Below are 57,671 nucleotides of genomic sequence, written 5' to 3'. Positions count from 1 at the left end.
GGTGGTGCGTCGGCTGCGGGACGACGGCGAGCCGCTGCCGGGGGTGACCGCCCGGCGCTGGGCCGGCCTGCGGGCGCGGGCCGGGCAGGCCGAACCGGAGCGGGACCTGGCCCTCGCCCGGGAGGCCGGGATGCGGTTCGTCTGCCCGGGAGACGCCGAGTGGCCGGGGACGCTGGACGAACTCGGGGACGCCCGGCCGCTCGGGCTCTGGGTGCGGGGGCGGCCCAGCCTGCGGATGTGGGCGCTGCGGTCGGTCGCCGTCGTCGGCGCCCGCGCCTGCACCGAGTACGGCGCCCACATGGCCGCCACCCTCTCCGCCGGCCTCGCCGAACAGGGCTGGGTGGTGGTGTCGGGCGGCGCCTACGGAGTGGACGGCGCCGCCCACCGGGGCGCCCTGGGCGCGGGCGGCGCCACCGTCGCCGTCCTCGCCTGCGGGGTCGACCAGCCCTACCCGCGCGGCCACACGGCGTTGATCAACCGGATCGCCGAACAGGGGCTGGTGATCGGCGAGCTGCCGCCCGGCGACCATCCGACCCCGACCAGGTTCATCCTGCGCAACCGGGTGATCGCCGCGCTCACCCGGGGCACGGTCGTCGTCGAGGCCGCCTACCGCAGCGGGTCGCTGGTCACCGCTCGGGCGGCCCAGCGGCTGGGCCGGTACACGATGGGGGTACCGGGACCCGCCACGAGCGGGCTCTCCGCCGGTGTGCACGAGCTGCTGCGGGGAGAGGCCGTGCTGGTCACGGACGCCGCCGAGGTCGTCGAGCTGGTCGGTGACATGGGTGAGCTGGCCCCCGACCGGCGTGGCCCCGCGCTGCCGCGCGACCTGCTGGAGCCGGCGGCCCGGCGGGTCCTGGCCGCGCTGCCCGCCCGCAGACCCGCGGCGGTCGGCGAGGTCGCCCGCGAGGCCCGGACCACGCCGGACGACGCGATCGCGAGGCTGTACGAACTCAGAGCACTCGGCTACGTCGAACGACACGGCGACGGCTGGAAGTTGACACGCCAGGCGGTGGTTTCCGTTCGAGGGGGTACCCGGCCGTGTTGACCCGGGGTGTTCGGCCGTCCGGGGGAACACCGAAAGCCTTGGGGATTCCGGCAGTTGACCCGCCCCGGGAGTCGACCGGGGTGACCGCCGTGACCCCGGAGGGCGCCCAGCGGAACGTATCTGCGTACCGGTCGGGGCACATACTTCGCGCACCGCGACAGTCCAGTCACGCTACGCTCACGAGGATTCCGGCACAGACCGGCACCACTGCACCACGCGGTACCCACCTCACGCACTTCACGGCAGAACGGCACAAGGCGACGAATGCCCCAGCACACCTCCGGGTCCGACCGGGCGGCGATCACCCCAGCCGCCCGTGACGGCGGCAGCGTGCGGCCGCCCGCTCCCTCGACACTCGACGAGCTGTGGCGGTCGTACAAGGCGACGGGGGACGAACGGCTGCGGGAGCAGCTGATCCTGCACTACTCACCGCTGGTGAAGTACGTGGCGGGCCGGGTGAGCGTCGGTCTGCCGCCCAATGTGGAGCAGGCCGACTTCGTCTCGTCCGGGGTCTTCGGGCTGATCGACGCGATCGAGAAGTTCGACATCGGACGGGAGATCAAGTTCGAGACCTACGCGATCACCCGGATCCGGGGCGCGATGATCGACGAGCTCCGGGCGCTGGACTGGATCCCGCGATCGGTGCGGCAGAAGGCCCGCAACGTCGAGCGCGCCTACGCGACGCTGGAGGCGCGGCTGCGGCGGACGCCGTCGGAGTGCGAGGTGGCCGCCGAGCTGGGCATCGCGGTGGACGACCTGCACGCCGTGTTCAGCCAGTTGTCGCTGGCCAACGTGGTGGCGCTGGAGGAGCTGCTGCACGTCGGAGGCGAGGACGGGGACGGCCTCAGCTTCATGGACACGCTGGAGGACACCGCCGCGGACAACCCCGTGGAGGTGGCCGAGGACCGCGAGCTCAGGCGGTTCCTCGCGCGGGCGATCAACACACTGCCCGACCGGGAGAAGACGGTCGTCACGCTCTACTACTACGAGGGCCTGACGCTCGCCGAGATCGGGAACGTGCTGGGCGTGACCGAGAGCAGGGTCAGCCAGATCCACACCAAGTCCGTCCTCCAGCTGCGCGCGAAACTGGCGAGCTTCGGCCGCTGAACGGGCCGGACGGGCCGGCCGGGGACGCACGTGCGGGCGGATCCCCTCCCGCCGGGGGTGGAGCGTCCGTAGAGTGGTCGGCGTGCCAAGGATTCGAGCGGCCTCCGTGGCCGAGCACCGGTCGATGCAGCGTGCCGCCCTGCTGGACGCGGCACGCTCCCTGCTGTCCGAGGGCGGGACGGAGGCGCTGACCTTCCCGGCCCTCGCCGAGCGCACGGGCCTCGCGCGCTCGTCCGTGTACGAGTACTTCCGGTCACGGGCCGCCGTGGTCGAGGAGCTGTGCGAGGTCGACTTCCCCGTGTGGGCGGCCGAGGTCGAGGCTGCCATGGCCGCGGCCGACGGAGCCGAGGCCAAGGTCGAGGCCTATGTGCGGCGGCAGCTCGCCCTGGTGGGGGACCGGCGGCACCGGGCCGTCGTGGCGATCTCGGCGAGCGAGCTGGACGCGGGGGCCCGGGAGAAGATCCGGGCGGCGCACGGCGGGCTCGTGGCGATGATCGGGGCGGCGCTGGCGGAGCTGGGGCACACGGAGCCCCGGCTGGCGGCCATGCTGTTGCAGGGTGTCGTGGACGCGGCGGTGCGGCGGATCGAGCTGGGGGCCGCCGAGCATCCCGCGGCGATCACGGAGGCCGCGGTGGGAATGGTGCTGCGGGGCGTCCGGGGCTGACTCACGGCAGGGGGACCCCGAACACCGGCAGCAGCCGGGACGGGCCGCTCCGCCGCAGCCACGGGGGGAGCAGTGACAGCGGGTCCAGATAGGTCCTGCCGTTCAGCAGCCCCCAGTGCACACACGTGCGGGCGCAGTGCGAGCCCGCCGGGGCCCTCGCCGGCCCCACCGTCGCCGGCTCCACCGTGCCGACGACCTGGCCCGGGGCCACCTCGTCCCCCTTGCGCACCGACGCCCGTACCGGCTCGTACGTGGTCCGCAGGGGCGGTACGCCGGTCGCCGACAGTTCCACCGAGACGACGCCCCGGCCCGCCACCCGGCCCGCGAAGGACACCCGTCCGGCCGCCACCGCCCGTACCGGAGCGCCCGGCGGCGCCGCCAGGTCGACACCCCGGTGTCCTCGGGCGTACGGGCTCGCCGGGGGCTCGAAGGCGCGTAGGACCGTCGGACGGGTGCCCACCGGCCAGACCCGGCCGACCGCGGGGACGGGCGGCGCGGGGAGCGCCCGGGCCGCCGGTGCGACCCGCGGGCCCGCCCAGGCCACCGTGGCCACGGTCATGATCGACAGGACCGGCAGCAGTGCCGTGAATCGCTGTGCGTGCATGGCGCCACCGTCCCGCGTCCCCGCGGCCGGTGCCGGGACCTGTGGACCACCCGGTGGTTGTGGACAGCGGCGTCACCCGGGACCCCGCCGGTCCCGTACACTTCTTCTGGCGATCCGGGTCACCGGGTCGACTTCGCACGCCCCGGTATCAGGGGCCGGCCACGGTCGGTTCTCCGGTATCCGCGCCCCTCGGTCCTTCGTGGCTCGGCGCACCGCGGGCGTCAGGCGCGGGAGCCGTCCGGTCCCCGCGGCACAACCGAGAAACCCAAGGAGAACGGCCATGGCCGTCGTCACGATGCGGGAGCTGCTGGAAAGCGGCGTCCACTTCGGTCACCAGACCCGTCGCTGGAACCCGAAGATGAAGCGCTTCATCTTCACCGAGCGCAACGGCATCTACATCATCGACCTGCTCCAGTCGCTGTCGTACATCGACCGCGCCTACGAGTTCGTCAAGGAGACCGTCGCCCACGGCGGCACGGTCATGTTCGTCGGTACGAAGAAGCAGGCGCAGGAGGCCATCGCGGAGCAGGCCACCCGCGTCGGCATGCCCTACGTCAACCAGCGCTGGCTGGGCGGCATGCTCACCAACTTCTCGACCGTCTACAAGCGCCTGCAGCGCCTCAAGGAGCTCGAGCTCATCGACTTCGAGGACGTCGCCGCCTCGGGTCTGACGAAGAAGGAGCTCCTGGTCCTCTCGCGTGAGAAGGCCAAGCTCGAGAAGACCCTCGGTGGTATCCGCGAGATGTCCAAGGTGCCCAGCGCCGTCTGGATCGTGGACACCAAGAAGGAGCACATCGCGGTCGGCGAGGCCCGGAAGCTCAACATCCCGGTCGTCGCCATCCTCGACACCAACTGTGACCCCGACGAGGTCGACTACAAGATCCCGGGCAACGACGACGCGATCCGCTCCGTCACCCTGCTCACCCGCGTGATCGCCGACGCCGTCGCCGAGGGCCTCATCTCCCGTTCCGGCGTCGCCACCGGCGACAAGGGCGACAAGGCCGCCGGCGAGCCGCTGGCCGCGTGGGAGCGCGACCTGCTCGAGGGCGAGAAGAAGGCCGACGACGCCGCGGAGAAGCCGGCCGACGCCGCTGCCGAGGCCCCCGCCGCCGAGGCTCCGGCCGCCGCTGCCGAGGCCCCCGCTGCCGAGGCTCCGGCCGCTGAGGCCGAGGCCCCCGCTGCCGAGGCTCCCGCCGCCGAGGCCGCTCCGGCCGCCGAGGGCGAGCAGGCCTGAGTCAGGCCGTAGGCCGTACGGGCGCCAGTCCGTCCGTACGGCCCTAGGGACGAAGTGACGGCGGGAGGTGCCCAGCGCACCGCCCGCCGTTCACCCACAGTCCCCCCGATCTTCGAGACTTCGAACTCCGAGAGAGATTCACAGATCATGGCGAACTACACCGCCGCTGACGTCAAGAAGCTCCGTGAGCTCACCGGCGCCGGCATGATGGACTGCAAGAAGGCGCTCGACGAGGCCGAGGGCAGCGTCGACAAGGCCGTCGAGGCGCTCCGGATCAAGGGCCAGAAGGGCGTCGCCAAGCGTGAGGGCCGCTCCGCCGAGAACGGCGCCGTGGTCTCGATCATCGCCGACGACAACTCCTCCGGCGTCCTCGTCGAGCTGAAGTGCGAGACGGACTTCGTCGCCAAGGGCGAGAAGTTCCAGGCCGTCGCCAACGCGATCGCCGAGCACGTCGTCAAGACCTCCCCGGCCGACCTCGAGGCGCTCCTCGCGTCCGAGATCGAGGCCGGCAAGACCGTCCAGGCGTTCGTGGACGAGGCCAACGCCAACCTCGGCGAGAAGATCGTGCTGGACCGCTTCGCGCAGTTCGCCGACGGCTTCGTGACCGCGTACATGCACCGCACGATGCCCGACCTGCCCCCGCAGATCGGTGTCCTCGTCGAGCTGGACAAGCCGAACGCCGACGTCGCCAAGGGCATCGCCCAGCACATCGCCGCCTTCGCGCCGAAGTACCTCTCCAAGGACGACGTGCCGGCCGAGGTCGTCGAGACCGAGCGCCGCGTCGCCGAGGAGACCACCCGCGCCGAGGGCAAGCCCGAGGCCGCCCTGCCGAAGATCGTCGAGGGTCGCCTCAACGGCTTCTTCAAGGACGCCACGCTGCTCGGCCAGCCGTACGCGCTGGACAACAAGAAGTCCGTCCAGAAGGTCCTGGACGAGGCCGGTGTCACCCTGAAGCGCTTCACGCGCATCAAGGTCGGCATCTGAGTCCGTGCCGCGATCGACGCGCCGGCCCGATAGGGTCGGACGCAGTCGTCCGGTACGCCGTCACGCGCGTGCGTGGCGGACGACAGCAGATCTGACGAGGAGGCCATTGCCGCGCACGGGTTGGAACACCCCACCGGCAATGGCCTTCTTCGCATGTGCACCACGTGAAAGAGGCGGGATCTCCCATGACCACCAAGGCCCAGAAGAGCGACGACGGCACACTACGCGGCCGGTTCATGCTGAAGCTGTCCGGGGAGGCGTTCTCCGGTGGCGGGGGCCTGGGCGTGGACCCCGACGTGGTGCACAAGATCGCCCGTGAGATCGCCGCCGTCGTCCGTGACGGCGCCGAGATCGCGGTCGTCATCGGCGGCGGCAACTTCTTCCGCGGCGCCGAGCTCCAGCAGCGCGGCATGGACCGAGCCCGCTCGGACTACATGGGCATGCTCGGCACGGTCATGAACTGCCTCGCCCTCCAGGACTTCCTGGAGAAGGAGGGCATCGACAGCCGCGTGCAGACCGCCATCACCATGGGCCAGGTCGCCGAGCCGTACATCCCGCTGCGTGCCGTGCGGCACCTGGAGAAGGGCCGTGTGGTCATCTTCGGTGCCGGTATGGGCATGCCGTACTTCTCCACCGACACCACCGCCGCCCAGCGCGCCCTGGAGATCGACGCCGAGGCGCTGCTGATGGGCAAGAACGGCGTGGACGGCGTCTACGACTCCGACCCGAAGACCAACCCGGCGGCCGTCAAATTCGACGCCCTCGGCTACGGCGAGGTCATCACCCGCGACCTGAAGGTCGCCGACATGACCGCGATCACGCTGTGCCGCGACAACAAGCTCCCGATCCTCGTCTTCGAGCTTCTGACCGAGGGCAATATCGCTCGCGCCGTGAAGGGTGAGAAGATCGGCACGCTTGTGGGTGAGCAAGGCAGCCGGGCCTGACCGGAAGACCCCCGGTTTCGTACGACAACACCTGACCGGGGGACGGGGCGTGGCCGGGGGATGGACAATGTCCTGCCGGTCGGGAACCGTGCAGGAACAAGACGCGACGCAGCCGGCCCGCCTCCGCAAGGAACCGCAGCCGGGCCTACTCAAGACACGCAGGAGCAAGTGGTGATCGAAGAGACCCTCCTCGAGGCCGAGGAGAAGATGGAGAAGGCCGTCGTGGTCGCCAAGGAGGACTTCGCCGCGATCCGCACCGGCCGTGCGCACCCGGCGATGTTCAACAAGATCGTTGCCGACTACTACGGCGCACCGACGCCGATCAACCAGCTGGCCTCGTTCTCCGTGCCGGAGCCGCGCATGGCGGTGGTGACCCCGTTCGACAAGACCGCCCTGCGCAACATCGAGCAGGCGATCCGCGACTCCGACCTGGGCGTCAACCCGAGCAACGACGGCAACATCATCCGAGTGGTGTTCCCCGAGCTGACCGAGGAGCGCCGCCGCGACTACATCAAGGTCGCCAAGGGCAAGGGCGAGGACGCCAAGGTGTCCATCCGCGCGGTCCGCCGCAAGGCCAAGGACGCGATCGACAAGATGATCAAGGACGGCGAGGTCGGCGAGGACGAGGGCCGCCGTGCCGAGAAGGAACTCGACGACACCACCGCGAAGTACGTCGCCCAGGTGGACGAGCTCCTGAAGCACAAGGAAGCGGAGCTGCTCGAGGTCTGATGAACGACTCTTCCTGGGGCTCACCGCCACACGCCGGGTCGCGGGCCGGGTACTGGGGGCCCGTCGACCAGGGGCCTGTCCAGGGGGCCGCCCCGGCGGGTCCCGCGTACGATGCGCCTGAGGCGCAGCAGACTCGCCCCATGCCCATCGTCCCCGACGTCCCCGCGCACGGCGGAAACCAGGATGACGACCGGGGGGCCGCTCGGCCGGGCGGCCCCTTGTTCTCCAACCGGCCCTACGGCAACCAGCCGTACGGCGACGCCGCCCACGGCCACGACACACCGACGGCACAGCCCTACGCGGCGGTGCCGCAGAATCCGGAGCCCATGCCCGACGCCCCTCACCCGGCGCCCGCACCCCAGAAGAAGAGTGCGGGCCGAGACCTGGGCGCGGCCATAGGGGTCGGGGTCGGGCTCGGTGTGGTGATCATCGCGTCGCTGTTCGTCGTCAAGGCCGTGTTCATCGGCGTGATAGCGGTCGCCGTGGTCGTCGGCCTGTGGGAGCTGACCAGCAGGCTCCAGGAGCGCAAGGGCATCAAGGCGCCGCTCGTGCCGCTCGCGGTCGGCGGGGCGGCCATGGTCGTCGCCGGCTACGTGCGCGGTCCCGAGGGCGCCTGGGTCGCCATGGCCCTCACCGCCCTCGCGGTGCTGGTCTGGCGGATGACCGAGCCGCCGGAGGGCTACCTCAAGGACGTCACCGCCGGCGTCTTCGCGGCCTTCTACGTCCCGTTCCTGGCCACGTTCGTCGCCCTGATGCTCACCGCCGACGACGGAGCCTTCCGCGTCATGACGTTCCTGCTCCTGACGGTCGTCAGCGACACGGGCGCCTACGCCGTCGGCTGGCGCTTCGGCAAGACCAAGCTCGCCCCGCGCATCAGCCCGGGCAAGACCCGCGAGGGCCTGCTCGGCGCGGTGTCGTTCGCGATGGTCGCCGGCGCGCTGCTGATGCAGTTCGTGATCGACGACGGCACCTGGTGGCAGGGTCTGCTGCTCGGCCTGGCCGTCGCGGCCAGCGCCACGCTCGGCGACCTGGGCGAGTCGATGATCAAGCGGGACCTGGGCATCAAGGACATGGGCACGCTGCTCCCCGGCCACGGGGGCATCATGGACCGCCTGGACTCCCTGCTGCCCACGGCCCCCGTCGTGTGGCTGCTCCTCGTCCTGTTCGTGGGCTCGGGCTGATCCACCCGGTACCACCGGCTCGTACGGGCCCTCTCCCCGGAATGCGGGGAGAGGGCCCGTCGCCGTGCTGGTGCCGTGCCGTGCCGTGCCCTGCCGGGCCGTGGCCGGGCCGTCGGATCCGGGAGACCTCGTTCCCGGACCGTGCGAGGCCGATCCGGGCTGACGGACGGCACCCGCCAGTGACCGCCCCCACCCTGCTGTGGCCTGGGCTGCCCGAGTTGATCTGCGACACTGGAAGGGTTATGCCGAAGCCCGGAGAACTTACTTTCGTCGCCCCCCGCGGAGCCAAGAAGCCGCCGCGGCATCTCGCCGACCTCTCGCCCGCCGAGCGGAAGGAGGTCGTGGCGGAGATCGGGGAGAAGCCGTTCCGTGCCAAGCAGCTGGCGCAGCACTACTTCGCGCGCTATGCGCACGACCCGGCGGAGTGGACCGACATCCCCGCCGGTGCTCGCGAGAAGCTGCGTGAGGCGCTGCTGCCGGACCTGATGTCGGTCGTGCGGCATCTGTCGACGGACGCGGGGACCACCCGCAAGACCCTGTGGCGGCTGTTCGACGGCACGCTCGTGGAGTCGGTGCTGATGCGCTACCCGGACCGGGTGACGATGTGCATCAGTTCGCAGGCCGGGTGCGGGATGAACTGCCCGTTCTGCGCGACCGGGCAGGCGGGGCTGGACCGGAACCTGTCCACCGCCGAGATCGTGCACCAGATCGTCGACGGGATGCGGGCGCTGCGGGACGGTGAGGTGCCCGGAGGGCCGGCCAGGCTCTCCAACATCGTCTTCATGGGGATGGGCGAGCCGCTCGCCAACTACAAGCGGGTCGTGGGTGCCATCCGCGCGCTCACCGACCCGGCTCCGGACGGACTCGGCCTCTCGCAGCGGGGCATCACCGTGTCGACGGTCGGGCTGGTGCCGGCCATCCACCGGTTCTCCGACGAGGGCTTCAAGTGCCGGCTCGCGATCTCCCTGCACGCGCCGGACGACGAGCTGCGCGACACCCTCGTCCCCGTGAACACGCGGTGGAAGGTGCGCGAGGTGCTGGACGCCGGGTTCGAGTACACCGAGCGGTCCGGGCGCCGGCTGTCCATCGAGTACGCGCTGATCCGCGACATCAACGACCAGGCCTGGCGTGGTGACCGGCTCGGGCGGCTGCTGCGCGGCAAGCCCGTGCACGTCAACCTCATCCCGCTCAACCCGACCCCGGGTTCGAAGTGGACGGCCTCCCGGCCCGAGGACGAGAAGGCCTTCGTCGAGGCGATCGCCGCGCACGGGGTGCCCGTGACGGTCCGGGACACCCGTGGTCAGGAGATCGACGGGGCGTGCGGTCAGCTCGCTGCCACCGAGCGGTAGTCTGACCTCGGTATCAGTACATCTTCATATTCCGACAGGGGAGCGCCACAGCGCTGAGAGTGCGGGAGAGTCCGCAGACCCTCTGAACCTTGCCCAGGTCATTCTGGGTAGGAAGTTCGGTCATCACTCAAGCTGTTGCGCCCTGCCCGGGCGCCGGCGGAACCTTCCGCCGGTGCCCGGGCAGGGCCGCGTCTCTTCCTGGTCAACCCCAGGAGGAAATCCAGTGCACACCAGGACGTTCGTGGCCGCGGCCGTCGGCCTCGGCCTCGTCACGCTGTCCGCCTGCGGATCGTCGGACGACGGCGGTTCGGCGGCCGACTCCAAGACCGTCACCCTCGTCAGCCACGACTCGTGGGCCGTCTCCAAGAGCGTGCTCGCGGACTTCGAGAAGAAGTCCGGCTACCAGGTGAAGGTCCTCAAGGACGGCGACGCCGGTCAGGCCGTCAACAAGGCCATCCTCACCAAGGACAACCCGCAGGGCGACGTCTTCTTCGGCGTCGACAACACCCTCCTGTCGCGCGCCCTCGACAACGGGCTGTTCCAGTCGTACGAGGCGAAGGGCACCGACCAGGTTCTGCCCGCGTACCGGGCCGACCAGGACAAGCACCGGGTCACGCCGGTCGACACCGGCGACATCTGCGTCAACTACGACAAGGCGTACTTCAGCGAGCACAAGCTGACACCGCCCGCCTCCTTCGACGACCTGCTGAAGCCCGCGTACAAGAACCTGCTGGTCACCGAGAACGCGGCCACCTCCTCGCCCGGCCTCGGCTTCCTGCTGGGCACGGCGGCGAAGTACGGCGACGGGGGCTGGGCGGACTACTGGAAGAAGCTGAAGGCCAACGGCGTGAAGGTCGTCGACGGCTGGGAGCAGGCCTACAACGAGGAGTTCTCCGGGTCCGCGGGCGGAAAGAAGGCGGGGGCCGACCGGCCGCTCGTCGTCTCGTACGCCTCCTCGCCGCCCGCCGAGGTGATCTACGGCGACCCGAAGCCGGCCACCGCCCCGACCGGCGTCTCCGCGGGCACCTGTTTCCGCCAGGTCGAGTACGCGGGTCTGCTGAGCAACGCCGCCAACGCCAAGGGCGGCAAGGCGCTCCTCGACTTCCTGCTCACCGCGGAGTTCCAGCAGGACATGCCGCTGAACATGTTCGTCTACCCGGTGCGCAAGGGGGCCGAGGTCCCGGCGGAGTTCACGCAGTTCGGGCCGCAGGCGAAGGACCCCGAGACCCTGGACCCGGCGAAGATCGCCGACAACCGTGACGACTGGGTCAAGTCATGGACCTCGCTCGTACTGAAGTGAGCAGACGCGAGGCCCGCGCGGGGAACGCGGCGCGGCTCGGACTCATGGCCGTGCCCGTCGCGTTCTTCGCGGTCTTCTTCGCCTACCCGGTCGCCGCGATCGTCGCCCGTGGGCTCGGCGCCGACGGGGACGGGGGCTTCGGGCGGCTGTGGGACGTGCTCGCGCAGTCCGGCATCCGGCACGTGCTGTGGTTCACCACCTGGCAGGCGCTGGCCTCCACGGCGCTCACGCTCCTGGTCGCGCTGCCGGCCGCGTATGTCTTCGCCCGCCTGGAGTTCCCGGGCCGGCACGTGCTGCGCGCGGTCGTGACCGTCCCGTTCGTGCTGCCGACGGTCGTCGTCGGCACGGCGTTCCTGGCGCTCGTCGGGCGTGGCGGACTGTTCGACGAGCTGTGGGGCGTACGGCTGGACACCACGGTGTGGGCGATCCTGCTGGCGCACGTCTTCTTCAACTACGCGGTCGTGGTACGGACGGTGGGCGGGCTGTGGTCGCAGCTCGATCCCCGGCAGGAGGAGGCGGCGCGGATGCTCGGCGCGTCCCGCCTGACCGCGTGGCGCACGGTCACGCTGCCCGCCCTGGGGCCCGCCGTCGCCGCCGCCGCGCTGATGGTCTTCCTCTTCACCTTCACCTCCTTCGGGGTGGTGCAGATCCTCGGCGGCCCCACCTTCTCCACCCTCGAAGTGGAGATCTACCGGCAGACCTCCGAGATCTTCGATCTGTCCACGGCCGCCGTCCTCACGATCGTCCAGTTCGTGGCCGTCGGCGCGATCCTCGCCGTGCACGCCCGGACCGTACGGCGGCGGGAGACCGCGTTGCGGCTGGTGGACCCGTCGGTGACGGCACGACGGCCGCGCGGCGCCGGGCAGTGGGCGCTGCTGGCCGGGGTGCTCGGCACGATCGCCGTCCTGCTGGTGCTGCCGCTGGCGGTGCTGGCGCAGCGCTCGTTCGACGCGCCCGACTTCGCCTACTACAGGGCGCTGACCAGCGACGACGGCAATGTCTTCCTGGTTCCGCCGATCGACGCGATCGGCAACTCGCTCCAGTACGCCGTCACCGCGACCGCGATCGCCGTGGCCGTCGGTGGGCTCGCCGCGGCCGCGCTCACCCGACGGGACGCCGGACGGCTGGTCCGTGGCTTCGACGCGCTGCTGATGCTGCCGCTCGGCGTCTCCGCGGTGACCGTCGGCTTCGGGTTCCTGATCGCGCTCGACGAGCCTCCGCTCGACCTGCGCGGTACCTGGATCCTGGTGCCGCTCGCGCAGGCGCTGGTCGGCGTCCCCTTCGTCGTTCGGACCATGCTGCCGGTGCTGCGGGCGGTGGACCAGCGGCTGCGCGAGGCGGCGGCCGTGCTCGGGGCGTCGCCGTGGCGGGTGTGGCGCGAGGTCGACCTGCCGATGGTGTGGCGGGCGCTGCTCGTCGCGGCCGGGTTCGCCTTCGCGGTGTCGCTCGGCGAGTTCGGGGCGACGGTGTTCATCGCGCGGCCCGACAACCCGACGCTGCCGGTCGCCGTCGCACGGTTGCTGGGCCGGGCAGGGGAGATCAACTACGGCCAGGCGATGGCCCTTTCGACGATTCTGATGGTGGTGTGCGTGGTGGCTCTGCTGGTGCTGGAGCGACTGCGGACCGACCGGACGGGGGAGTTGTAGATGCTGCTGGAACTGGAGCGCGCCACCGTGCGGTTCGGCGGCCGGCCCGTGCTGGACGCCGTCGACCTCGCGGTCGCCGAGCACGAGGTGGTGTGTGTGCTGGGGCCGAGTGGCAGCGGCAAGTCGACGCTGTTGCGGGCGGTGGCCGGGCTCCAGCCGCTGGACGCCGGACGGGTGCTGCTCGACGGACGCGACCAGGCGGGGGTGCCCGCGCACCGGCGGGAGCTCGGGCTGATGTTCCAGGACCATCAGCTGTTCCCGCAGCGGGACGTGGGCGGCAACGTGGCCTTCGGGCTGCGGATGCACGGCATGCCAAGGACCCGACAGGGCGAGCGGGTGGCGGAGTTGCTCGACATGGTCGGGCTTCCGGGCGCCGCTCGACGTGCGGTGGCCGCGCTCTCCGGTGGGGAGCAGCAGCGGGTGGCGCTGGCCAGGGCCCTCGCACCGCGCCCCCGGCTGCTGATGCTCGACGAGCCACTCGGTCAGCTCGACCGGTCGTTGCGGGAACGGCTGGTCGTCGAACTTCGGGAGCTGTTCGGCAGGTTGGGGACGACCGTGCTGGCGGTCACCCACGACCAGGGGGAGGCGTTCGCGCTCGCCGACCGGGTCGTGGTGATGCGGGACGGGCGGATCGCCCAGTCCGGTACGCCGCTGGAGGTGTGGCAGCGGCCGGCGGACGCGTTCGTGGCGCGTTTCCTCGGCTTCGACAACGTGGTGGAGGCGACCGTCACGGAAGAGGCCGCGGTCACGCCGTGGGGCAAGGTGCCGGTGCCGGCCGGGTCGGCGCAGGGGGCGCGCACGCTGCTGGTCCGGCCCGCCGGTGTGCGTCTGGTGGGCGCGGACGAGGGACTGCGCTGTTCGGTCGCCGCCCGCACCTTTCGCGGCACGCATGTCGCCGTGCACCTTCAGCCGCAGGGCGCGCCGAGGCTGGAGGCGGCGTGCACGCTGCGGGACGCGCCGGAGGTCGGGGCCGTGGTCGGAGTGTCCTTCGACGCGACCGAGACCGTCGTACTGGACTGACCGCCGGTCGGGAAGAAGTCCGGCCGCGGACACGGGACATGCGGAGGGCCCGCCCCGGAGGAGGGGCGGGCCACACATGTACGCGGTCGGGCCGGCGGCTCGTCCCGCCGGCCGTGCGGGTCAGCGCTGGCTGGACCCGCGGCGCCGCATACCGAAGAACACCGCGCCACCGCCGACGGCGACAAGGACGGCCGCGATGCCGACGATGAGACCGGTGTTGGAGCCGGCCCCGGTCTCGGCCAGGTTGGACTCCTGGACCGCGGCCGACGGGGCGTTGCTCGCGGAGGGCGCGGGCGCGGCGCTGTCGCTCGCCGAGTCGGACGCGGACGGGGTGGCCGTCTCGGCCGGCGGCGGCGTGGTCGTGCTGTCCGACGGCGTCGAGGACGGCGTGGTGGACGGGGTGGAGGTGTCGTCGGCCTTGCAGGACTTCGACGGGGTGGTCAGGTTCCCGGGGATGTCCAGGTCGACGAGGACCTTCTCGTTCTTCACGGCCTTCACGTGGATCCGGTAGATGGCGCCCGGCTCCCAGTCCTCGGCGAAGGAGATCGTGACGCCCTTCTTCGAACCCTCGACCGGCTGGGCCGCGCCGACCTGCCTCAGGTCGCCGCCGTTGTTCTCGAGGAAGACGGTGACCTCGGCGGGGACGCCCGAGGGGTCCTTGTCGGTGACGGTGATGAGGCCCTTCGCACCGTCACAGGCGGCGGAGGCGGAGAACTCGCTGATGTCGCAGGCCAGCGCGGTGCCGGCGGCGCTGAGCGCGAGGGCGGCGGAGGCGGCGGTGACACCGAGCATGCGCACCGAACGGGCGGCGGTACGGCGGGAAAGGGACACGTTTGTCCTTTACGGGAAGCGCAACTGCGGGGGGTGGAGGGGAAGATGGCGCCCCCGGTGAGCGAGTGCGTCACCATCCCCAGCAGACCCACAGGTCTATAAGCGTTCCATAAGAAGTGTCAATGCGGGGACGCCTTCGAGCGGCTGGCTTTGCCCGCTTATTAACCACCGAGACGTTTCAACGCCTCCGGAGCCTCCTCGATCCGGTCAACGAGGGCGATACGGGACTCCATGGACCGCTCCCGGGCGAGTGACCGCAAGAGCGGCCAGGCGGGCAGCCGTCGAGTCCAGTGGTCCCGGTCCACGAGCACCATCGGCGTCGGCTCGCCCCGTGACCCGTAGTAGTTGGGCGTGGCGTTGTCGAAGATCTCCTGTACGGTCCCGGCGGCGCCCGGCAGGAACACCACGCCCGCGGTGCAGCGGGCCAACAGGCCGTCCTCACGGGTGGCGTTGGAGAAGTACTTGGCGAGGTGCGCGGCGAACGGGTTCGGCGGCTCATGGCCGTAGAACCACGTGGGGATGCCCACCGAAGGGCCGCCGCCCGGCCACTTGGCCCGCACCTCGAAGGCCGCCGTCGCCCAGTCGGTCACCGACGGCGTGAACTTGGGTGCCCTGGCGAGGAGTCGGAGGGCGTCCGTGAGCATCTCGTCGTCGAAGGGGGCCGCGTAGGCGCCGAGGTTGGCCGCCTCCATGGCGCCGGGCCCGCCACCGGTGGCCACCATCAGCCCGGACCGGGCGAGTTCACGGCCGAGCCGGGCCGCGCCGGCGTACTCCCGCGTACCGCGCGCCATCGCGTGGCCGCCCATGACACCCACCACGTTCCGCCCGACGAGGAGTTCGTCGAGCGCGTCGGAGATGGCGTCGTCGTGGATCGAGCGGAGCATCGAGCCGAATATGTCGCCGTCCGCCTTCGTGCGCTGGAACCAGGCGTATGTCAGGGCGTCCGGGGTCGCCTCGTAGCCCTCGTCCAGGGACGCGAACAACTCGTCGGGGGAGTAGACGAAACCGCGGTAGGGGTCGAAGGACAGACCCGGTACGGGCGGGAAGACCAGGGCGCCGCAGGCGCGGGACTTCGTGGCCGCCGCCGGCTCCATCGGGCAGCCGAGGAAGACGGCGCCCGAGGTGTCCAGGGCGAGCAGCGCGTCCGTACGGGCCGTCAGGTCGACGGACTGGACGCGGAAGTGGGAGAGCGTGCCGTGGGTGGCGACCACCTCGTCGAACTCGGCGAGGGACTCGATCTCACGGTCGTGGGAGCCGTCGAACGGCTGGGCGGGTGTCGTCGGATGCACCCGCCCATGCTAGGCAGCGCCGGATGAGCGCGGGTCAGCTCCCGACGGCCGACGGGTCCATCCAGACGACCTCCCAGGTGTGGCCGTCGAGGTCGTCGAAGGAACGGCCGTACATGAAGCCCAGGTCCTGGGTGTCGCCGCTCGGCGAACCGCCCAGCGCGAGCGCCCTGTCGACGAGCTCGTCGACCTTCTCGCGGCTCGGGGCGCTCAGGGCGATCAGGACCTCGCTGGTGGTGGCGGTGTCCGCGATCTCCTTCTTGGTGAAGGTCGAGTAGAACGGCTTGGTGAGCAGCATCGCGACGATCGTGTCGCTGATCACCACGGAGGCCGCGTTGTCGTCGCTGAACTGCGGGTTGATCGTGTAGCCGAGCTCCGTGAAGAACTTCTTCGAGGCGGCGAGGTCGTTCACGGGCAGGTTAACGAAGATCATCTGCTGGTAGGCCGGGGTGGTCATCGGGTCTCTCCCAGGGGATTCGCGGTGCTGGTGTGTGGCGTTCGGTGGGGTAGACCGAGGGGTCGTGCGGAACTCATCGCGGGCCGGGGATCTTTTTTCGGCGCGTGGCCGTGCGCGCGGCCGTATGGGGCCGTGCACCGGCGGAGCCCGCGGTCGGCGGGCCGGGCCGGCGGGTCAGCGGGTCAGCGGGAGTGCCGCCAGTTCGGCCACGATCAGGGTGAGCGGGACGAAGAGGGCGAGCAGGGCACCGGTCCGCAGGGCGGCGGCGCTGCGCAGTGTCTTGGCCGGGGCGCCGAGACGGAGCAGGGCGGCGGTGGTGTCGGCGCGGACCTGCCTGGCCTCCACGGCCGCGGTCAGCAGCGTGGCGACGGTGCAGCCCACCACGACCAGGGCGCCGAGGGTGGTGAGCGGGCCGAAGGCCGGGTCGGCCGGGTCGTACAGCGAGGCCATCGTGAACGTGCCGGACGCCACCGCGCAGACCACACCCAGCGGCCGTCCGATACGGGCCGCCTCCTGCATGAGGCCGCGGCCCGCGAGGAGGCGGAGGGCGCCGGGGCGGGCCGACTGCAGCAGCCGGCCGCAGAGGTGCGTGAGACCGGGGCCGGCGAGGGCCAGACCCACGGCGGTCAGGGTCCAGCCGATGAGGACCGCCGCGGGGCCGGAGGGGAGGCCGCCGGGCAGGGGGAGAGTGCTGGGGTTCGCGGTGCGGTTCGCGTACGCCTCCACGGCCAGGCCGGCGGCGAGGACGGCCATCCCCCACGGGAGGGCGGTGGGGTGGGGCGGACGCGTCAGCGGCCGGGTCGGCGCCGGCGCCTGTGTCTCTGCCTGTGTCTCTGCTGGTGTCTCTGCCGCGGGGGTGCCGGCGGCGGGGTTCTCCGTCGTGCCGTCGACCCGGGCCCGCGCCGAGGCTGGCAGGGTCGTGGTGCCCGGGCCCGAGGGGAAGCCGTCCTCCGCCGCGTCGAGGGTCGCCCCGGGGGCGGGGCCGCCCGGCGCCGGATGAACGGGCCGGCCGTTCGCCACCGGGTCCGGAACCGCCGTCTCGGTGCGGGCGGCGTCCGCGGCCCGGCGGGTCGGCCGGTCGCTTCTCGACCTGGCCCCGAAGCGGCCGTACTCGCCGAACCTGTCGCCCGGCCCGGTCCTCGCGTACGCGCCGAACCGGCCGAACGTCTTCGGGGCCGCCTGGGCCGCCACGCGCGCGTCCCGCGGACGGAGCATCAACGCCACCGCGAGGGACGAGGCCACCGGGACCAGTGCCAGCAGGGTCAGGGACGCCGGCAGCGGGAGGGGCTGGTTCGCGGCCAGGAAGTCGTCGGCCGCTCCGTCGAACGGCATGCCCGTGAGGTCGCCGCGCAGGTGCAGGAAGAGGAGCAGGGCCAGCATGGAGCCGAGCAGCGTCGACAGGGCCGTCGTCATCGCCGAGACGGCCATCAGACGGGTCGGGCCCAGGCCGATCGCCGCCAGGCCGGGGCGCGGGCGGGTGCCGGGGTCGGTGCGGGCCACCGCGAGCGCGAAGTAGACCGTCGCGGCCAGCGGGACCGCGCACCAGGCGAGGCGGAGCACGGAGGCGGCCGGGGCCTCGGGGTGGGTGAGGGCGCGGCCGAGGGTGCACAGGAGGAGGAAGCCGGTGCCCGCCGAGGCCGTCGCCACCAGGAGGCGGCGGAACTGGACGGCGGGATGGGCGCTGCGCGTCAGACGGAGAGCGAGCACGCGGCCCCCCGGCCTTCCGGTTCCGTGACCGGCGGCAGATGGACCGTCTTCACCCGGCGGCCGTCCATCAGCGGCACCGTGCGGTCGGCGAGGGCGGCGGTCTCCGGGTCGTGGGTGGCCAGCACCACGGTGATGCCGTGGGAGCGGGCCGCCGTCGTCAGGGTGCGCAGTACGTGGGCCCGGTCCGCGCGGTGGAGGGGGGCCGTCGGCTCGTCCGCGAAAAGGACCGAGGGGGCCGGGGCGAGGGCGCGCGTGATGCAGACGCGCTGGCGCTCGGCCTGGGTGAGTTCGTGCGGGCGGCTGCGGGACCTGTCGCCGATGTCCAGGCGCTCCAGCCACTCCAGCGCGGCGGCCTTGGCCCGGCGCCGGCTGGTGCCGCGCAGCATCAGGGGCAGGGCCGCGTTCTCCCAGACGTTGAGTTCGGGAACGAGGACCGGAGCCGGGTCGATCCAGCCGAAACGGTTGCGGCGCAGCCGTTCACGGGCCATCGGGCCCATCGTGTGGACGGGCACGCTGTTGAACCAGACCTCGCCGCGCTGGGCGGGCACCAGGCCGGAGAGACAGTGCAGCAGGGTCGTCTTGCCGCTGCCGCGCGGTCCGCTGACGGCGAGGATCTCGCCCTCCCGCACGCCCAGCGAGACACCGCCGAGCGCCGGTGAGCCGTCGCGGTGCGTGAAGTAGAGGGAGCGTGCCCACAGCACGTCGTTGTCCGGCGGGGCCTCCATGGGCGTACACCTCGGTTCAGATCTGTGGTTCCCGTGCCAATCCCCCGTGCGGGGGAACGAAGGCGGGGCCGATCGGTCACTCGCACGCTAGGCAGCCGGGACGGGAAGCCCGGACAGCACACGGCCCCGGGTCGCCGTTTCTCACTCGAACGGTCGACACCGGGGCCGGTGTTGATCAGCTGATCAGGCTGACGGTCAGAGCTTCGTCCACGCCTCCGTGAGCGTCGCCCGCAGGATCTGCTCGATCTCGTCGAAGGTCTCCTGGTTGGAGATCAGCGGCGGGGCGAGCTGGACGACCGGGTCGCCGCGGTCGTCGGCACGGCAGTACAGGCCGTTGTCGTACAGCGCCTTGGAGAGGAAGCCGTACAGGACGCGCTCGGTCTCCTCGTCGTCGAAGGACTCCTTGGTGTGCTTGTCCTTCACGAGCTCGATGCCGTAGAAGAAGCCGTTGCCGCGGACGTCGCCGACGATCGGCAGGTCGTGGAGCTTCTCCAGGGTCGAGCGGAACGCGTCCTCGTTGTCGAGCACGTGCTGGTTGAGGCCCTCGCGCTCGAACAGGTCGAGGTTGGCGAGGCCGACCGCCGCGGAGACCGGGTGGCCGCCGAAGGTGTAGCCGTGCAGGAAGGTGTTGTCGCCCTTGTAGAACGGCTCGGCCAGCTTGTCGCTGATGATGCAGGCGCCGATCGGGGAGTAGCCCGAGGTCATGCCCTTCGCGCAGGTGATCATGTCCGGGACGTAGCCGAACTTGTCGCAGGCGAACATCGTGCCGAGGCGGCCGAAGGCGCAGATGACCTCGTCCGACACGAGCAGCACGTCGTACTGGTCGCAGATCTCCCGGACGCGCTGGAAGTAGCCGGGCGGGGGCGGGAAGCAGCCGCCGGCGTTCTGTACCGGCTCCAGGAACACCGCGGCGACCGTGTCCGGTCCCTCGAAGAGGATCTCCTGCTCGATCTGGTCGGCGGCCCAGCGGCCGAAGGCCTCCGGGTCGTCGCCGAACAGCGGGGCGCGGTAGATGTTGGTGTTCGGGACCTTGTGCGCACCCGGGACGAGCGGCTCGAAGGGGGCCTTCAGGGCCGGCAGGCCGGTGATCGACAGGGCGCCCTGCGGGGTGCCGTGGTAGGCGACCGCGCGGGAGATGACCTTGTACTTGGTCGGCTTGCCCTGGAGCTTGAAGTACTGCTTGGCGAGCTTCCAGGCGGTCTCGACCGCCTCGCCGCCGCCGGTGGTGAAGAACACCTTGTTCAGGTCGCCGGGCGCGTGGTCCGCGAGGCGCTCGGCGAGCTCCACGGCCTTCGGGTGGGCGTAGGACCACACCGGGAAGAACGCCAGCTCCTGCGCCTGCTTGAAGGCCGCCTCGGCGAGCTCCACCCGTCCGTGGCCGGCCTGGACCACGAACAGGCCCGCGAGACCGTCGAGGTAGCGCTTGCCCTTGTCGTCGTAGATGTAGGTGCCCTCGCCCCGGACGATCGTGGGGACGGGGGAGTTCTCGTACGAGGACATGCGGGTGAAGTGCATCCACAGGTGGTCGTACGCGGTGCGGCTGAGGTCCTTGGAGCTCACGGTTATCGGGTCCTCACGATTATCGGGTTCCCCACATGTAGGTCTGCTTCTTCAGCTTCAGGTAGACGAAGCTCTCGGTGGAGCGCACGCCCGGCAGGGCACGGATGCGTTTGTTGATGACGTCCAGGAGGTGGTCGTCGTCCTCGCAGACGATCTCGGCGAGGATGTCGTACGAGCCCGCGGTCATCACCACGTACTCGACCTCCGCCATGTCGGTCAGCGCTTCCGCGATGGACTCGACATCACCCTCGACGTTGATCCCGACCATCGCCTGCCGGCGGAAACCCACGGTGAGCGGGTCCGTGACGGCGACGATCTGCATCACGCCCTGGTCGAGCAGCTTCTGGACGCGCTGGCGCACGGCCGCCTCGGAGAGGCCGACGGCCTTGCCGATCGCGGCGTACGGCCGCCGGCCGTCCTCCTGGAGCTGCTGGATGATGGCGAGACTGACGGCATCCAGGTGAGGGGTGCTGCCGTTCCTGGACTCGCGGGAGTCCCTGTGCTCTGCGCTTCGACTGGCCACGGCCTCACTCTGCACGACGTCTCGACAGTTCCGCAAGGTCGCGGCGATGAAATTCGTTGTTTACGTAAGCGAGATCTGCGGATTCCGCAGCCACGACCGGATCGGGGGTGTTGAAAACGTCGGGGCAAGGATTAGTGTGGGTGTCTCAGTCCATGGACACCGAGACACCGAACGAACCTGGAGGGCCGGCAGTGAGCACCGAGCTGGGACGGCTGCGCAAACTACGCAACTACATCGCCGGCGAGTTCCGGGACGCCGCCGACGGACGGACCACCGAAGTGGTCAACCCCGCCACGGGCGAGGCGTACGCGACCGCGCCGCTGTCCGGCCCGGCGGACGTCGACGCCGCGATGGCGGCCGCCGCCGAGGCGTTCCCGGGCTGGCGCGACACGACGCCCGCCGAGCGTCAGAAGGCCCTGCTGAAGATCGCCGACGCGTTCGAGGAGCGGGCCGAGGAGCTCATCGCGGCCGAGGTGGAGAACACGGGCAAGCCGATCGGGCTGACCCGCTCCGAGGAGATCCCTCCCATGGTCGACCAGATCCGCTTCTTCGCGGGCGCGGCCCGGATGCTCGAAGGGCGCAGCGCCGGCGAGTACATGGAGGGGCTGACCTCCATCGTCCGCCGCGAGCCGGTCGGCGTCTGCGCGCAGGTCGCGCCGTGGAACTACCCGATGATGATGGCCGTGTGGAAGTTCGCCCCGGCGATCGCGGCCGGCAACACGGTGGTGCTCAAGCCGTCCGACACCACGCCGGCCTCCACCGTCCTGATCGCCGAGATCATCGGCTCGATCCTGCCCAAGGGCGTCTTCAACGTCGTCACCGGCGACCGGGACACCGGCCGGCTGATGGTCGAGCACCCCACCCCGGCGATGGCCTCCATCACCGGCTCGGTGCGCGCGGGCATGTCGGTCGCCGAGTCGGCGTCCAAGGACCTCAAGCGCGTCCACCTCGAGCTGGGCGGCAAGGCGCCGGTCGTCGTCTTCGAGGACACCGACATCGAAAAGGCCGTCGAGGACATCTCCGTGGCGGGCTTCTTCAACGCCGGCCAGGACTGTACGGCGGCCACCCGCGTCCTCGTCCAGGAAGGCATCCACGACGAGTTCGTGGCCGCGCTCGCGAAGGCGGCCGCGGAGGCGAAGACCGGGCAGCCGGACGACGAGGACGTGCTCTTCGGCCCGCTGAACAACCCCAACCAGCTGCAGCAGGTGACCGGCTTCATCGAGCGGCTGCCCGCCCACGCCAAGGTCGAGGCGGGCGGTCAGCGGGTCGGCGACAAGGGCTACTTCTACGCCGCGACCGTCGTCTCCGGGCTGAAGCAGGACGACGAGATCATCCAGAACGAGGTCTTCGGGCCGGTCATCACCGTCCAGTCCTTCACGGACGAGGACCAGGCGGTCGAGTGGGCCAACGGCGTCGAGTACGCCCTCGCCTCCTCGGTGTGGACCAAGGACCACGGCCGTGCGATGCGGATGTCCAAGAAGCTCGACTTCGGCTGCGTGTGGATCAACACCCACATTCCGCTGGTCGCCGAGATGCCCCACGGCGGCTTCAAGAAGTCCGGTTACGGCAAGGACCTGTCGGGCTACGGCTTCGACGACTACACGCGCATCAAGCACGTCATGACGTCTCTCGACGCGTAGCGCTCCGCTGGGTTGGGCGGGGGTTCTGCGCGGTTCGCCGTGGCTGGTCGCGCAGTTCCCCGCGCCCCTGGGGGTTGGGGTGGGCGTGGGGTTGCCTGTTCCCCGGGGACGCCCGCTGTTTGCGCAGTTCCCCGCGCCCCTGAGGGGGTTGGGGTGGGCGTGGGGTTGCCTGTTCCCCGGGGACGCCCGCTGTTTGCGCAGTTCCCCGCGCCCCTGAGGGGGGTTGGGTGACCGCATGGTTTTTCGTGTCCTGGGGACGCTGGTCGTGTTGCGCAGTTCCCCGCGTCCCTGAGGGGGGTGTGGGTGACCGCATGGTTTTTCGTGCCCCGGGGACGCCGGCTGTTTGCGGAGTTCCCCGTGCCCCTGAAGGGGCTTGACATGGTGTCGGGTCGTGCGGGGTGTGGTTGACGTAGCGTCGATTGTTCGGGGGTGGGGCCCACGGCATGCTGGCGGGGTGTCTCGGACTCCCTCGTTCTCCCGCGCCGTGTCCCGCCGTTCCCTGCTGCGCACGCTCGGGGGCGCCGGCGCTCTCGCCGGGCTCGCCGGCTGCGGGGTGCCCGCCGCGTACGTACGGCCCGGCGACCGCGCCGGGGCCGACCTCTCGGCCGACGACAAGCGGCTGACCTGGGCGAACTGGCCGCTGTACATCGACACGGACGACGACGAACCCAATCGGCGGCCGACGCTCGACGCCTTTCGGAAGAGCACGGGCATCGCCGTCGACTACGTCGAGGAGATCAACGACAACGACGAGTTCTTCGGCAAGATCAGCCCCGCGCTGATGAACCATCAGCAGACCGGCCGCGACCTGATCGTCGTCAGCGACTGGATGTGCGCCCGGTTCGTACGGCTCGGCTGGGTGCAGGAGATGGACCGGGCCGCCCAGCCCCACGTCACCGAGCACCTCGATCCGTTGCTGCGCTCGCCCGCGTTCGACCCCGGACGCGTGTGCACCGTGCCGTGGCAGTCCGGCATCACCGGCATCGCCTACAACCGGCGGAAACTGGGCCGGGAGATACGCGCCGTCTCGGAACTGTGGGCCGACGACCTCAAGGGGCGGGTGACGCTTCTGTCCGGCCTGGACGAGGCGTTCGCGCTGCTGATGCAGGGCAACGGCGTGGACGTCACCAAGTGGACGGCCGACGACTTCCACCAGGTCTGCGACGAGGTGGAGAAGCAGGTGAACCGCGGTCAGATCCGCCGTTTCACCGGCAACGACTACACCAAGGACCTGGTCAGCGGTGACGTCCTGGCCTGCCAGGCGTACTCGGGGGATGTCATCCAGCTCCAGGCCGACAACCCCGACATCCGCTTCGTCGTGCCCGAGGAGGGCGCCGAGCTGTGGGCGGAGTCCCTGATGATTCCCAACCTCGCCCGGCACAAGGCGAACGCCGAGAAGCTGATCGATTACTACTACCGGCCGGAGGTCGCCGCCGAGCTCGCGGCCTGGGTGAACTACGTCTGCCCGGTCCCCGCCGCCCAGGCGGTGCTCGCCGACTCCGACGACGAGGAGACGGCGGCCCTCGCGGAGAACCCGCTGATCTTCCCGGACGCCGACATGCGCGCACACCTCGCCATCGCGCGGGACATCACCTCCACGGAGCGGCTGGAGTTCGCCAAGCGGTGGAACGCGATCGCCGGGCTCTGACCCCGACTCCCCCTGCTTTGCCATCTCTTTACAACCCGACCTCGGGCTGTCTCGTCTCTTCGCTCGATCCGTCAACGGACCGATGAAGGAGAGCGATTCATGCGACTCATGCCGCGAACGGGCCTCGCCGCCCTGGCAGTTGCGGGTGCAGCCCTGTTGGTGGGCGCGGCACCCGCGTCGGCCGACGGCGGGACACCGACCCCCGTCCCCAGCGCCGTGGACGGCCGCGACGCGACCCCGGCGCCCGCCGAGGACACCCGCGACGCGACCCCGGCCCCGACCGAGGCCGGTACCGCTCCGTCCACCGGTCCGGGCCAGGTCGCCGTGGTGCCGCGGGGCGGGGCCGACACCGGGGTCGGGGAGCCCTCCGACGGGCATGGCGGGCTGATCGGCGGCGGCGCCGCCGCCGCGTTCGCCGCGGCCGGCACGGGCCTCTACGTCGTACGGCGCCGGAGGGCGACCGGCGCATGAGCCCGCTCTCCAGGCGCGCCCTGATCCTCTCGGCCCTGGCCGCGCCGCTGGTCGCGGGCTGCGCCGGCGACCCGGCCGACCCGGCTGCCACCGGCGGCGCCGCGCGAACGCCGGGCACCTCCTCGGCCCCCGCCTCCGCCGGGACGGCGCGTCCCCTCGCGCGCTCGGTGCCGGTGGGGCTGCGGATTCCGGCCATCGGGGTCGACACCCCGGTCATGCGGCTGGGGCTGGCCGCCGACGGCAGCGTGCGGGTGCCTCCGGTCGAGGAGCACGACCGGGCGGGATGGTACGAGAACTCGCCGACCCCGGGTCAGACCGGTCCGTCGGTGATCCTCGCCCATGTCACGGTCGGCACCTACGGGGACGGCGTCTTCCGCCACCTCGACCGGCTGCGCCGGGGTGACCGGATCGGGGCCCGCCTGGAGAACGGAGTGACGGCCGAGTTCGCGGTCACCGAGGTGAAGACCGTCGACAAGGCCGAGTTCCCGACCGAGCGGGTCTACGGGAACGTGGACCGGCCCGAACTGCGTCTCATCACGTGCGGCGGCCCGCGTACCGGCGACGGATACCGCGACAACGTGATCGTCTTCGCCGCCCTGACTCCCGCGGGAGAACGTTGAAACGGCCCGCTCGGTCCCGCGAGAGGGCGGCGTCCGAGCTGTTCGCCGCCCTCTACCCGCGCCTCGCCGGCTGGTGCCGCCGTCTCGTCGACGACGACGAGACGGCCCACGAGATCGCCTCGGAGGCGTTCACCCGGCTCTGGGCCCGCTGGACGGCGGTGACGGAGCCGCAGGGCTTTCTCTACGTGACCGCCGCCAATCTCGTCCGCGACCACTGGCGCAAGCTCGAACGCGAGCGCCGGGCCCTGCGCCGGGCCACCGTCGAAGCCGCGGTCGCCCCGCCCGTCGAGCCGGCCGATCCCTCGGTACGGCTGCTCGTGCAGTCCCTGCCCGACCGGTTGCGCGTGCCGATCCTGCTGCACTACTACGCTGACATGCCGATCCGGGAGGTGGCCGTGCTGACCGGGCGCAAGGAAGGAACCGTCAAGGCCGACCTGCACGCGGCCCGCGAACTGCTCCGCGCCCACCTGAGGAGAAGCCTTGATCACATCCGCTGACGACTTCGACGACGGCCCGGATCTCGACCCCGACGACCCCCTCACCGTCATCCTGGGACCCGTCCCCGGCCATCTCGGCCCGCCGCCCGGCCGTTACGAGGAGATCCGGCGCGGCGCGATCCGCCGCCGGCTGCTGCGCACCGCGGCCGGGGTCGGCGCGACCTGCGGGATCGCCGCGCTCGCCGTCCTGCTGCCGCTGCACCTGACGGCGTCCGACACACCCGCCCGCCCGACGGTTCCGCTCGCCCCGCCGCCGGTGAGCGGCACTCCGACCGCGCCTCCGCCGTCGCCCTCGCCCGCACCGGCCACCGACCGCCCTACCGAGGGGGCCACTCCGGCCCCCGATCAGCGGACGTCGGCTGTCCCCGTCGCCACCGCTGTCCCGACCACGGGCCGCGACGACCGTGACCCGTCGCCGGAACCGACCGCGACGGGCGAGCAGCGCAGGTCCTCCACGGCCCGGCCCACCCCCTCCGTCGCGGAGTCGCGGGACCCGCTGGACTGAGGCGGCCGCGCCGTCACTTGAGCGCGGCCATGGCGATCCGCTGGGCCACCGGGTTCATGTCCTCGCCCTTCGCGTCGGTGGAGCCGACCGAGTAGACCAGGGTGCGGCCGAGGTCACGGGTGCCGGCGATCAGCGTGTTGTAGCCGTAGCGGCCGCCCGACTTGAGCCAGTAGACCTTCCCCTCGTACGGGAAGCGCTGGAGGCCCGCGCTGTAGGTGGCGCCGTCGATGTGCGCCGGGAGCGTGAACATCTCCCGCAGCTGCGGGGCCGGGACGATGCGGCCGCGGAAGAGGGAGGTGAGGAGGCGTTCCAGGTCGGCGGTCGTGGAGATCATGTCCCCGGCCGCGAACCGGTCCGCCTGGTTCCACTCGGTGACGTCGACGAACTCCGTCGTCCCGTCGGCCCGGCGCACCGCCTGGTAGCCGTGGTTGTGCGGGCCGTCGATCCGCGGGTCGGTGCCCGGGAAGTACGTGTCCCGCATACCGGCGGGCCGCAGGACGAGCCGCGTGGCCTCGGACGCGTACGAGTGGCCGGTCACCTTCTCGATCAGCAGCCCCAGGACCGTGTAGTTGATGTTCAGGTAGTGCTGCTTCTCGCCGGGGCGGAACTCCGGTCCCTTGGCCGCCGCCGACGCGACCACGGCCTGCGGGGTGAGGGTGTCGAAGCGGTGCGCGTACACCTCCTCGAAGGAGTCCCCGAGGCCGTCGCCCGCCGGGATGCCGCTGGTGTGGTTCAGGAGCTGCCGTACGGTGATCGGCCGGAACTTCCCGCCCAGCACGCCGGGCAGATAGCGCTGGACCGGGGTGTTCAGGTCGATCCTCCGTTCGGCCGCCAGTCGCAGCACGGCCGCCGCCGTCACCACCTTCGTCGTCGAACCGGCCCGGAAGCGGGCGTCGGGGTCGGCCGGAGCGGCGCTCGCCAGGTCGTGCACGCCCGCGCTGCCGCGCCAGGTGCCGTCGGTGCCGCCGACCCGGACGAGGGCGGCGGTCGCGTCCGGGTCCGGGAGACCGGCGAGCGCGGCGGTCAGCGCTTCGACGTCGAGGGCGTTCGTGGAGTGGGCCGAGGCCGAGACCGGGACCGAGGTGCGGGCGGGCGTCGCGAAGGCGGGCGCGGCCAGCGGGGTCGCGGCGAGGACGGCGACCAGGGAGGCGGCGAGGACGGCGGTGCGACGGCGAGCTTGCATACGCGTGCTCCAGAGGAAGAAGGCGGGCCGGAGGTTTCGTCACGATCTTCCGCCGGGGCGCGACCCTCGCGGATCGTCGCCGAGGAGGGTGCCCGACCCTGGGGAAACCCTGAGCAACTTCCGTGCGGGCTGGGGGACTTGCTCAGGGCACCCCCCCTACGGGTGGCCGACGGCTGCCGGGCCGGCTGCCGGGTCGGGGGACGGGCCGGTCGCCGGGCCGGCGTCGAAAAGTGTTATCCGTGGGCCGTCCCGGCCGTCTCCTGGGTGTGATCTCCGACATTGCCGACACCGGGGTCCCGGCTGAGAGGGTGCGGGCATGAAGACGTACGCCGAGGCCGGCCGGCACTGGCGTGCCACCATCGCCGACGCGCAGGCCGGCGACCGGCGGGCGCTGGACGAGTTGGTGGCGGGCTGGCTGCCGCTGGTCTACAACATCGTCGGCCGCGCCCTGAACGGTCACGCCGACGTCGACGACGTCGTGCAGGAGACCATGCTGCGCGCCGTCGGCAACCTCGGCTCGCTGCGCGACCCCGACAACTTCCGCTCCTGGCTGGTCGCCATCGCCATGCGGCAGATCCGGGACCGCGCGCGCCGCAGGACGCCACAGCGTCTCGACGAGAGCGTGCCATCCGGTGAAGCCGCCGACTTCGCCGAACTCACCGTGCTGCGGCTCCAGTTGGAGGGACAGCGGCGCGAGGTCGCGGAGGCGGCCCGCTGGCTCGACGACGAGGACCGGCACCTGCTGTCCCTGTGGTGGCTGGAGGTCGCGGGCGAGCTCACCCGCCGCGAGCTGGCCGCGGCCGTCGGTATCAGCCGGCAGCACGCCGCCGTGCGCGTCCAGCGGGTGAAGGAGCGCCTGGAGGTCTCCCGGGGCATCGTGCGCGCCCTCGACGGCGCCTGCCCCGAACTGCGCGAACTGACCACCCGCTGGAACGGCAGGCCGGACTCCGTGTGGCGCAAGCGGCTGGCCCGGCACATCCGCGGCTGCGGCTACTGCGGTGACACCCCCGAGTCCGTCGTCCCGGCGGAACGGCTGCTCGTCGGGATCGCGCTGGTCCCGGTGCCGGCCGGCTTCACGATCTCCCTGGTCCTCGGCGGCAAGACGGCCGCGGCGGCCACCGGCACGGCCTCCGTCGGCTGGTCCGCGAAGGTGCTGACCGCGCTCACCAAGCCGGCCGTCGCGGTCACGGCCGGCGCGACCCTCGCCGCGGGTGGCGCCTACGTCGTCGTACAGACCCCCGACGAGCCGCCCGCCCGCGCGGCCGTCGTCCCCACGGCGGCGGCGAGCACACCCGCCGGCGCGCCGTCCACGCCCGGTCCCGCCCCGTCCCGCTCGGCCTCGCCGTCCCCTTCGCCGACGGCGAGCGAGCGGAAGCCGGACCGGTACGGGAGTGTCGTCGACGCCGTCGACAGCGCGCCCGACCCGCGAACGACGCCCGCCGCCCTGCCGCAGCGGCCCGCGTCCGGCGTCACCAGCAGCGGCGGCGCCCACGCCACCCTGAACCACCGCGGGGACGCCGTGACGCTCAGCGGCCAGGGCTATGTCCTCGTGCGCTGGCAGATATCGCCGCAGTACCGCTCCGGCGGCCTCGTCATGCCCAGCTGGACGGGCCTGCGGGGCAAGCTCTTCCATGTGGCCTCGGGCGGCGGCCGTCGCATGGACGACCCCGTCAGCGCCACGGACACCACCGCCACCGGCATGGGCAGCACGGCCACCGGCTTCGTCGTCCTGCCGTCCGGCACCCAGCAGATGTGGCAGAACGAGTACTTCTACCTCACCGGCAGCGTCACCCTCACCGTGAACGAGCGGGGCGCCGACTACGGCCTCAACGTCTTCCCGACGACCTGGGACGCCGTGGAGAAGGACGTCACGAGCGGTCCCGGTCAGGGCGCCGGCCGCTACGGCCTGGTCCGTGACACCGGTGAGGACGACACACCCGTCCCGCAGTACGTCACCCGCGGGACCCCGGCCGACCCGGCGACGGCGCCCCAGGCCTCGCGCGTGTGACGCTCCCGGGCGGTCAACCGTGCTTGCGCAGGGCCGTCAGCACCTCGATCCGGTTGGTGGTGATGGAGTCCACGCCCAGGTCGATGAGCCGCCGCATGGAACGGCGGGTGTCGGGGGTCCAGACGGAGAGCAGATAGCCGTCGTGGTGGACGCGGGCGGCCAGCTCCCGGTCGACCAGGGAGAAGCGGTAGTTGAGCCAGCGCGGCTTCACCGCGTCGAGCAGCGCGGGCCGCGGGGGCGCCAGGCTGGTGCAGGTCAGGGCGATCTCGGCGGACGGGTCGGCGGCGCGCACGGCCAGCATCGCGGTGGCGTCGGCGCAGTAGAGCACCCGGTCCGCCGCTCCGGCCTCGCCGACGGCGTCCACGATCCGCCGAGCCGTGCGCACCTCGCGCGTCCCCGGCAGATCGAGCATCAGCCGGCTCCCCCCGGTCGCCGCGAGCGCTTCCGCGAGGGTCGGCACCGCACCGGCCGTCAGCCCGCGCACCTCGGCGGCGGACAGCGACCGCAGCGGCCGGTCCTGCTCCCACAGCCGCTTCAGCGTCTCGTCGTGCAGCAGGACGGGCACGCCGTCCCGGGTGAGGCGTACGTCGAACTCGACGGCGTCCGCGCCCTGGTCGAGCGCGGAACGCAGCGAGTCGAGGGTGTTCTCACGGAAGCGGTAGGGGTCGCCGCGATGGGCCACGGCAGTCACGGTGCGCATGGGCCCATTGTGGCGGCCGCCGGTGCTCAGGGGGCCGTCCAGTCCTTCGTGTAGGCGTCGATCTCGGCCTTGATACGCGCCTTGCCGGCCTCGTCCAGGAAGGAGGCGTCGACCGCGTTCCCGGCGAGGGCGGCGAGGCCCCGCTCGTCGAGATCGAGGAGACGGGCGGCCACCGCGTACTCGTTGTTCAGGTCGGTGCCGAACATGGGCGGGTCGTCGGAGTTGATCGTGACCAGGACCCCCGCCCGCACGAACTCCCCGAGCGGGTGCTCGTCCAGGGTGCGGACCGCGCGCGTGGCGATGTTCGAGGTCGGGCACACCTCCAGGGCGATGCGGTGCTCGGCGAGGTGCGCGAGCAGCTTCTCGTCCCGCGCGGAGCTGGTGCCGTGACCGATGCGCTCGGCCCGCAGGTGGGTCAGCGCGTCCCACACCGTCTGCGGGCCGGTGGTCTCGCCGGCGTGCGGCACCGACCGCAGCCCGGCGGCGATGGCCCGGTCGAAGTAGGGCTTGAACTGCGGGCGCGGTACGCCGATCTCGGGCCCGCCGAGGCCGAAGGAGACCAGTCCCTCGGGGCGGATCCGGTCGTCCGTGGCGAGCCGCGCCGTCTCCTCGGCGGCCTCCAGCCCGGCCTCGCCGGGGATGTCGAAGCACCAGCGCAGTACGGTCCCGAACTCGGCCTCGGCCGCCTTGCGGGCGTCCTCGATGGCGTCCATGAAGGCGGCTTCGTCGATGCCGCGCCGGGTCGAGGAGAACGGGGTGATGGTCAGCTCGGCGTACCGCACCTGCTGGCGGGCCAGGTCCCGGGCGACCTCGTACGTCAGCAGCCGGACGTCCTCCGGGGTGCGGATGAGGTCCACGACGGACAGATACACGTCGACGAAGTGGGCGAAGTCGGTGAACGTGAAGTAGTCGGCCAGCGCCTCGGGGTCGGTGGGCACCTTGGAGTCGGGGTGCCGGGCGGCCAGCTCGGAGACGATGCGCGGGGAGGCGGAGCCGACGTGGTGGACGTGCAGTTCGGCCTTGGGCAGCCCCGCGATGAAGGCGTGCACGTCACGGGCGCCGGCCGCGGCGGCCTCGGTGGGGCCGGCGGGTGCGCCGGAGACGGGGGAGCCGGGGGCTGCGGCGGATGCGTCGAAGCGGTCGGTCATGGGGTCCTCCCCGGGACGGCGCCCCGGGCCGAGCGGGCCGGACGGGACGCGGGTGATCGGCTGATCGATGAGTCGGGATCATCGTAGGCGGAGCGGGCGGGGGACGGCCCTCGGCCCCGTTCGCCGGCGCCCGGGGGGACGCCGCCGCCCGGTTCCGGTCGCGAACCGTCGCCCACCGCGCCGACCGCCGCACCGGTCGCGGGCCGTAGCATGACGGAACGTACGCGGGGTGGAACGGCGTACGGAAGACGGAACGCACGAGGGACGCGCGATCGCGAGCGCGGAAGACGGAACGCCTGGCGGAACGCGGGGCTGAGGGCGACAGAGGGGATCCACGCATGTCCGACGACGCGCCGACTCCGGCCGGTGACGCCGCCCGGGACCCGTGGCCCGCGCCCGCCTCCGCCGGGGCGGACGGGCCGCGGGACGCGGTTCCCAAGGTGCCACTGGAGAAGGGCCCGGCGGGCACGGGCACGCCGGAAAGCGGTGCCGGTGCCGGCTCCGGTCCCGCCGGTTCCCCGGCCGCGCCGAACCCCTGGGCCGCCCCGGGCGACAACGCGCGCAGCGGGGCCGGCCACACCGTCGCCGCGAACGAACCGCGGACTCCCGCCCCGGCTCCCCATGCCGCTCCTGTCCCCGCCCCCTCGGATCAGGTGCCGCCGGGCGTTCACGACCAGCGGACGGTGACCGCGCTGCCCGGCGTGCCCCCTGCGCCCGCGGACGCGACCCCGCAGCCGTGGGCCGCCCCCTTCGGGAACCCGCCGGTGAACGGTCCGCTCGGGTCCTATCCGCCGCCCCACCCCGGCACGGCGGCGGGCGGCGTCCCTCCCGTCAACCCCTTCGCCCCTCCCGGGCCGAACGGCGCGGTCCCGCCGCCTCCGCTCGCGCCCCACGGCCCCGGCCAGATCCCGTACGGATACCCGGGCGGCTACGGCTACCCGTCCCAGCCCTACTACGGGGGCGGCGCTCCGGGACCCTACGGCTGGCCCGTCGGGGCGGGGGACAGGAACGGCATGGGCGTCGCCGGGATGGTGCTCGGGATCATCTCGGCCGTCGGCTTCTGCATGTGGCCGCTGGCCGTCGTGCTCGGCATCCTCGGCATCACCTTCGGCGCGGTCGGGCGGGGGAAGGCCAGGCGGGGCGAGGCCTCCAACCCCGGTCAGGCGCTGGCCGGGATCATCTGCGGAAGCGTGGGCATCGCCCTCGCGATCGGACTGGGCGTGCTGTTGATCGTGCAGCCCTGAGGCCCCGGCAGGATCGGGCGCGACGGCGCCGCCCCCGATCCGTCGGCGTGCCTCGGTTCGCTGTCGCGGTTCGCCGCCGTCACTCGGCTCGCCGTCTCACCGTCTCGATGCGGGGCCGTGGCGCGGGTCGCCGGCCCGGGGCGCCCCGCGGCTCAGGCCGCCGCGCGCAGTCGCTCCCGGGCCTCCATGAGGGCGAACCCCAGCAGGTTGGGCCCCCGCCAGCGCTGCGGATCCATCGCCGCGTCGTCGTCCGCCGCCAGGCCGATGCCCCACACGCGGTCCACGGGGCTCGCCTCCACCAGCACCCGATCGCCCGTGTCGAGCAGGAACGAGCGCAGCCCGGGCTGCGAGGCGAACTTGTGGACGCTGCCCTCGACCACGATCCGGAAGCGCTCCCGCTGCCAGGTCGTCTCGTCGAAGCCGCGCACCAGCCGCCCCTCCTTCTTCGCCTGGGCGGGGGACTTCGCGGCCAGCGCCCGCTTCTCCGCTTCCCCGTCCTCGAAGAGGCGCGCCTTCCCGGCCATCATCCAGTGCTCGGCCGTCGCGTAGGTGACCCCGTCGACCACGAAGGGTGACGGCCACCACTGGCTGAGGCAGCTCCGGCCCAGCCGTCCGTCGGGCTGCGGCCGGTGTCCCCAGAAGTGCAGATACTTGATCCTCGCCCCGGTCCGGGCCCGCCTGACCAGGGCCTCCTGGCAATCGATCCTCTCCATGCACGCGAGTCTGGCACGCGCCACTGACACTGCGTCCCGCCTTTTCCGTTCCGACTCGACACCTGGTCGACCCCGCCGTCGACAGATTCCGTCGCGTAACCAAAAGGCAACAACGGAATCACTTGTTGGGGGACCCTCGCTCTGTCAGGATCGGCAATCAAATCAAGCTGGAGCTACGCCAGCCGCCGCCGCGCACAGCGGGGCGAAGGCGGAGGAGAGCGACATGCAGGACCGGTTTCCCGCACAGGAACGTTTCGCGGACGGCGCTCAGTACATCGGGGGCCGTCTCCGGCACGGCACGTCCGGCCGGACCCACTCCGTGGTCGACCCCGCCAGCGGCGAGGGGGTCTTCACCTACGAACTGGCCGGCGCCGACGACGTCGACGCGGCCGTGGCCGCCGCCCGGGCCGCCTTCCCGGGCTGGGCGGGCACGACGCCGGGCGAGCGCTCCGACGCGCTGCACCGGTTCGCCGCCGTCCTCGCCGACCGTGCCGAGGAGTTCGCCCGCGCCGAGTCCCTCCAGTGCGGCAAGCCGCTGAAGCTGACCCGCGAGTTCGACGTGCCGGGCACCATCGACAACACCGCGTTCTTCGCCGGCGCGGCCCGCCACCTCGCGGGTCAGTCCGCCGGTGAGTACTCCGGCGACCACACCTCCTACGTCCGTCGTGAACCCATCGGCGTCGTCGGCTCCATCGCGCCCTGGAACTACCCCCTCCAGATGGCCGCGTGGAAGATCCTCCCGGCGATCGCGGCAGGCAACACCATCGTGCTCAAGCCGGCCGAGCTCACCCCGCTCACCTCGCTGCTCTTCGCCGAGGCGGCGACGGCGGCGGGCATCCCCGACGGTGTGATCAACATCGTCAACGGGACCGGACGGGAGGCCGGTGAGCGCCTGGTCGGGCATCCCGACGTCGCGATGACCTCCTTCACCGGCTCCACCGCCGTCGGCAAGCGCGTCGCCGAGGTCGCCACCGCGACCGTCAAGCGGCTGCACCTGGAGCTGGGCGGCAAGGCGCCCTTCGTCGTCTTCGACGACGCCGACCTGGAGGCCGCGGCCAACGGCGCGGTCGCGGGGGCGCTCATCAACACCGGGCAGGACTGCACGGCCGCCACGCGCGCGTACGTGCAGCGTCCTCTCTACGAGGCGTTCGTCGAGCGGACGGCCGCCCTCATGGAGACCGTCCGGCTCGGCGATCCCTTCGCCCCCGGCACCGACCTCGGCCCGCTCGTCTCGCATGTCCAGCGGGACCGGGTCGCGGCCTTCGTCGACCGGGCGCGTGCCTACGCGCGCGTGGTGACCGGCGGAGAGGTTCCTCAGGGGGGTCTCAAGAACGGCGCGTACTATCGCCCCACCCTGATCGCGGACGCCGCGCAGGACAGCGAGGTCGTCCAGTCCGAGATCTTCGGCCCGGTCCTGGTGGTGCTCCCCTTCGACAGCGACGACGAGGGCATCGCGCTCGCCAACGACACCCCCTACGGGCTGGCCGCCTCCGCGTGGAGCCGGGACGTCTTCCGGGCGAACCGGGCGACGCGTGAGATCAAGGCCGGGTGTGTGTGGGTCAACGACCACATCCCGATCATCAGCGAAATGCCCCACGGCGGCTACAAGGCCTCCGGCTTCGGCAAGGACATGTCGGTCTATTCGTTCGAGGAGTACACACAGGTAAAGCACGTTATGTTCGATAACACCGCGGTGGCCCGCAAGCCCTGGCACCGCACCATCTTCGGGGACTGTTAAAGCGACGACGACCGGCCGCCGACCACGGCCGACCCTCCCGAAAGGGCACCACGCGCATGGAGCAGTACGAGCCCGACCGCCTGAGCCCGGCCCAAGTGGCCGCCGTGCGGCGCAGCCTCCGCAACGGCAGGGGGGCCATGACCCGCCGGTCGCTGCTGCGCGCCTCCACGGGAGGCGCCCTGGCGCTGGGCGGCCTCGGCGCGCTCAGCGCCTGCGGGATCCCCGCGGCCGGCAAGACCGAGGGCGGCACGTCCGCCGACGACCACTCGGCGAAGGAGAAGACCGTCAGCTTCTCCAACTGGACCGAGTACATGGACGTCGACGAGAGCGGCAAGCACCACCCGACGCTCGACGCCTTCACCAAGCGCACCGGCGTCAAGGTGAAGTACACCGAGGACATCAACGACAACAACGAGTTCTTCGGCAAGATCAAGCCGCAGCTCGCCGCGGGCCAGGACACCGGCCGCGACATCATCGTCCTCACCGACTGGCTGGCCGCCCGCCTCATCCGCCTCGGGTGGGTCCAGAAACTGGACCCGTCCAACCTGCCGCACGCCTACGCCAACCTCTCGCAGCAGTTCCGCACCCCCGACTGGGATCCGGGCCGGGCGTACTCGTATCCCTGGCAGGGCATCTCCACGGTGATCGCCTACAACAAGAAGGCGCTCGACGGCGTCGAGGTGAAGTCGGTATCCGACCTGCTCGACAACCCCAAGCTCAAGGGCCGCGTCGGCTTCCTCACCGAGATGCGCGACAGCATGGGCATGACGCTGCTGGACATGGGCAAGGACCCGGCGAAGTTCACCGACGACGACTACGACGCCGCCATCGCCCGCCTCCAGAAGGGCGTCGACAGCGGCCAGATCCGCCGCTTCACCGGCAACGACTACACCTCCGACATCACCAGCGGCGACTTCGCGGCCTGTATCGCGTGGGCCGGTGACGTCGTACAGCTCAAGGCGGACAGTCCCGACATCGACTTCGTGATCCCGGACAGCGGTTACCTGACGTCCAGCGACAACATGCTGATTCCCAACAAGGCGCGTCACAAGACGAACGCCGAACGGCTCATGGACTACTACTACGAGCCGGAGCCGGCCGCCGAACTCGCCGCGTACATCAACTACGTCTGTCCCGTGGACGGCGTGAAGGACGCGCTGGCGAAGATCGACGAGGATGCGGCGAACAACCCGCTGATCATCCCTGACAAGGCCATGCAGGCGAAGTCGCACTCCTTCCGCTCGCTGAGCTCGAAGGAAGAGACCGCCTACGAGGCGAAGTTCGCAAAGCTCACCGGGGCGTGACGACGATGAAGACGACCGACAGCGGCAGCGGCGACGTCCGCCTGACCGGCATCAGCAAGACCTACGGCTCCTTCGCCGCCGTCCACCCGCTCGACCTGACCGTCCCGCAGGGCTCTTTCTTCGCCCTGCTCGGCGCGTCCGGCTGCGGCAAGACCACCACCCTGCGCATGATCGCCGGTCTGGAGGAACCTTCCTCCGGAACCGTCCACCTCGGCGACCAGGACGTGACGGCACTCCCGCCGTACAAGCGGCCCGTGAACACCGTCTTCCAGTCCTACGCCCTCTTCCCGCACCTCGACATCTTCGAGAACGTCGCCTTCGGCCTGCGCCGGCGCGGCATCAAGAGCGTGAAGAAGCAGGTCGAGGACATGCTGGAGCTCGTACAACTCGGCGAGCAGGCCCGCAAGAAGCCGCACCAGCTCTCCGGCGGCCAGCAGCAGCGCGTCGCCGTGGCCCGCGCCCTGATCAACACCCCCAAGGTGCTGCTGCTCGACGAGCCCCTCGGCGCCCTCGACCTCAAGCTGCGCCGCCAGATGCAGCTCGAGCTCAAGCGCATCCAGACCGAGGTCGGCATCACCTTCGTCCACGTCACGCACGACCAGGAGGAGGCCATGACGATGGCCGACGCGGTCGCCGTGATGAACGCGGGCCGGGTCGAGCAGCTCGGCTCGCCGACCGACCTCTACGAGAACCCGAACACCACCTTCGTCGCCAACTTCCTCGGCACGTCGAACCTCATCGAGGCCGAGGTCGACACCAAGAGCGGCGACGACATCGTGCTGAAGGCCGGCGGCGGCAAGCTCGTCCTGCCCGGGTCGCGCTGCTCCGCGCCCACCACGGCCGGCGGCAAGGTGCTGGTCGGCGTCCGCCCGGAGAAGATCTCCCTCACCCACGCCGACGACGCCGGCGAGATACCCGAGGGCCGCAACCGCATCACCGGGCGGATCGCCAACTCCTCGTTCATCGGCGTCTCCACCCAGTACGTCGTCGACAGCGCGGTCTGCCCCGAGTTCGAGGTCTACGCCCAGAACATCGACCGGGACGCCCGGCTCGCCCCCGGCGCCGAGGTCGTCCTGCACTGGAGCCCCGCCCACACCTTCGGCCTCGACGCGGCCCAGGCCATCGACGCGGGCATACAGGAAGAGGCGGCCCTCTGATGGCGACGCTCACCGAGGCGCCCCCGCCTCTCTCCCCGACGGCACCGGTGGAGAAGCCGCCCCGCAAGCGCGGGCGCTGGACGCCGTACTGGCTGCTGCTGCCCGGTCTGCTCTGGCTGCTCGTGTTCTTCGCGCTGCCGATGATCTACCAGGCCTCCACGTCCGTGCAGACGGGCTCCCTGGAGGAGGGCTACAAGGTCACCTGGCACCTCGCGACCTACTGGGACGCGCTGAGCGAGTACTGGCCGCAGTTCCTGCGCTCGGTCCTCTACGCGGCCGCCGCGACGATCCTGTGCCTGGTGCTCGGCTACCCGCTGGCCTATCTCATCGCCTTCCGGGCCGGCCGCTGGCGCAACCTGATCATGATCCTGGTGATCGCGCCGTTCTTCACCAGCTTCCTGATCCGCACCCTCGCCTGGAAGACGATCCTCGCGGACGGCGGGCCGGTCGTCGGCGCCCTCAACACCCTGCACGTCCTCGACGTCACCAGCTGGCTCGGCTGGACGGCGGGGGACCGGGTGCTGGCCACCCCGCTCGCGGTGGTCTGCGGTCTGACGTACAACTTCCTGCCCTTCATGATCCTGCCGCTCTACACCTCGCTCGAACGCATCGACGGGCGGCTGCACGAGGCGGCCGGCGACCTGTACGCCAGGCCCGTCACCACCTTCCGCAAGGTCACTTTCCCGCTGTCGATGCCGGGCGTGGTCTCCGGAACGCTGCTGACCTTCATCCCGGCGGCCGGCGACTACGTCAACGCGGAACTCCTCGGCTCGACCGACACCCGCATGATCGGAAACGTGATCCAGACGCAGTTCCTGCGGGTGCTGGACTATCCGACGGCGGCGGCCCTCTCCTTCATCCTGATGGCCGCGATCCTTTTCATGGTCACTCTCTACATCCGCAGGTCCGGGACGGAGGATCTGGTCTAAATGCCCTTCGTCAACTGGCTCAAGCGCCATTTCGTGGTCATCGCGGGACTTCTCACGCTCGCTTATCTCCTCCTGCCGAACGTCGTCGTCACGGTGTTCTCCTTCAACAAACCGAAGGGCCGCTTCAACTACCAGTGGCAGCAGTTCTCCACCGACGCCTGGCAGGACCCGTGCGGGGTCTCCGGGCTGTGCGGCTCGCTGTCGCTGAGCCTCCAGATCGCCGTCTGGGCGACCGTCGGCGCGACCGCCCTGGGCACGATGATCGCCTTCGCGCTCGTCCGCTACCGCTTCCGCGCGCGGGGCGCCGTCAACTCGCTGATCTTCCTGCCCATGGCGATGCCCGAGGTCGTCATGGCCGCCTCGCTGCTCACCCTGTTCCTCAACCTCGGTGCCCAGCTGGGGTTCTGGACCATCCTCATCGCCCACATCATGTTCTGCCTCAGCTTCGTCGTGACGGCGGTGAAGGCGCGCGTCATGTCGATGGACCCGCGGCTGGAGCAGGCCGCCCAGGACCTCTACGCCGGGCCGGCGCAGACGTTCCTGCGCGTCACCCTGCCCATCGCCGCACCGGGAATCGCCGCGGGCGCGCTGCTCGCCTTCGCGCTCTCCTTCGACGATTTCATCATCACGAATTTCAACGCGGGCTCGACCGTCACCTTCCCCATGTTCGTCTGGGGCTCGGCGCAGCGCGGAACGCCCGTTCAGATCAATGTCATCGGTACGGCCATGTTCCTGATCGCCGTACTGTTCGTCCTGACCTCGATGGTCATCGGAAATCGCCGCAACAAGCAAAAGGCGTAATCGCAAAAAGCCCCTGTAGGGAGTTGAAATCATGGCCCCAAGCGCCATGAACCGGTGGATCACTTCTCTTTCCGACGCACAGCCGGTGCCGTACTGGCTGGAAGATCCCGGCAAGCCGCACCCCGAACCCGCGCTCACCGGCCCCGAGACCTGCGACCTGCTGGTCGTCGGCGGCGGCTACAGCGGACTGTGGACGGCGCTCGTCGCCAAGGAGCGCGAACCGCAGCGGGACGTGGTGCTGCTGGAGGGCCGCGAGGTGGGCTGGGCCGCCTCGGGCCGCAACGGGGGCTTCTGCGCGGCCTCCCTCACCCACGGGCTGGCCAACGGCCTTGCCCGCTGGCCGGACGAGATCCACCGGCTGGAGGAGCTGGGGGCGCGCAACCTCGACGAGATCGAGGCGGCGATCGCCCGGTACGGCATCGACTGCGACTTCGAGCGCACCGGCGAGATCGACGTCGCCACCGAGACCTACCAGGCGCGGGAACTGCGCGACTGGTACGAGGAGCTCGAAGGCAAGGGCCTCGCCGACGGGATCGAGTTCCTCGACGCGGACGCGGTGCGCGAACAGGTCGCGTCGCCCACCTTCCGGGCGGGTCTCCACGACCGCCGGGGCGTGGCCATGCTCCATCCCGCCAAGCTCGCCTGGGGTCTGAAACAGGCGTGCGTGCGGCTGGGCGTCCGCGTCTACGAGCACACCCCGGCCCTGACGCTGAAGTCCTACGGCGCCGGAATGGCCGTGGGCACCCCGTACGGGCAGGTGCGGGCCCGCCGGGTCGCGCTCGGCACCAACATCTTCCCGAGCCTGGTCAAGCGGGTGCGGTCGTACACCGTCCCGGTCTACGACTACGCGCTGATGACCGAACCGCTGAGCGCCGGGCAGCTCGACTCGATCGGCTGGAAGAACCGGCAGGGTCTCGGGGACTCCGCCAACCAGTTCCACTACTTCCGGCTGTCCGCCGACAACCGGATCCTGTGGGGCGGATACGATGCGGTCTACCCCTACGGGGGCCGGGTGCGCGCCGAGTACGACGACCGGCCGGAGACGTACGCCAAGCTCGCCGGCCACTTCTTCGGCTGCTTCCCGCAGCTGGAGGGCGTGCGCTTCACCCACGCGTGGGGCGGGGCGATCGACACGTGCTCACGCTTCTCGGCGTTCTTCGGCACGGCGCACCAGGGGAAGGTGGCCTACGCGGCCGGGTACACCGGCCTCGGTGTCGGGGCCACCCGCTTCGGGGCCGAGGTCATGCTGGACCTGCTGGCGGGGGAGAGCACCGAGCGGACGTCGCTGGAGATGGTCCGCAAGAAGCCGCTGCCCTTCCCGCCCGAGCCCTTCGCCTGGACCGGCATCGCCCTCACCAAGTGGTCGCTGGCCCACGCCGACGCGCACGGCGGGCGGCGCAACCTGTGGCTGAGGACGATGGACCGGCTGGGGCTGGGCTTCGACAGCTGACCCCGCCGGCGAGGTGTGACCCGGTTCACTCCAACGGGTGGCCCCGATCCGCGTAATGCCCGTCGGGAATCTCCCTCTCCCTCGTGACGCGACCGCGTCCACGAGGGAAAGGGAGGTCTTCTCATGGCTGGGGCGAAGACGGCCGTCGCATGGCTGGCATCCGTCGCACCGGATCCCGAGGCATGCCGCCGGGAGTGGGAGCGCAACCCCCTGGGGGTGGCGCTGCTGCCCGCGGGCCGGGCCTGGGACGTACTCATCCTGCCGGGCGAGCTCGGCTATCCCACGCTCGACGTGCTCACCCGGATCCTGCACCGGCCGGGTCCCGTCCTGGTCGACTTCGGGGACAACCGCATGGGCTTCTTCGTGGCGCCCGGCACGGCCGCCCGCTGGCTCGGCACCGGCATCCGCACCGCCGGGACCGGCACCTGGATCGTCGTGCCGTATCCGGGCCGTTCGACCCGGGGAGTCCGCTGGCTCGTCCCGCCGGACGGCTCCGGCACCCTGACCGATACCGCGCTGCTCGAACTGGCGATGCACGAGGCGGCGGCGGCACTGGCCGGCGGAGAGGACGGCTGACCGACCGGACACCCGCGGTCGACCGACCGGACGCCTCCGCCGCGCCACCCGGCCACCGGCCCGCTCGCGGCCGGCGCGCCCCCACGCCCCCCGGACCCCGAGGCACGGCGGAACCCCTTCACGTCGGCCGCCCGCGCGGCCGACGCGGACGCCTTCGGCGAAGGCGTCGCCGACCGCTGCCTGTCCCTGACAGCCGCCCCCGCTGACGCCCCCCCCCGCTGACGCCCGCCCGCCGCCGAGGACGGCGCCGCGCCCGTCGTTCCGCCGTCGTGTCGTCGCGCTATTCCGTGGACGTCGCCTTCAGCGCCAGCCACAGCTCCATCCGGACGTCCGGGTCGTCCAGTGAACGCCCGAGGATCTCCTCCACCCGCCGCATCCGGTAGCGCAGGGTGTGCCGGTGGACGCCCAGGTCGGCCGCCGCCGCGTCCCACTGGCCGTGCCGGGAGAGCCAGGCCCGAAGCGACGCCACCAGGTCGCCGCGCCCGGTCGCGTCGTGTTCGTGCAGGGCGCGCAGCAGACCGTCCGCGAACGCCTTCACCGCGTCGTCCGCGAGCAGGGGCAGCACGGAGCCCGCCGCGAGCCGCTCGTGCTCCACGAGGACCCGGCCCCGGCGCCGCGCCACCGACAGCGCCTGCTCGGCCTGCTTGTAGGCCGCCGCCGCGGCGATCGGCCCGGCCGGCGCGGACAGGCCCACGACGAGGCCGTCCTCCTCGCCGGACTCGGATCCGGAGCCCCCGGCCGCACGCGCACCCTCCAGCGCCGCCGCGTACTGCGCGCACGCCGCCGCGGCCGCGCCCCCGTCCGCGACCAGGACCACCAGCCGGTCGCCCTCGGGCACCACCAGCACGGCCTCCCCGGCCCGGGCGGCCGCCGACTCGACGGCCTCGGTGAGCCCGTCGAAGGGATCACCGCCGGCCTCACCCGCGGCCGGGGCCGGTACCGCGTCGGCGACGATCACCCGGAACGGGGCGTCGAGCAGACCGCCGTACAGGTCGCCGGCGACGGCCCGCGCGTGGTCCGGTTCGCCCGCCAGCAGCATGCGGAGCACCGCCGCGCCGATCCGCTGCTGCGCCGCGTGCAGCGAGCGGGAGCGTTCCGTGGTCAGGGTGAGCAGCGCGATGGCCGAGTGGACGGCGTACCGCTCGGCGGTGCCGAGCGCCGAGGCGGTGCCGACGGCGAGCGCGGCGCGCGGGCGCCGGCCGGTGCCCAGGGAGTGCAGCTCGACCCGGTCGTCGTGCCGGCCGTCGGGTCCTGAGCGCTCCGGGCTCCCGCCGCCGCCCGCCACCGCCGAGGCCGGGGCCGGCCGTTCCCGCAGCCGTTCGACCTCGGCGGTGAGCCGCGCCGCCCGGCGGCCCGCCCACTCCGGCGCGGCCCCCACGACGGCGCCCGAGGCGTCGTACAGGGCCGCCCACCCGTCGACCTGCGCGGCGAGCGCGCGGAGCAGCCCCTGCGGGCCGTCCGTCAGCGCCTGCTTCGTCAGCTCGCGCTGGGCCGCGAACCCGGCCGTGACCGCCCGGTACTGGTCGGCCGCGATCGCCGCCGACACGGCCTTGCTGATGGCGAGGAACGGCGTGCGGCGCGGCACCTCCAGCAGGGGCAGGCCTTCCTCGTCGGCCGCGTCGACCAGGGCCTTCGGGATGTCGTCGTAGTTGACGCCGACGGCGAAGCCCAGTCCGACCACCCCGGCCTTGGCCAGCCGCCGCACGTAGCGCCGCATGGCCTCCGGGTCCTCCGCGTCCAGCTTGAGCGCGGTGATCAGCAGCAGCTCCCCGCCCTCCATGTACGGCACGGGGTCCGCGAGCTCGCTGACGTGCGCCCAGCGCACCGGCACGTCCAGACGGTCCCCGCCCGCTCGCACGGTCAGTTTCAGCGCGGAGTGGTGGACGAGCGAGGCGAGCGTGGGAGGCATGGGGCCTTCAGGTCGGGGGAGTGATCGGCGGCGTGATCTTTTGGCCGCCGCGTATGAACGGTCTCCCCCGATTCTGCCTCACTGTACGGACCGCGGGCGTGTCTTCAGCCCCGCAGGTCCACCAGCAGAGGCGGCGCGTGCTCGCCGTCCACACTCGTCAGGGAGAGCACCGCGTGGCCGGGCGGCACCTCGTGCGCCAGCCGGGACGCCGACCACCGCTCCCGTTCCACCTGGCGCACGGTCACCGCGTCCGTGGTCACCGCCTTGCCGGTCACCAGCTTGCGCAGGGCGTGGATGGCGCGGGTCATCGGCTGGTCGGCGAAGACGGTGTGCTGGGCGACCTCGGTGGTCTCCACCATCTCGGTGCCCCAGGTCTGCGCGAATCTGCTGCCGTCCCAGGTGGTGATGCCGGAGAACGCCATCCGGCAGCCGACGGCACCGTACAGCGGTCCGTGCAGCGCCTCCGGGACGTCGCCGATCGAGCGCAGGGCGAGCACCACGCCCGCGTTCTGCGAGCGCAGCCGCTGGAGCCTGCGCACCGACCCGTCGGTGACGGTGCCCGTCGCGTCGTCCAGGAGCAGACAGGCGAAGTGGTCGCGCCGCTCCCGCACGACGGTGTGGAACTGGGCGAGGACCAGTCGGGTGATGAGCCGGGCCGCCTCCTCGTGACCCCGCTCGGGCAGATCGATTCGGACCCGCAGCGGATGGTGGGCGACGGCGCGCAGCGAGAACGCCCGGTGCGCGTTGCTGCCGCCGCCGAAGAACTCCGCGAACACCGGGCGGCCGAGCAGCGCCAGCCGGTCGGCGAGGGCCCGGCCCGCGTCGCCCGGGGCGCCCGTCTGCCGGACGCGTGCCTCCAGCTCGCGGCGCATCACCTCGTCACCGGCGACGGCGTCCCGGAGCGCGGACAGCGCGGCCGGTTCGCCCTCCAGCAGTTCGCGCAGCTCGGGCAGGGTGGGGAAGCATCCGTGCGCGCTCCGGTAGGGGCCCAGCACCTGGGCGAGCGCCGTGGCCGCGCTCTGGCCGCTCACCGCGTCGAGGTCGCCGACCAGCGCCTCGGCGAGGATCGCGGCCGCCTCGTCCGGGTCCTCGGACTCCGCGTACGGGTCCAGGTCGTGCACGGACGAGGGGTCCCCGATCCCGACGATCACGTCGAACGCGGAGTCGGAGCCGAGCGGGCCGCTCCCGGGCGAGGACACCGCGACGACGGCGCACGCCCCGGTGAGCGCCTGGAGGGCCAGTGCCTCGGTGAGCGGCTCGACCAGGGTCCGGGTCTTGCCCGATCCGGACGGCCCGACCGCGAGCAGCGAGGTACCCAGCACGTCCGGGCCGAGCGCGGCACCCGCGTCGTGATAGCTGACCGGGGTGCGCTCGGCGGCCACCCAGCGGCCGACCCGCACCTGCCCGGTGAGGAGATCGTGCCGGGCGCCGCGCCGGGGCAGGTCGCGGGCGCCGGAGGGGTGGGTCCAGGCCGCCCCGCCCTGCCGCAGCACGGTCTCCCGGAAGTCCGTGAGCCCCGCCGTCCAGGCGCGTCGTACACGCACGCAGTCCACGTCGTTCATCCGGCCGGCGGCGACCTCGGAGGTCAGCAGCTCCGCCGCCTCGTACTGTCCCGCGTCCCGCAGCTCGGGCCACTGGGCACGCGGCCGCTCGACCGCGGGCCGGGCCTGGTCGGGCCCCGCGCGCCGGGCGGCGAGTCGTTCCCGCGCGTACGGCCACCAGCCGCCGACCTGCGCGAACGGCCACACCACCAGCAGCGTGATGACCGTGTACAGCGCGTTCGTGAACAGGGGGGAGGCGAACAGTTCGTAGCTGCCGGAGATCAGCACGATCAGCGAGAACAGGGGGTCGATGACGGGGAGGGCGTCCCAGCCGACGCCGAAGGCGCCGGGGAAGACGAAGCTGAGGGTGGCGAGCGCGCCCAGCAGGGCGACGAGAGCCCGCGCGGGCTGCGGCCGGCGGCCCACGAAGTGCCGCACGGCGTGCGCCCAGCTGCCGAGCCGGCCCATGCCGTAGACGAGGACGGCGAAGAACACGCCGTCGTAGACCACGCGTGCCTCGGCGCCCTCCATGGACTTGGGGGACGCGATCGTGCCGCCCCACCACCAGTCGTCCGGGGTGAACAGCCGTAGCAGGGTGAACTGGTACGGCAGACCGCCCCGGCGCCACAGCGACCACAGGACCAGTGCGACGACCAGCGGGACCAACATGCCGACGACCGTGACCGGCGCGAGCCGCTCCGTGGCCCGGGCCGCCTTCGGTGGCCGGTACCCGAAACGCCAGATCCCGGTCCCGGCCGCGGGGCGCGCCTCGTCGAGCCAGTCGGCGACGGCGGACGAGGCCTGCGGGGAGTGCCCGGGAGCAGGGGGTGCGCCCGGCGCCCTGTCCGGCCGCGGTGGCGCCGACGGCGGGTGCGCCGGCCCCGCCGGGCGCGGCACGGGATTCGCCTGCGTGCCCCGCGCGTCCTGCGTCCCGTCGCCGTCCATCGCCCCTGCCCCCTGACCAGCCGTTCCGTCCACCATCAGCGAGCCAATCTAACGCGCCCGCAAGGGGAGTTCACCGCTTACGCGGCCGGGGCCCCTGACGATCACCGTCCGGCGGCACTGTCCATGACGGACAAGCCGTCCCGCCGACACCGCCCACATGGAGCATGCCCACCCTCCACTCCCCGTCCTAGCCTGCGAGAAAAGAACGAAAGTGTCCGCAAAACCCCAGGAGCCCCTCATGACCGCCCTTCCGCAGGAGCGCCGCGTCGTCACCGCCATCCCCGGCCCGAAGTCGCAGGAACTCCAGGCCCGCCGTACCGCCGCGGTCGCGGCCGGTGTCGGTTCGGTGCTCCCCGTCTTCACCACGCGCGCGGGCGGCGGCATCATCGAGGACGTCGACGGCAACCGTCTGATCGACTTCGGCTCCGGCATCGCCGTGACGTCCGTCGGCGCCTCCGCCGAGGCGGTCGTGCGCCGGGCCACCGCCCAGCTCGCCGACTTCACCCACACCTGTTTCATGGTCACCCCCTACGAGGGCTACGTGGCCGTGGCCGAGGCCCTCGCCGAGCTCACCCCGGGTGACCACGCCAAGAAGTCCGCGCTGTTCAACAGTGGTGCCGAGGCCGTCGAGAACGCCGTCAAGATCGCGCGGGCGTACACCAAGCGGCAGGCGGTCGTCGTGTTCGACCACGGCTACCACGGCCGCACCAACCTCACCATGGCGCTGACGGCGAAGAACATGCCGTACAAGCACGGCTTCGGTCCGTTCGCGCCCGAGGTCTACCGCGTCCCGGTCGCCTACGGCTACCGCTGGCCCACCGGCGCCGAGAACGCCGGCCCGGAGGCCGCCGCGCAGGCCATCGACGAGATCACCAAGCAGGTCGGCGCGGACAACGTCGCGGCGATCATCATCGAGCCGCTGCTCGGCGAGGGCGGCTTCATCGAACCCGCCAAGGGCTTCCTGCCGGCCATCAGCGAGTTCGCCTCCGACAACGGCATCGTCTTCGTCGCCGACGAGATCCAGTCCGGCTTCTGCCGCACCGGCCAGTGGTTCGCCTGCGAGGACGAGGGCATCGTCCCGGACCTGATCACGACGGCCAAGGGCATCGCGGGCGGTCTGCCGCTGGCCGCGGTGACCGGCCGCGCCGAGATCATGGACGCCGCGCACGCGGGCGGCCTGGGCGGCACCTACGGCGGCAACCCGGTCGCCTGCGCGGGCGCGCTCGGCGCGATCGAGACGATGAAGGAGCTCGACCTCAACGCCAGGGCGAAGCACATCGAGGCCGTCATGAAGGGCCGCCTCACCGCCATGGCCGAGAAGTTCGAGGTCATCGGCGACATCCGCGGGCGGGGCGCGATGATCGCGATCGAGCTGGTCAAGGACCGGACGACGAAGGAGCCGAACCCCGAGGCGACCGCCGCGCTCGCCAAGGCCTGCCACCAGGAGGGCCTGCTGGTCCTGACCTGTGGCACCTACGGCAACGTGCTGCGCTTCCTGCCGCCGCTGGTCATCGGCGAGGACCTGCTGAACGAGGGCCTCGACATCATCGAGCAGGCTTTCGCGCGCATCTGAGCCCCGGCCTCGCACAGCTGATTCCCATCGGCCGCAGAGCGTGTGAAGAAGGTGTGCGAGGAGGATGGCGGGACGCGATTCTGCCTGTCGTACCGCCTGTCCCTGCCGTAGGTTCTACCCAGATGAGAGATACACCCCGTCCACAGGGGACTGTGGACGGAACCCAGGCCGGGGTTTCCCCAGCTTCGACCTGGTCGTGCCTCGCGCACACAACCGGAGCTTCCGGCTTCGGATCTCCACACCGATCGGACGGCCGCCCGCCCCAAACCCCCCGGGGCGGCCGGCGCTCCGGTCCGGACGGCCACCCCGGAACCACCCCCCCTGTTCCGGGGTGGCCGACCTCCTTCTCTGGTGCAGACCACGGAAAGCAGACCCCGGACACGTTCCGGGGTCTTTTTCCGCTCCGGGTTCCTTTTCCGCGTGCCGGCCGCTCCTGACAAGCTGGGCCCATGCCGTCCCGCCCGTCCGGTCCGTCCCGCGCGACCCGCGCCGTCCTCGGTCTCCTGCCGCCCGCCCTGCTCTTCGCGCTGATCACCTGGCAGGTCGCCGTCGACGGCCCCCTGTTGCGCCCGGACGAGCGCCTCTCTCGCGCCCTCGTCCATCCCGACCGGGCCTCCGAGCTGCTGGCCGACCTGGGCGAGGTGCAGATCGCGCTGCCGGTCCTGGTGCTGGTCGCCGGGTACGCGGCATGGCGGGGGAGAGCGGCGGGCGAGGCGCGGTGGTGGGTGCCGTCCGTCGCCGCGCTCGCCGTGATGGTGCTGGTGCCGCTGATCGTCGTCCCGCTGAAGCTGTGGACCGACCGGCCCGGCACGCCCGCCGTCCCCCCGGCCACCGGCTACTACCCCTCCGGTCACACGGCGACGGCGGCCGTCGCCTACGGTGCGGCGGCGCTGGTCCTGCTGCCGTGGCTGCGCGGCGCGTTCGCCCGCCGGCTGGCCCTCGCGACGAGTGCCCTCCTCGTCCTGGCCGTGTCGTTCGGGCTGGTCAGGCGCGGCTACCACTGGCCGCTGGACGTCGTGGCGAGCTGGTGTCTGTGCGCCGTGCTGCTCGGCGCGCTGTGGCTCCTCCTGGGACGTGAGCGGCCGGAGCGGCGGGGGCCGGAGCGGGAGGGGCTCCGTGCTTCGGCGGGACGACCGTGCCAAACCGGCGCACCCGGGCCGCCGACCCGTACGACTCGGACAAGCGCCCCTTCGGCCTCCCGCCCCTACCGTGGAGGACGAAAACCACAGGACACCCCCTAAGCGGAAGGGCCGGGACTCGCACATGCCCCAGGAAAAGAATGTGGGGGCCACCCACGCCTTCTGGCTGGCCGGCCGCCAGGTCACCGGCGAGGACGCCTTCGACGTCACCTCTCCGTGGGACGGCCGGCTCGTCGGCCGGGCCGGCGTGCCGACGGACGCGCAGGTCGAGGAGGCCGTGGCCGCCGCGTACGCCGTGCGGGACGAGTTCGCCGCCACCCCGGCCCATGTCCGCGCCGCCGCCCTCGACCACGTCAGCAAGCGGCTCGCCGAGCGCACCGAGGAGATCGCCCAGCTGATCTCCGCCGAGAACGGCAAGCCGGTCAAGTGGGCGCGAGGAGAGGTCGGCCGAGCCGTCTCCGTGTTCCGGTTCGCCGCCGAGGAGGCCCGGCGGTTCAACGGCGGCGAGGCCCAGCGCCTCGACACGGACGCCGGCGGCCAGGGACGTCTCGCCCTCACCCGGCGCTTCCCCAAGGGGGTCGTGCTCGGCATCGCGCCGTTCAACTTCCCGCTGAACCTGTGCGCGCACAAGATCGCCCCGGCGATCGCGGCCGGCGTGCCGATCATCCTCAAGCCGGCCCCGGCGACCCCGCTGTCCGGCCTGCTCATCGGTGACCTGCTCGCCGAGACCGAGCTGCCGGCCGGCTCCTGGAGCATCCTGCCGGTCTCCAACGACTGCATGCCCGCCCTGGTCCAGGACGAGCGTCTGCCGGTCATCTCCTTCACCGGTTCCGAGAAGGTCGGCTACGCGATCATGGACTCGGTGCCGCGCAAGCACTGCACCCTGGAGCTGGGCGGCAACGGCGCGGCCGTCGTCCTCGGCGACTTCGCGAGCGACGCCGACCTCGACTGGGCGGCCACTCGCATCGCGACCTTCTCCAACTACCAGGGCGGCCAGTCCTGCATCTCCGTGCAGCGGGTCATCGCGGACGCCTCCGTGTACGACCGGCTGCTGCCGCGTATCGTCGCGGCCGTCGAGGCGCAGGTCACCGGCGACCCGTCCGACGACAGGACCGACGTGGGCCCGCTGGTCAGCGAGGACGCGGCCAAGCGTGTCGAGACCTGGGTCGACGAGGCCGTCGCGGCCGGCGCCTCCCTTCTCGCGGGCGGCAAGCGGGACGGCGCCTCCTACGCGCCGACCGTCCTCACCGACGTACCGGCGGACACCACGATCGCCTGCGAGGAGGTCTTCGGACCGGTCCTCACGGTGACGAAGGTGAACGGCGAGGCCGAGGCCTTCGCCGCCGTCAACTCCTCCAAGTACGGCCTCCAGGCGGGCGTGTTCACGCACGACGTCCAGGTCGCCTTCCGCGCCCACCGCGCGCTGGAGGTGGGCGGTGTCATCGTCGGCGACGTGCCCTCCTACCGGGCCGACCAGATGCCGTACGGCGGCGCCAAGCAGTCCGGCGTGGGCCGCGAGGGCGTGCGGTTCGCGATGGAGGACTACACGTACGAGCGGGTGCTGGTCCTCACGGGGCTCGCGCTCTGAGACGCCGGGGTGACCCTCCGGCCCGCCTCTGGCTAATGGGAACCATTTTCATATAGGCTTCCCCGAAGGGGTCCGGCACCGATGCCTTCCGGTGCCGGACCCCTTCTTCGCGCCGGCCTGCTCCGGACCCTCAACCGGAGAAGCCGACGTGCGCCAGCCGCAGTGGGCCGCGCAGTCCGAGGCGCAGGTCGTGGACGCCCGCGGCGCTGAGGGCGGCGTCCACGGTGACGTAGTCGTACGGTTTCCCGGGGGACGCGGCGACCGTCAGCGTGGCCAGGGTCGGGCCGCCGTCGAGCGACAGCTCCACCGTGCCCGAGCCGGCCGCCGTCACCGTCACCCCCGTCGTGCCGGCGCCCGTGCCGAAGTCGCAGGCCCGGTAGAGCAGTTCGCCCGTCCCGGCCGCCGCCGGTGTCACCGCGTCGCCCGACACCTTCGTACGGTCGACGATCTCGACGCCGCTCTGCTCGTCGAAGTCGGCGGCCTCCAGGCCGCGCCGGCGGACCGGGCGCGGGGCGGACGGTTCGCCCGCGAGCGTGACCGTCGTGCGCAGCCGGACGTCCGTGCTGGACGCGCCGACCAGGAGCTCGTACGGGCCGGACTCCAGCCGCCACCGGCCCTGCGCCACGTCCCAGAAGGCGAAGGCGGACAACGCGACGTCGAAGGACAGCTCCGCGCTCGCGCCCGGGACGAGTGTGACCCGCCGGTGGTCGAGCAGCTCGCGGCGCGGCCGGATGACCGAGGGGTCCACGGCGCGCGTGTAGAGCTGGGCCACCTCGTCGGCCGTCACGTCCCCGGTGTTGGTGACCGTGCAGGAGACGCGAGCCGTCCCGTCCTCGACACGCACCGCGAGGTCCGCGTAGGAGAACGACGCGTACGACAGGCCGTGCCCGAACGGGAACAGCGGGGTGCCCTCGAAGTAGAGATACGTCTGACGGGCGCCGATCACGTCGTAGTCGAGGAGGTCGGGCAGATCGGCGTCCTCGGCGTACCAGGTCTGCGGGAGGCGTCCGGCCGGGGAGACGTCACCGGCCAGGACACGGGCGAGGGCGGTGCCCGCGGCCTGGCCGCCGTGCGCCGTCCACAGGACCGCGGACAGCGGGCCGGGCTCGATCGCGTACGGATACGCCGACACCAGGGCCAGCACCGTGCGCGCGTTCGCCGCCCGGGCGGCCGCCAGCAGCCGCTCCTGGTGGGCCGGCAGCCGCAGCGTGGTGCGGTCCTCGGTCTCCCGGCCGTTGATGTGCGGGTCGTTGCCCGCCACGACCACGACGACGTCGGCCCCGGCCGTGACGCGGGTCACTGCGTCCTCGCCGGATTCGACGACGATGACCTCGACGACCTCCGGACGCTCCTCGTCCGGTCCGGCAACCCTGACGCCGTCGGCGGCGACACACACGGGACGACCCATACCCAGATGCAGCAGGAGGTGACCGTGCCCGTACCCGTCGCTGCTTTCGGCGGTGCTCCCGTCGGCGTCCGCCTGCGGTACCAGGCGGAACGTCTCCTGGACGACCCAGCCGCCGGGCTGGTCGGCGGAGGCGCGCAGGAAACCGTCCTCGGCGACGGACAGGTAGCGCCCGTCGGGCGCGCGCAGCGTCAGCACGCCCTCGCCCCAGTCGACGAGCGCGAGCTCCGTACCGGTCGCGTCCGTGGTCAGCGGCGGGAGGTCGGTGCGGCCCGCGAGCAGCGCCGGGTCCAGGGCGCCCTCGGCGCCGCGCACCTCGTCGGTGGCCTCGGGTGCGGTGGGGACCTTCAGGAACGTTCCCGCGGAGGTCTTGAGCAGGACCCGGTCCACGCCCTCGGCGAACTCGACGCGCTCGGCGCCGAACCGCTCGTACAGGCCTTCCAGCGGCGTGGAGCGGTGCAGCAGTGTGCCGCTGTACCAGTCGAGCTTGCACTCGTCGGCGAGCAGGCCGACCACCGCGATCCGGGTGTCGGCGGCCAGCGGCAGCACACCGTCGTTGCGCAGCAGGACGATCGCCTGCTCGGCGGCCTCCCCGGCGAGTGTGCGATGGGCCGGGGAGTCGAACTCGCCGGTGCCGGCGTGCGGATCGTAGTGCGGGTCGAACTCGCCCAGCCGGAAGCGGACCGAGAGCTGGCGGCGGACCGCCGCGTCGACGTCGGCCCGGGTCAGCAGGCCCCGCTCCAGGGCCCCCTCGACCCGGGCGACGATCTTCGAGCTGTCCGTGCCGTGGTCGGTGAAGCTGTCCACGCCGGCCACGAGCGCGGCCGCCGTCGCCTCCTCGTGGGTGTCGAAGTAGTGCTCGGAGTCCACCAGGTTGGAGGGCGCGCCCGCGTCCGAGCAGACCAGCAGTTCCTCGTCGGTCCAGGCGCGCAGATGCTCGCGCAGATACGGCGAGACGTGGTTGGGGCGGCCGTTGACCAGGTTGTACGCCGGCATCACCCCGGCGACCGAGCCCGCCTCGACGCATCCGCGGAAGGCGCGCAGATCGTACTCGTGCAGCACGCGCGGGCGGACCGAGGACGAGGTGACGTCCCGGCCGGTCTCGTTGTTGTGGGCCAGCCAGTGCTTCAGGACCGGGGCCGTGCGCCAGTACGTCGGGTGATCGCCGCGCAGGCCGTGTGTGTAGGCGGTGGCGATGGCGGAGGTCAGCCGGGGGTCCTCGGAGTAGCCCTCCTCGTTACGGCCCCACAGGGGGTGGCGCAGCAGGTTGACGGTGGGGGACCAGACGTTCAGGCCCACCCGCTCGTCGCGGGCGCGCATCGCCCGGACCTCCTTGGACACCGCCTCGCCGATCCGGCGCACCAGGTCGGGGTTCCAGGTCGCGCCCAGACCCACGGCCTGCGGGAACACCGTCGCCGGGCCCATCCAGGCGACGCCGTGCAGCGCCTCCTGGCCGGTGCGGAAGGCGGCGATGCCGAGCCGCTCCACGGCGGGTGCGAACTGGTGCAGGAAGGAGACCTTCTCCTCGGGGGTCAGCCGGGACAGCAGATCGTCGATGCGCTTCGCGAACGGCAGCTGCGGATCGCGGAGAGGCGCTGCGGGCGGCGTGTGTGCGGTCACGTGGGGATCCCTTTGCGATGGAGCGGGGAGGCGCTTTCGAAGCGCTTCGATGCTCATTCGACGGTGGGGTGGGTGTCAAGGGGACTTCGCCTCTATTTCAAGCAGCGCATACGAAGAGGTCACTCCGCATACCTCGGAGGAATGTTGGGAGCGACCCTTGTGCACCCCAGGGTGTTCACTTAACCTCGCAGCAACATCGAAGCGCTTCGACTGGAAAGCATCGACGCAGACGTCGGAGGACCGCTTCAGCTCAGCCAGATCCACTGAAGACACCGCAGCCGACGGCCACCGCCGGGTGTCCTGGTGCGCCATGAAGGGTTGACGCAATGACGCCGAACGCCGCTTCCCTCTCTTCTGGTCCTTCCGGGCCCAGCCGGAGAAGCTTCCTCGCCTCCACGGCGGTCGCCACCGCCGCGGTGGCGGGAGGGATGCCGCTGCTTGCCGCCTGCGGCGGTACGGACAGCGGCTCGCGCGAGGGCACCACGTCGGGCAAGGACGCCAAGAAGATCCTTCCGGCCTACGTCGCCAGCAACGTGGTGACGCCCGACTTCCCGTCGAAGAACGGCTCCTCGGTCGGCTTCAGCAGCAAGCTCGACCTCGCCACGCTGAAGACCTCGGTGCCGAAGAAGCTCGGCAAGGGCGGCAAGGTCACCGTCATGTCGCCGTTCTGGGGCTCGCCGCCCAAGAGCGACAACGCCTACTACACGGCGATGAACTCGCTCATCGGCGTCGACGTCGTCTGGCAGAACCAGGACGGCAACACCTACGACCAGAAGCTCGGCGCCGTGCTCGCCTCCAGCGACGTGCCGGACGTGGTGGTCGTCCCCGGCTGGAACATGGGCGGCAAGATACCCAGCGCGATCCTCAGCAAGTTCGCCGACCTGGGCCCGTACCTGTCCGGCGACAAGGTCAAGGAGTACCCGAACCTCGCGGCGATCCCGACCGACGCCTGGCAGCGCTCCCTCTTCGGCGGCAAGCTGCGCGGTCTGCCGATGCCGTCGTCCTACGTCGCCAACATCGTGCCCTTCTACCGCAAGGACCTCTTCGACAAGCAGGGTTACACGGTCCCGAAGACGACGGACGAGTTCACGGCCCTGGCCAAGGAGATCACCAACGCCAAGGCCAAGGTGTGGGCCTGCGGCGACATGAAGTGGACCGCGTTCAACAGCTTCGGGGTGCCGTCCGGCGGGGAGAAGCCGCTCGGCTGGATCCTCGAGGGCGACAAGCTGGTCAACCGCATCGAGATGGACGTCTATCTGGAAGCGCTGGAGTGGACGCGCAAGCTGTTCGCCGCCGGCTATGTGCACCCGGACTTCAAGCTGGGCAAGAGCCAGGCCGTCGACCCGAGCACCAAGTTCGCCGCCGGCGAGTTCCTCATCTACAACAACGACATCTCCAGCTGGTACGGGCAGCAGGCCTCGCAGGCCGCCCAGAACCCGGACTTCCAGATCTGGGGCATGGACATCTTCGGCCACGGCGGCGCCGACCCCGTCATCTACGCCACCCAGCCGGCCAACATCTTCGCCTTCGTCAACAAGAAGGCCTCCGAGGCGGTCATCCGCGATGTGCTGGCGGTCGCCAACGTCACCGCCGCCCCGTACGGCACCAAGGAGTACATGCTCACCAACTTCGGGGTGGAGGGCACGCACTACAGCGTCAAGGACGGGGTGCCCGTCAAGAACGACAAGGGCAACCAGGAGGTCCTCAACGCCTTCGTGATGATCGCGAGCCCGGCGTCGACCATCGCCCACCCCGACTTCCCGGAGATCGCCAAGGGCCAGGTCGAGTGGCAGCAGCGGATGGGCGCCTTCACCAGGAAGTCGGCCTTCTACGGCATGCAGATCACCGAGCCCAGCCGCTGGACCAACCTCTCCAACGACTTCGAGCAGCTGGAGGACGACATCGTCCGCGGCCGCAAGAAGATCAGCGACATGCAGGCGGCCGTCTCCGAGTGGAAGAAGAAGGGCGGCGACGAGCTGCGCGCCTGGTACCAGAAGCTGCTCGACGACAACGGCACGGCGACGAGCTGACGGCGGCGAGGCAAGGAGAACGGCCGTGTCGCACAGCACGGTGCCTCGGAGCAGGGCCGAGGCCGACGAGACGGGAAAGACCCCGGTGGCGCCAGGCGGCGCCACCGGCCCCGGGAAGAAACGGTCCGCCGGGAAGCTGAGCCTGCGGGTCAGGCTCCGACGGGATCGCGTCCTGCTGCTGATGACGCTCCCGGCGATCGTCCTCATCCTGCTCTTCAACTACGTGCCGATCCTCGGCAACGTGGTCGCCTTCCAGGACTACGACCCCTACGTCAGCGACAACGGGATCGTCGCCATCTTTCACAGCCCCTGGGTGGGTGTGGAGAACTTCCAGCGGCTGTTCGAGGACTCGGCCTTCTGGCAGGCCGTCCAGAACACCCTGGTGCTGTTCTTCCTCCAGCTGGTGCTGTACTTCCCGATCCCGATCATGGTCGCGCTGCTCATCAACAGCGTGGTCAGGCCCCGGGTCCGGGCGGTGTCGCAGGCGATCCTCTACCTGCCGCACTTCTTCTCCTGGGTGCTGGTCATCGCCGTGTTCCAGCAGCTCTTCGGCGGCGCGGGGATCCTCTCGCAGCTGCTGCGGCAGCACGGGTACGACGGCATCGACATCATGACCGACCCGGACACCTTCAAGTTCCTGATCACCGCGCAGAGCGTCTGGAAGGACGCCGGCTGGGGCATCATCGTCTTCCTCGCCGCGCTGGCCTCGGTCAACCCCGACCTCTACGAGGCCGCCGCGATGGACGGCGCGAACCGCTGGCGCCGGATGTGGCACGTGACCCTTCCGGCCCTGCGCCCGGTGATCGCGCTGCTGCTGGTACTGAGGGTGGGTGACGCGCTGACGGTCGGCTTCGAACAGATCCTGCTCCAGCGCGACGCGGTCGGACCAGGGGCGTCGGAGGTCCTCGACACCTTCGTGTGGTGGAACGGCGTGCGCAACCAGGACTTCGGCTACGCGGCCGCCGCCGGTCTGATCAAGGGCGTCATCAGCCTCGGTCTGGTGCTCGTCGCGAACAAGGTGGCCCATCTCATGGGCGAGCAGGGGGTGTACCAGAAGTGACCGCCGTGATCGACAAACCCGTGCGCCCACCCGGCCGCTGGGCCGCGCCGCCGCGGCCCGCGTGGGAGGAGGAGCCCAGCAGGGCCGGCCTCGCGGGCAAGGGCATCGCCCTGTCCTTCGCCTGCCTGGCGATCCTCTTCCCGCTGTGGATCGTCCTCGTCACCAGCCTCTCCTCGCGGAAGACCATCGACGAGGCCGGCGGGCTGGTGATGGTGCCCAAGGGGATCACCTTCATCGCCTACCGGGAACTGCTCAGCGGCGGACAGGTCACCCGCGCGGCGGTCGTCAGCGTCCTCATCACCCTCGTCGGCACGCTCTTCTCGATGGGTGTCTCCGTCCTGTGCGCCTACGGGCTCTCCCGCTCGGGCTCGCTCGGACACCGTTGGATCCTGATGGTCCTGCTGGCGACGATGTTCTTCAGCGCGGGCCTCATCCCGACCTACCTGCTGGTGCAGTCCCTGGGCCTGATGGACACCTACCTCGCGCTGATCCTCCCGAGCGCGATCAGCGTCTTCAACATCCTGGTCCTGCGCGGCTTCTTCATGGGGATCTCGCAGGAGCTCATCGACAGCGCGCGGATCGACGGGGCGGGGGACTTCCGGATCCTCTGGCAGATCGTCATGCCGCTGTCCCGGGCGGTGCTGGCCGTCATCACGCTGTTCTACGCCGTCGGTTACTGGAGCGCCTGGTTCAACGCGTCGCTGTACCTCAACGACCAGGACATGATGCCGCTGCAGAACGTCATGATCCAGCTGGTGCAGAAGCAGGAGGCGCCGGTCGGGCTGGGGCAGGCGATCAAGACGGGGCAGTTGTCGGGCCTGGCCGTGCAGATGGCGGTCATGGTGATGGCGCTGCTGCCGGTGGCGGTGTTGTCGCCGTTCGTCCAGAAGCACTTCAAGAAGGGGATGCTCACCGGGGCGGTCAAGGGCTGACGTTCCTTCCGAGGCGAGGAGCGGCGCACCGTCGTCCTCCGGCCGCGGGCGGGCGGGGGCCGGTCGCGCGGCTCCCCGCGCCCAGGCCGGCAGGCACCCGGCGCTCCCTCGTCCCTCTCGCCGGCGCGGACGATCGTGCCTCCCCCCGGTTCGCGCGACGCACCCCCGGCCCAGCGCGTCGACCTCTCGACCCCGACCCCCTGCGAGGAACCCCCATGCACGTCACCCGCCGTACCGTTCTCGCCGGCACCGCGGCCGCCGCCGCGATCACCGCGCTGCCCGCCGGGCAGGGCCTCGCCCGCGCCGCCGGGACCGCCGCCCCCGCCTACCGCTGGCGCACCGCCGTGATCGGCGGCACCGGATTCGTCACCGGTGTCCTCTTCCACCCGGCCGTCCGCGGTCTCGCCTACGCCCGTACCGACATCGGCGGCGCCTACCGCTGGGACGACCGCGCGGCCCGCTGGACCCCGCTCACCGACCACCTCGGCTGGGACGACTGGAACCTCCTCGGCGTGGAGGCCCTCGCCGTCGACCCCGCGCACCCGGACCGCCTCTACCTCGCCCTGGGCGCGTACGCCCAGTCCTGGGCAGGCAACGGAGCCGTCTTGCGCTCCGAGGACCGCGGCGCCACCTGGACCCGCAGCGACCTCACCGTGAAGCTCGGCGGCAACGAGGACGGCCGGGGGACGGGGGAGCGGCTG

Annotated in this window: 49 protein-coding genes and 1 riboswitch (2 of these 50 cut by a window edge); of the genes, 34 read left to right on the top strand and 15 right to left on the bottom strand. The window is 71.7% G+C overall.

The features are described 5' to 3' along the window. The 3 genes from dprA to OG440_RS10175 all read left to right on the top strand — a co-directional run. A protein-coding gene (gene dprA / locus OG440_RS10185) for a DNA-processing protein DprA (protein WP_406006529.1) crosses the window boundary here: on the top strand, positions 1–1,045 show its 3' portion. 116 nt of this gene lie to the left of the window's left edge; the window shows 1,045 of its 1,161 coding nt (coding positions 117–1,161); its start codon lies beyond the left edge, outside the window; its stop codon occupies positions 1,043–1,045. A gap of 264 nt (positions 1,046–1,309) precedes the next feature. Continuing rightward, positions 1,310–2,152 carry an RNA polymerase sigma factor WhiG gene (gene whiG, locus OG440_RS10180; RefSeq protein ID WP_406006528.1) on the top strand — a complete coding sequence of 281 codons (843 nt, stop codon included), beginning with the start codon at positions 1,310–1,312 and terminating at the stop codon, positions 2,150–2,152. A 106-nt stretch (positions 2,153–2,258) separates the two neighbouring features. Next, on the top strand, positions 2,259–2,816 hold the full coding sequence (locus OG440_RS10175) for a TetR/AcrR family transcriptional regulator (protein WP_406011308.1): 558 nt from the start codon (positions 2,259–2,261) through the stop codon (positions 2,814–2,816). A gap of 1 nt (position 2,817) precedes the next feature. On the opposite strand, the gene OG440_RS10170 is transcribed toward OG440_RS10175, so the two are convergent. Then, positions 2,818–3,420, bottom strand: a complete 603-nt coding sequence (locus OG440_RS10170; protein ID WP_406006527.1) for a murein hydrolase activator EnvC family protein — start codon at positions 3,418–3,420, stop codon at positions 2,818–2,820. Between the two features lie 280 nt (positions 3,421–3,700). On the opposite strand from OG440_RS10170, the gene rpsB reads away from it, so the two are divergent. The 9 genes from rpsB (at position 3,701) to OG440_RS10125 (ending at position 13,807) form a co-directional block, all read left to right on the top strand. Continuing rightward, positions 3,701–4,654, top strand: a complete 954-nt coding sequence (gene rpsB, locus OG440_RS10165; RefSeq protein WP_406006526.1) for a 30S ribosomal protein S2 — start codon at positions 3,701–3,703, stop codon at positions 4,652–4,654. Between the two features lie 147 nt (positions 4,655–4,801). After that, positions 4,802–5,638 carry a translation elongation factor Ts gene (gene tsf / locus OG440_RS10160; protein ID WP_406006525.1) on the top strand — a complete coding sequence of 279 codons (837 nt, stop codon included), beginning with the start codon at positions 4,802–4,804 and terminating at the stop codon, positions 5,636–5,638. Positions 5,639–5,823: 185 nt separating this feature from the next. After that, complete coding sequence (pyrH, locus tag OG440_RS10155) at positions 5,824–6,582, top strand: UMP kinase (protein ID WP_406006524.1); 759 nt, start codon at positions 5,824–5,826, stop codon at positions 6,580–6,582. A 171-nt stretch (positions 6,583–6,753) separates the two neighbouring features. Then, positions 6,754–7,311, top strand: a complete 558-nt coding sequence (gene frr / locus OG440_RS10150) for a ribosome recycling factor (protein ID WP_355705153.1) — start codon at positions 6,754–6,756, stop codon at positions 7,309–7,311. Continuing rightward, positions 7,311–8,492 (top strand): phosphatidate cytidylyltransferase, encoded by a 1,182-nt coding sequence (locus OG440_RS10145; RefSeq protein WP_406006523.1) that lies wholly within the window; start codon positions 7,311–7,313, stop codon positions 8,490–8,492. Before frr ends, OG440_RS10145 begins: the two co-directional genes overlap by 1 nt. Before the next feature lie 242 nt (positions 8,493–8,734). Further along, on the top strand, positions 8,735–9,841 hold the full coding sequence (gene rlmN / locus OG440_RS10140) for a 23S rRNA (adenine(2503)-C(2))-methyltransferase RlmN (RefSeq protein ID WP_406006522.1): 1,107 nt from the start codon (positions 8,735–8,737) through the stop codon (positions 9,839–9,841). Positions 9,842–9,867: 26 nt separating this feature from the next. Beyond that, positions 9,868–9,973: riboswitch (TPP riboswitch) on the top strand. 91 nt (positions 9,974–10,064) lie between these two features. Then, positions 10,065–11,141 (top strand): thiamine ABC transporter substrate binding subunit, encoded by a 1,077-nt coding sequence (locus OG440_RS10135; protein WP_406006521.1) that lies wholly within the window; start codon positions 10,065–10,067, stop codon positions 11,139–11,141. Beyond that, positions 11,117–12,787 (top strand): ABC transporter permease, encoded by a 1,671-nt coding sequence (locus tag OG440_RS10130; RefSeq protein WP_406006520.1) that lies wholly within the window; start codon positions 11,117–11,119, stop codon positions 12,785–12,787. Before OG440_RS10135 ends, OG440_RS10130 begins: the two co-directional genes overlap by 25 nt. After that, positions 12,788–13,807 (top strand): ABC transporter ATP-binding protein, encoded by a 1,020-nt coding sequence (locus OG440_RS10125; protein ID WP_406006519.1) that lies wholly within the window; start codon positions 12,788–12,790, stop codon positions 13,805–13,807. Between the two features lie 120 nt (positions 13,808–13,927). Here OG440_RS10125 and OG440_RS10120 read toward each other — a convergent pair whose 3' ends face one another. The 7 genes from OG440_RS10120 to OG440_RS10090 form a co-directional block, all read right to left on the bottom strand. Further along, positions 13,928–14,638: an LAETG motif-containing sortase-dependent surface protein gene (locus OG440_RS10120; RefSeq protein ID WP_406006518.1), complete on the bottom strand. Its 711-nt coding sequence runs from the start codon at positions 14,636–14,638 to the stop codon at positions 13,928–13,930. Positions 14,639–14,799: 161 nt separating this feature from the next. Further along, the gene (locus OG440_RS10115) at positions 14,800–15,927 is read right to left on the bottom strand and encodes an LOG family protein (RefSeq protein ID WP_406006517.1); all 1,128 of its coding nucleotides are present in this window, start codon (positions 15,925–15,927) and stop codon (positions 14,800–14,802) included. Between the two features lie 34 nt (positions 15,928–15,961). Continuing rightward, on the bottom strand, positions 15,962–16,381 hold the full coding sequence (locus OG440_RS10110; RefSeq protein ID WP_406006516.1) for a VOC family protein: 420 nt from the start codon (positions 16,379–16,381) through the stop codon (positions 15,962–15,964). 174 nt (positions 16,382–16,555) lie between these two features. Beyond that, entirely contained in the window at positions 16,556–18,088 is a 1,533-nt protein-coding gene (locus OG440_RS10105; protein WP_406006515.1) for a hypothetical protein, read from the bottom strand. After that, positions 18,070–18,813, bottom strand: coding sequence for an ABC transporter ATP-binding protein (locus OG440_RS10100; RefSeq protein ID WP_406006514.1), 744 nt, complete (start codon positions 18,811–18,813; stop codon positions 18,070–18,072). Before OG440_RS10100 ends, OG440_RS10105 begins: the two co-directional genes overlap by 19 nt. Before the next feature lie 195 nt (positions 18,814–19,008). After that, positions 19,009–20,373 carry an aspartate aminotransferase family protein gene (locus OG440_RS10095; protein WP_406006513.1) on the bottom strand — a complete coding sequence of 455 codons (1,365 nt, stop codon included), beginning with the start codon at positions 20,371–20,373 and terminating at the stop codon, positions 19,009–19,011. Positions 20,374–20,392: 19 nt separating this feature from the next. Next, positions 20,393–20,911 carry an Lrp/AsnC family transcriptional regulator gene (locus OG440_RS10090; protein WP_406006512.1) on the bottom strand — a complete coding sequence of 173 codons (519 nt, stop codon included), beginning with the start codon at positions 20,909–20,911 and terminating at the stop codon, positions 20,393–20,395. Between the two features lie 176 nt (positions 20,912–21,087). Between OG440_RS10090 and OG440_RS10085 the strand changes: the two genes are divergently transcribed. The 6 genes from OG440_RS10085 (at position 21,088) to OG440_RS10060 (ending at position 26,277) form a co-directional block, all read left to right on the top strand. Continuing rightward, complete coding sequence (locus OG440_RS10085) at positions 21,088–22,536, top strand: gamma-aminobutyraldehyde dehydrogenase (RefSeq protein ID WP_406006511.1); 1,449 nt, start codon at positions 21,088–21,090, stop codon at positions 22,534–22,536. A gap of 454 nt (positions 22,537–22,990) precedes the next feature. After that, the gene (locus OG440_RS10080; protein ID WP_406006510.1) at positions 22,991–24,184 is read left to right on the top strand and encodes a spermidine/putrescine ABC transporter substrate-binding protein; all 1,194 of its coding nucleotides are present in this window, start codon (positions 22,991–22,993) and stop codon (positions 24,182–24,184) included. Between the two features lie 108 nt (positions 24,185–24,292). Then, positions 24,293–24,655, top strand: coding sequence for a sortase-dependent protein (locus OG440_RS10075; protein WP_406011307.1), 363 nt, complete (start codon positions 24,293–24,295; stop codon positions 24,653–24,655). After that, positions 24,652–25,275 (top strand): class F sortase, encoded by a 624-nt coding sequence (locus OG440_RS10070; protein WP_406006509.1) that lies wholly within the window; start codon positions 24,652–24,654, stop codon positions 25,273–25,275. Before OG440_RS10075 ends, OG440_RS10070 begins: the two co-directional genes overlap by 4 nt. Continuing rightward, positions 25,272–25,772 (top strand): RNA polymerase sigma factor, encoded by a 501-nt coding sequence (locus OG440_RS10065; RefSeq protein ID WP_406006508.1) that lies wholly within the window; start codon positions 25,272–25,274, stop codon positions 25,770–25,772. The genes OG440_RS10070 and OG440_RS10065 overlap by 4 nt, the downstream gene beginning before the upstream one ends. Next, a complete protein-coding gene (locus OG440_RS10060; protein WP_406006507.1) occupies positions 25,756–26,277 on the top strand; it encodes a hypothetical protein in 522 nt (173 codons plus the stop codon). Before OG440_RS10065 ends, OG440_RS10060 begins: the two co-directional genes overlap by 17 nt. A gap of 13 nt (positions 26,278–26,290) precedes the next feature. On the opposite strand, the gene OG440_RS10055 is transcribed toward OG440_RS10060, so the two are convergent. Continuing rightward, entirely contained in the window at positions 26,291–27,460 is a 1,170-nt protein-coding gene (locus OG440_RS10055) for a serine hydrolase domain-containing protein (RefSeq protein WP_406006506.1), read from the bottom strand. 316 nt (positions 27,461–27,776) lie between these two features. Here OG440_RS10055 and OG440_RS10050 point away from each other — a divergent pair, with 316 nt between their 5' ends. Beyond that, entirely contained in the window at positions 27,777–29,468 is a 1,692-nt protein-coding gene (locus OG440_RS10050) for an RNA polymerase sigma factor (RefSeq protein ID WP_406006505.1), read from the top strand. Between the two features lie 13 nt (positions 29,469–29,481). Here the strand turns inward: OG440_RS10050 and OG440_RS10045 are convergent, their stop codons facing one another. Beyond that, positions 29,482–30,168, bottom strand: a complete 687-nt coding sequence (locus tag OG440_RS10045) for a glycerophosphodiester phosphodiesterase (protein ID WP_406006504.1) — start codon at positions 30,166–30,168, stop codon at positions 29,482–29,484. A 26-nt stretch (positions 30,169–30,194) separates the two neighbouring features. After that, entirely contained in the window at positions 30,195–31,316 is a 1,122-nt protein-coding gene (locus OG440_RS10040) for an adenosine deaminase (RefSeq protein ID WP_406006503.1), read from the bottom strand. A gap of 338 nt (positions 31,317–31,654) precedes the next feature. Between OG440_RS10040 and OG440_RS10035 the strand changes: the two genes are divergently transcribed. Continuing rightward, the gene (locus tag OG440_RS10035; protein WP_406006502.1) at positions 31,655–32,560 is read left to right on the top strand and encodes a DUF4190 domain-containing protein; all 906 of its coding nucleotides are present in this window, start codon (positions 31,655–31,657) and stop codon (positions 32,558–32,560) included. A gap of 152 nt (positions 32,561–32,712) precedes the next feature. Here OG440_RS10035 and OG440_RS10030 read toward each other — a convergent pair whose 3' ends face one another. After that, complete coding sequence (locus OG440_RS10030; RefSeq protein ID WP_406006501.1) at positions 32,713–33,273, bottom strand: NADAR family protein; 561 nt, start codon at positions 33,271–33,273, stop codon at positions 32,713–32,715. A gap of 223 nt (positions 33,274–33,496) precedes the next feature. Between OG440_RS10030 and OG440_RS10025 the strand changes: the two genes are divergently transcribed. The 7 genes from OG440_RS10025 (at position 33,497) to OG440_RS09995 (ending at position 41,228) form a co-directional block, all read left to right on the top strand. Next, on the top strand, positions 33,497–35,011 hold the full coding sequence (locus OG440_RS10025) for a gamma-aminobutyraldehyde dehydrogenase (RefSeq protein WP_406006500.1): 1,515 nt from the start codon (positions 33,497–33,499) through the stop codon (positions 35,009–35,011). Positions 35,012–35,067: 56 nt separating this feature from the next. Further along, positions 35,068–36,315 carry a spermidine/putrescine ABC transporter substrate-binding protein gene (locus OG440_RS10020; RefSeq protein WP_406006499.1) on the top strand — a complete coding sequence of 416 codons (1,248 nt, stop codon included), beginning with the start codon at positions 35,068–35,070 and terminating at the stop codon, positions 36,313–36,315. A gap of 5 nt (positions 36,316–36,320) precedes the next feature. Next, entirely contained in the window at positions 36,321–37,472 is a 1,152-nt protein-coding gene (locus tag OG440_RS10015; protein WP_406011306.1) for an ABC transporter ATP-binding protein, read from the top strand. Next, positions 37,472–38,401: an ABC transporter permease gene (locus tag OG440_RS10010; RefSeq protein WP_406006498.1), complete on the top strand. Its 930-nt coding sequence runs from the start codon at positions 37,472–37,474 to the stop codon at positions 38,399–38,401. Before OG440_RS10015 ends, OG440_RS10010 begins: the two co-directional genes overlap by 1 nt. Further along, positions 38,402–39,202, top strand: coding sequence for an ABC transporter permease (locus OG440_RS10005; protein ID WP_406006497.1), 801 nt, complete (start codon positions 38,402–38,404; stop codon positions 39,200–39,202). It begins immediately after the preceding gene. Positions 39,203–39,233: 31 nt separating this feature from the next. After that, positions 39,234–40,652 carry an NAD(P)/FAD-dependent oxidoreductase gene (locus OG440_RS10000; RefSeq protein ID WP_406006496.1) on the top strand — a complete coding sequence of 473 codons (1,419 nt, stop codon included), beginning with the start codon at positions 39,234–39,236 and terminating at the stop codon, positions 40,650–40,652. A gap of 123 nt (positions 40,653–40,775) precedes the next feature. Beyond that, the gene (locus tag OG440_RS09995; RefSeq protein ID WP_406006495.1) at positions 40,776–41,228 is read left to right on the top strand and encodes a hypothetical protein; all 453 of its coding nucleotides are present in this window, start codon (positions 40,776–40,778) and stop codon (positions 41,226–41,228) included. 280 nt (positions 41,229–41,508) lie between these two features. Here the strand turns inward: OG440_RS09995 and OG440_RS09990 are convergent, their stop codons facing one another. After that, on the bottom strand, positions 41,509–43,137 hold the full coding sequence (locus OG440_RS09990; RefSeq protein WP_406006494.1) for a PucR family transcriptional regulator: 1,629 nt from the start codon (positions 43,135–43,137) through the stop codon (positions 41,509–41,511). Between the two features lie 104 nt (positions 43,138–43,241). Beyond that, complete coding sequence (locus OG440_RS09985) at positions 43,242–45,623, bottom strand: ATP/GTP-binding protein (RefSeq protein WP_406006493.1); 2,382 nt, start codon at positions 45,621–45,623, stop codon at positions 43,242–43,244. A 238-nt stretch (positions 45,624–45,861) separates the two neighbouring features. Between OG440_RS09985 and gabT the strand changes: the two genes are divergently transcribed. The 3 genes from gabT to OG440_RS09970 all read left to right on the top strand — a co-directional run bounded on the left by gabT (position 45,862) and on the right by OG440_RS09970 (position 49,923). After that, positions 45,862–47,196 carry a 4-aminobutyrate--2-oxoglutarate transaminase gene (gene gabT / locus OG440_RS09980; RefSeq protein ID WP_406006492.1) on the top strand — a complete coding sequence of 445 codons (1,335 nt, stop codon included), beginning with the start codon at positions 45,862–45,864 and terminating at the stop codon, positions 47,194–47,196. 449 nt (positions 47,197–47,645) lie between these two features. Then, entirely contained in the window at positions 47,646–48,437 is a 792-nt protein-coding gene (locus tag OG440_RS09975; RefSeq protein ID WP_406006491.1) for a phosphatase PAP2 family protein, read from the top strand. Between the two features lie 40 nt (positions 48,438–48,477). Next, complete coding sequence (locus tag OG440_RS09970; RefSeq protein ID WP_406006490.1) at positions 48,478–49,923, top strand: aldehyde dehydrogenase family protein; 1,446 nt, start codon at positions 48,478–48,480, stop codon at positions 49,921–49,923. 130 nt (positions 49,924–50,053) lie between these two features. Here the strand turns inward: OG440_RS09970 and OG440_RS09965 are convergent, their stop codons facing one another. Beyond that, on the bottom strand, positions 50,054–52,948 hold the full coding sequence (locus OG440_RS09965) for a glycoside hydrolase family 3 C-terminal domain-containing protein (RefSeq protein ID WP_406006489.1): 2,895 nt from the start codon (positions 52,946–52,948) through the stop codon (positions 50,054–50,056). Positions 52,949–53,274: 326 nt separating this feature from the next. Between OG440_RS09965 and OG440_RS09960 the strand changes: the two genes are divergently transcribed. The 4 genes from OG440_RS09960 to OG440_RS09945 form a co-directional block, all read left to right on the top strand. Next, a complete protein-coding gene (locus OG440_RS09960) occupies positions 53,275–54,978 on the top strand; it encodes an extracellular solute-binding protein (protein WP_406006488.1) in 1,704 nt (567 codons plus the stop codon). Between the two features lie 25 nt (positions 54,979–55,003). Beyond that, positions 55,004–56,038 (top strand): ABC transporter permease, encoded by a 1,035-nt coding sequence (locus OG440_RS09955; RefSeq protein WP_406006487.1) that lies wholly within the window; start codon positions 55,004–55,006, stop codon positions 56,036–56,038. Further along, a complete protein-coding gene (locus OG440_RS09950; protein ID WP_406006486.1) occupies positions 56,035–56,970 on the top strand; it encodes a carbohydrate ABC transporter permease in 936 nt (311 codons plus the stop codon). Before OG440_RS09955 ends, OG440_RS09950 begins: the two co-directional genes overlap by 4 nt. A 215-nt stretch (positions 56,971–57,185) precedes the next feature. Then, on the top strand, positions 57,186–57,671 hold the beginning of the coding sequence (locus OG440_RS09945; protein WP_406006485.1) for a 1,4-beta-glucanase. The gene runs 1,722 nt beyond the window's last position; only the first 486 of its 2,208 coding nucleotides appear in the window; it begins with the start codon at positions 57,186–57,188; the stop codon falls past the right edge of the window.

Origin of the sequence: Streptomyces sp. NBC_00637, from assembly GCF_045161545.1 — a bacterium.
In the GTDB taxonomy this organism is placed as follows: Bacteria; Actinomycetota; Actinomycetes; order Streptomycetales; family Streptomycetaceae; genus Streptomyces.
Note: the sequence above shows the minus strand (reverse complement) of the source record. Positions and strands in the feature narration are given on the sequence as shown.

Bases quoted from the DNA above. Each gene is read 5' to 3' on its own strand.
- OG440_RS10125 (WP_406006519.1), top strand. From the start codon at position 12,788: ATGCTGCTGGAACTGGAGCGCGCCACCGTGCGGTTCGGCGGCCGGCCC.
- OG440_RS10055 (WP_406006506.1), bottom strand. From the start codon at position 27,460: ATGCAAGCTCGCCGTCGCACCGCCGTCCTCGCCGCCTCCCTGGTCGCC.
- OG440_RS10075 (WP_406011307.1), top strand. From the start codon at position 24,293: ATGCCGCGAACGGGCCTCGCCGCCCTGGCAGTTGCGGGTGCAGCCCTG.
- OG440_RS09990 (WP_406006494.1), bottom strand. From the start codon at position 43,137: ATGCCTCCCACGCTCGCCTCGCTCGTCCACCACTCCGCGCTGAAACTG.
- OG440_RS10040 (WP_406006503.1), bottom strand. From the start codon at position 31,316: ATGACCGACCGCTTCGACGCATCCGCCGCAGCCCCCGGCTCCCCCGTC.
- OG440_RS10100 (WP_406006514.1), bottom strand. From the start codon at position 18,813: ATGGAGGCCCCGCCGGACAACGACGTGCTGTGGGCACGCTCCCTCTAC.
- rlmN (WP_406006522.1), top strand. From the start codon at position 8,735: ATGCCGAAGCCCGGAGAACTTACTTTCGTCGCCCCCCGCGGAGCCAAG.
- OG440_RS10000 (WP_406006496.1), top strand. From the start codon at position 39,234: ATGGCCCCAAGCGCCATGAACCGGTGGATCACTTCTCTTTCCGACGCA.
- OG440_RS09995 (WP_406006495.1), top strand. From the start codon at position 40,776: ATGGCTGGGGCGAAGACGGCCGTCGCATGGCTGGCATCCGTCGCACCG.
- OG440_RS10170 (WP_406006527.1), bottom strand. From the start codon at position 3,420: ATGCACGCACAGCGATTCACGGCACTGCTGCCGGTCCTGTCGATCATG.
- OG440_RS09975 (WP_406006491.1), top strand. From the start codon at position 47,646: ATGCCGTCCCGCCCGTCCGGTCCGTCCCGCGCGACCCGCGCCGTCCTC.
- OG440_RS10050 (WP_406006505.1), top strand. From the start codon at position 27,777: ATGAAGACGTACGCCGAGGCCGGCCGGCACTGGCGTGCCACCATCGCC.
- OG440_RS10030 (WP_406006501.1), bottom strand. From the start codon at position 33,273: ATGGAGAGGATCGATTGCCAGGAGGCCCTGGTCAGGCGGGCCCGGACC.
- gabT (WP_406006492.1), top strand. From the start codon at position 45,862: ATGACCGCCCTTCCGCAGGAGCGCCGCGTCGTCACCGCCATCCCCGGC.
- OG440_RS10020 (WP_406006499.1), top strand. From the start codon at position 35,068: ATGGAGCAGTACGAGCCCGACCGCCTGAGCCCGGCCCAAGTGGCCGCC.
- OG440_RS10015 (WP_406011306.1), top strand. From the start codon at position 36,321: ATGAAGACGACCGACAGCGGCAGCGGCGACGTCCGCCTGACCGGCATC.
- OG440_RS10025 (WP_406006500.1), top strand. From the start codon at position 33,497: ATGCAGGACCGGTTTCCCGCACAGGAACGTTTCGCGGACGGCGCTCAG.
- OG440_RS09960 (WP_406006488.1), top strand. From the start codon at position 53,275: ATGACGCCGAACGCCGCTTCCCTCTCTTCTGGTCCTTCCGGGCCCAGC.
- OG440_RS09985 (WP_406006493.1), bottom strand. From the start codon at position 45,623: ATGGACGGCGACGGGACGCAGGACGCGCGGGGCACGCAGGCGAATCCC.
- tsf (WP_406006525.1), top strand. From the start codon at position 4,802: ATGGCGAACTACACCGCCGCTGACGTCAAGAAGCTCCGTGAGCTCACC.
- OG440_RS10010 (WP_406006498.1), top strand. From the start codon at position 37,472: ATGGCGACGCTCACCGAGGCGCCCCCGCCTCTCTCCCCGACGGCACCG.
- OG440_RS10145 (WP_406006523.1), top strand. From the start codon at position 7,311: ATGAACGACTCTTCCTGGGGCTCACCGCCACACGCCGGGTCGCGGGCC.
- rpsB (WP_406006526.1), top strand. From the start codon at position 3,701: ATGGCCGTCGTCACGATGCGGGAGCTGCTGGAAAGCGGCGTCCACTTC.
- OG440_RS10130 (WP_406006520.1), top strand. From the start codon at position 11,117: ATGGACCTCGCTCGTACTGAAGTGAGCAGACGCGAGGCCCGCGCGGGG.
- OG440_RS10070 (WP_406006509.1), top strand. From the start codon at position 24,652: ATGAGCCCGCTCTCCAGGCGCGCCCTGATCCTCTCGGCCCTGGCCGCG.
- OG440_RS10035 (WP_406006502.1), top strand. From the start codon at position 31,655: ATGTCCGACGACGCGCCGACTCCGGCCGGTGACGCCGCCCGGGACCCG.
- whiG (WP_406006528.1), top strand. From the start codon at position 1,310: ATGCCCCAGCACACCTCCGGGTCCGACCGGGCGGCGATCACCCCAGCC.
- pyrH (WP_406006524.1), top strand. From the start codon at position 5,824: ATGACCACCAAGGCCCAGAAGAGCGACGACGGCACACTACGCGGCCGG.
- OG440_RS10110 (WP_406006516.1), bottom strand. From the start codon at position 16,381: ATGACCACCCCGGCCTACCAGCAGATGATCTTCGTTAACCTGCCCGTG.
- OG440_RS10045 (WP_406006504.1), bottom strand. From the start codon at position 30,168: ATGCGCACCGTGACTGCCGTGGCCCATCGCGGCGACCCCTACCGCTTC.
- OG440_RS10005 (WP_406006497.1), top strand. From the start codon at position 38,402: ATGCCCTTCGTCAACTGGCTCAAGCGCCATTTCGTGGTCATCGCGGGA.